Below are 57087 nucleotides of genomic sequence, written 5' to 3' on the forward strand. Positions count from 1 at the left end.
TAAAACCGAAATGATCGCAGGCAAAGAATAGACTGCCGCTCCGGTTTGTACTGTCATTCATCAGAAAACGGGTTGCATAAAAATTAAAATCTTTCAATTTGTAGACAACCGGATCAGGAACACTCCGGTCATTCAACGTAACATAGGCATGATTCAGATCGATCCGCTTGATAGACAAATATTGTAATAAAGGATTCAGGATACTTTCAACATCTGCCCTCGGATCGACCGGCGCTTTCACTTCTTTATTTTTTTTCGCATAAGACGGTGATTTATAATAATAAATTACCGGACGGTCTATCTTGAACAGGTCTGTACTGATTCCTTTGTCATAAAGCAAACCTTTCATAGCCAATGTGTCAATACTGCCGGACATATAATCTTTCCGGGAGTTGACGGATATCGGTTTCAGACGGATATTCCCGATACTGAAATCACCCGTCTCCGTATCCAGCGCCATACGTTCGATATCGAAACGATGGTTACGTGCCGTCATATTGCCGCTGATGCCGGTTGCCTCAAAAGCAAAGTTTTGGGAATACCAAAGCCCGTGTTTCTCTTCGGCAAGCGAATCGATCCGGAAACCGGTTGCCCGGAAATTAAAATTATCCAGCTGATAGACTTCCACCGAATCGTTTACAACTTGCGAATAGGCAACTTTGGCTGTATCGATCCCTATTGTCCCGATAGAAACACTGTGCAGCACAGGCGAAATAATATCATAAAGCGACAACGCCTGTACCAGCGAATCGGTATCGATCCTGGCAGTGGAGTCAGCCGGTTTATCCGCCTGCGGATCGCTGCCCGCCAGGTTAAATATTTGAATATCCGAAGAGGATATTTCAAACGAACGTGCCGTCAGATAATTCAAAGCCTCCTCCCGCTTAAAATGAATGCCGTCAATCTCTACGGTTCTGACCTGTGCATCGACATAACTGTCCGGACGTTGTTTATTTTCCGTCCACAAACTGTCCTGCGGGATCAGACGGATCTTCTCTATATAAATAATCGAATCCTGCGTACTGAGTTTTATACTGTCCGTACGGAGAAGAAAGTCGTTGTTGGCAAGCAGGGTCTGCGGCTGGTGCGTGACAAACTCAAAGTTATCGCAATAGAGCAACTTGCCGCTCTGCGACGAGTTTTTATCCAACAGGAAACCATATGCACGGAAACTGACATCATCCAACGCGTAAACAATCGGCGTGGCAGGATTCTCGACCGTATAGAATACGCTGGCATCTGACAGATTCAGCGTCCTTACACTCAACACATTGATATAGGGAGAGATTACTTCATACAAAGATTTCGTTTCGGCATGCCGGCTCTTTTTCTCCGTGCGCCCCGAATAATAAGAATCAAAAACTTCTATCCGCGGGTCTTTTATCTCGAATGAATTAAAATGCAGTTCTTTATAACTCCACCGCCAGGTAAGGTTCACGCCTTTGAAGTCTATCACACCGACTTCAGCCTTCACATAGGTGCGGGGAAGACTGTCGTTAGCTTTCCACTGCCTGAACACGGTTGAATCGGGCAGCAGCCTGACTCCTTCGATCTTCAGCTCTCCTTTCACGAAACCGATAGACAGGTCATTGAACGTCAGGTTATAAAAGCCGTCTGTCGCTTCAGCCGTACGGCGGCTCAGTTCCTTCTTCAGATACCGTTCCAGCCGGTGACTCAGATACAGGTTCAGGACTGTAAGCAGCACGACCAGCAATCCGATTGCCGGGAATATATATTTTGCTATTTTCTTTTTCCGCCCCATATCTTATTAAAACATTATCCGATAGAGCAAAGGCTCTATAATTTAAAACAAGATAACGGATATTATGTTTAGCTTCTCAGGCAGCCGGAAGCTTTGCCATCGTATTGGCACAACTTTGCCACCTAATTGGCAGAGCATTGCCATTATGATGGCAGGACACTGCCACTATGATGGCAAAACTCTGCCAACAGCATGGCAAAATACTGTCAAAAGGAGGAAACAAACTTATTTACGGCAAGACGCTATAGACAAGTATAAAGGCGGGATAGACTTCGTAGTGCAAGGTATAAGACGCAGTGTGCGGCGTACGGGTTTCGTAAGCGCGGATCTGTCCGGACTCGGCATAGGTAAAAGGTTCGATATGCAGATGTCCGATAAAGTCGACATCCTGCTGGCGGATCATTTTAAACAGAGCTTCTTTGGCACACCAGTGGATAAGCAGATGCTCCGTTACATGGTCAGGACAGACGGAAGCATCTTCTTCCGGAGACATGAAGCGACTCCGTATTTTTAAGACCCGATTAGAGTGATATTCAATATCTATACCGGCGTCCCCCCGATCCTGCAACAACACTGCCGCATAACCGTTTGTATGGGAAATACTCAGGGAGAAAGACGAACCGGGCAAGTAAGGTGCCCCATCGGCATGATAAGCGACCTGTAACTCCTCTCCTGCCAACTCCTTTAAAAGGACACGCGATGCCAGCCATTCCTGACGGCGTTTTTCCGTTTTTATCTGCTGCAGAAAAGGTTGATATTCAGATTGCAGCTCCAACATGGCAAGCAGTTCATCCGAAGTTTCATCCATCTTCCAGACTCCCAGCAACGGCTCCGTATGTTTGAACAGGAGAGGCATTATTTTTTCCAGGTAAAAGATTGTATCAACTCAATAATATCTTTCCGCAGATAGTCCGTAACCGGAGCCAGCGAATCGGCATTCGGCACGCAATCATAATATAAGGCACCCCGGAAGAAATTCGAAACACTGTCGGTCAACATGAACTGGACCGGTGAAGCCGCCTCCCCATCCAACAGGAAAAGAGAGCCGTACACCCGTTCTTCCGGATTGCTATAAGCTTGTTCCTTCACCGCTTCCGCCTGTTTTATCTGACGGGCAACCAGCGAACGGGATTCGTTTTCCGCAACCGGTAATGTCGCCCGCGTCACCGGCAAATAACTGCAATAGATTTTTACTCCCAAAGAGGGATAAGATAAATTAATCCATCCTTCGGGACTGCCTACTTCCGGCAACTCGACGGTAACTAACCGGGAAACACGAAAAGAATAGGGCAAACTGTCCAACGACAAGACCTGATAATCCGCCCGCGGTGGCTCGATACGAAAATAACCGCGCGGCTTCGGCGTATATTCCGTACAGGATGCACAGAACAGGAGACACAGAAAAAGTCCGGCAGACAGTATTCGCTTCATCACTCCTTCCCTTTCCCTTCTGTATCCCCGATACAGTTGAATTTCACTTTCAATATCCTTCTGTTATCCATTTCCAGCACCTGGAAACGATACTTTCCATAATCGATGATCTCTCTGCGACGCGGAAAGTCGCCTTTTATCTCCAGTAAAAGTCCTGCCAATGTCTCGACATCTTCCGTCAGTTTTCCGAACTCAGACGGATCGACACCGATCACACGGAAGAAGTCCGTCAGCAATATCTTGGCTTCGAAGATCAGGCTACCGTCCGCCAGACGGATAAACTGCTTTTCATCTTCATCGTATTCATCGGATATCTCACCGACAATCTCTTCGAGGATATCTTCCATCGTAACGATACCGGACGTACCGCCGAACTCATCCACAACGATCGCCATATGTATCTTGTTGGTACGAAATTCTTCCAGCAGGTCGTCGATCTTCTTTGTCTCAGGAACAAAGTATGCCGGACGGATCAGGCTCTGCCAGCGAAATGTATCCGGCTTCTCGATGTAAGGAAGCAAATCTTTTATATACAGGATACCTTTAATGTTATCTTCCGAATCGGCGTATACAGGGATTCGCGAATAGCCGGACTGGATGATGAAATCGATGACATGACGAAAACTGGTCTTTATCTCGATGTCTTCCATATCCAGACGCGGTGTCATAATCTCATCGGCAGTCTTGTTATAAAACTTGATGATCTCGGCCAACATCTCTTTCTCTTCCGGTATCTCTTTGGATGTCAACTCCAGGGCTTTCGACAACTCGTCGACCGACAAGTCGTATTTCTTCTTGACCAAAGCCTTGTTGATAATGGAAGTAGAGTTTACCAGCACCGTCGAAAGCGGGCGACAGATACGTTCCACCATGTTCAGCACAGAAGCCGAACGGCGTACAAAACGGAGCGAGTTCTTCTGTGCGTAGATCTTAGGCATGATCTCGCCGAAAAGTAAAAGTAAAAAGGTCAGTACGATTGTTTCAAGGATAAATCCCAAAGCGGGTACAGCCGAGAAATCGATCAAAGAATTGATGCCGTAAGTACACAACATAACCACGGCCACGTTCACAAAGTTATTGGCGATCAAAATAGCCGCCAGCAAATATTCGGAGCGGTCCAGCAATTTGCGGATAAGCGGATCTGAAGACGAATTCTCTTCCCGGATGTCGTTGATATCACCCGGGGTAAGAGAAAAGAATGCCACTTCCGAAGCCGACACGAAGCCGGACACCAACAGCAGTAAACAAGCGAGGCTTAATGCTATGACAGGACCTGCTGTAAGCGCCTGGATAGTTATCTGATCAAATAAGCCCGATAAATAATAGTCTGAGTCCAAGGGGAACCGTATTAGTTAAACAATATCAGAACGGAAGATCATCCGCACTGTTTGAATCTGATGACATATCTGGCTGCGCCGGCTGCTGGTAAGACGTAGTCTGCTGCATAGGCTGTGCCTGTCCTCCCTGCTGGAAACCGTTTCCGGCATTCGAAGTCGTACCGTCTGCCGGTCGTGTACCTGTATTATAAAACTCGATGCGGTCTGCATGAATTTCAGTGACATAACGTTTCACACCGCTCTGGTCGTCATAGCTGCGGGTACGAATCTTTCCTTCCACGTAAACGCCGGAACCTTTCTTCACCCATTTTTCTACAAAAGCGACCTGGTCGCGACGTACGACGATATTGTGCCATTCCGTCCGTTCCGGAACAACCGTACCGTTAGCCAGTGTATAACCTCTTTCAGATGTTGCCAGGGGAAAGTTTGCAACAGCCGTACCGCTGTCGAAATAACGAACGTCGGGATCTTTACCCACGTTACCGATCAATATGACTTTATTCAATGACATAGTTGTAATTCTTTTAATATCTTACAAAGAAACATAAATTCGATCATTCAGACAAATTTCCGTTTAATTTCTCTAAATAAATATGTATCAGCCGGGGAACGGCATAACGCTCGATATATTCATACGGAACAGCCAGATAGGAATCCAATGCTTCCGGCACTTTTTCAACCTCGATCCGGTAAAAAGCCGTATACAGTACCTGATGCGAAAGGACATGCTTCACCTCTTTCCTATCGGGAGATATATCCAACCGCCCCGCTCCGGCAAACAATTTACGGAATGCCTCCGTCTCCTGTAATCCGGTAAAATCCATCGGTTCTCCCGTCTCGATCAGGGGAAATTCGTATAACCCTTCCCAAATATCTTTTTTACCCCGGCGGGAAAGCCAGGTCTGCCCTTTATATATAATGTATAGGTAATGAAAATAACGGGCACGCGTTTTTGTCTTGTTCTGTTTGACCGGCAAAGATTGTACCGTTCCGGATGCATATGCCGCACACCGATCTTTCAACGGACAAACTTCGCAGTCGGGACTCTGGGGAACACATTGCAGAGCCCCGAATTCCATAATTGCCTGATTATGCTGTCCCGCCCGTTTGGGATCCATAACGATCCCAGCCAGTTCTGTAAACTGCTTCTTCCCCTGCGTTGTGTCGATAGGCACATCCAATGCGTACAAACGTGCCAATACGCGGAACACGTTTCCGTCGACAACCGGATAAGGCTTATTCCACACAAAAGAGGCGATAGCGGCAGCCGTATACTCTCCGATGCCTTTCAATGACAATATATCTTTATATTCTTCCGGAAAAACACCGCCAAACTTTTCCATGATCTCCTTAGCAGCGGCATGCAAGTTACGTGCACGGCTGTAATAGCCCAGTCCCTGCCAATACTTCAGCACCTCGTCCTCTTCGGCCGAAGCCAGGGAAGCGACATTCGGGAAACGTCCGGTGAAACGGAGAAAATAATCCATTCCCTGCACGACACGGGTTTGCTGAAGAATAATTTCTGATATCCAGATTATATACGGATCGGATGACTCCCTCCAGGGCAGGTTCCGCTTATTTGTTTTATACCAGTCCAATAAAATATGACTGACTTCCAATTCGTTTTCCATTTACTATATTTCGTCCGGTTTTTGTTCGTTCTGACACTCTCAACTCGTTGATTAATGCAAACATACACAGATATAATGAATTGTAAGGAATCTTTTTTATTAAAAAATGCCGGGCAATTCTTTTTCCACTTAAATAAAAAGCTATATATTTGCATTCCAAAAAATTAATAGGTCCAAATCATTAATTAATTTATAGACATGACTAAAGCAGATATTGTTAGCGAAATTGCAAAAAGTACCGGTACCGATAAACAAACGGTATTGAATACTGTAGAATCTTTCATGGACATCGTGAAAAGTTCCTTGTCTCAAGGTGAGAACGTTTACCTGAGAGGATTCGGAAGTTTCGTTATTAAGAAGAGAGCTCAGAAAACAGCTCGTAATATTTCAAAGAATACTACGATCATCATTCCGGAGCATAATATCCCTTCATTCAAGCCGGCTAAAACTTTCCTGAACGAAGTTAAGTAATTAGTAATTATAGTTTAATTTAAAATTTAGAAACAATGCCTAGCGGAAAGAAAAGAAAAAGACATAAAATGTCTACGCACAAGCGCAAAAAGAGACTGAAAAAGAATAGACATAAAAAGAAATAAGTCTATCAAGAAACTCTAAAGAACAAACTTAATAAGTGACCTTTTAAGTTTGTTCTTTGCGTATTTAGAAAGGTCTGAATTAAAAAACCCTCTTTTAAGTGATAAGTGAATTAGTAGTTGATGTACAACCCAAAGAGGTATCTATTGCCGTATTGGAAGACAAAAACCTTGTGGAGCTCCAAAAGGAGGCCCGCAATGTCTCGTTTGCCGTAGGCGATATCTATCTTGGCAAAGTGAAAAAACTAATGCCGGGTCTGAACGCTGCTTTCATTGATGTAGGGTATAAAAAGGACGCATTTCTTCACTACCTGGACTTAGGTCCGAACTTCAACACCCAACAGAAGTTCCTCAAACAAGCACTTGGCGATCCGAAAAAGATGCCTGCCATAGCAAAAATGCAGATACTGCCGGAAATTGAAAAAGACGGAAGTATCAGTAACGTGCTTAAAGTCGGACAAGAGGTGTTGGTACAAATTGCCAAAGAGCCGATCTCAACAAAGGGTCCGCGATTGACTTCCGAGCTGTCTTTTGCCGGAAGATACATCGTTCTGATACCATTTGCCGATAAGGTCTCAGTCTCCACAAAAATCAAGTCGAGCGAAGAACGTGCCCGTTTGAGGCAGTTAATCCAAAGTATCAAGCCCAAAAACTTCAGTGTGATCGTACGTACTTCCTCTGAAGGTAAACGCGTGGCTGAACTCGACCATGAATTAAAGACATTAGTGAAACGATGGGAAGAAAATATCGTAAAAGTCCCAAAACTAAAAGTACCGTCAATTGTATATGAGGAAACAGCCCGTACAGTTGCCTTACTCCGCGATATATTCAATCCGTCTTTCCAGAACATTTACGTAAACGATGCGGATGTTTTCCATAACATACGCGATTATGTCAGCCTGATCGCTCCCGGGAGGGAAGAGATCGTACAGCGATATACCGGTGAACTGCCTATTTTCGACAACTTCGGCATCACCAAACAGATCAAGTCGTTGTTTGGACGCACGGTTACGTATAAAAGTGGAGCCTATCTGATCATCGAGCACACCGAGGCCATGCACGTAATAGATGTGAACAGCGGTAACCGTTCCAAAGGGAGCGACGCCCAGGAAAAGACAGCTATCGACGTAAACACTGCCGCCGCCGACGAAATCGCACGCCAGCTTCGTCTCCGCGATATGGGCGGTATCATTGTTGTCGACTTCATCGATATGGCAGAAGCCGCCAACCGACAGAAGCTGTTCGAACACATGAGCAAAGCAATGGCAAATGACCGGGCTAAACACAACATCCTGCCTTTAAGCAAGTTTGGCTTGATGCAAATCACTCGCCAGAGGGTACGCCCGGCAATGGATGTGGATACAACAGAATCATGTCCCACCTGTTTTGGCACAGGTAAAATCAAACCATCGATCTTATTCACCGACAATCTGGAAGGAAAGATCGACTGTCTGGTAAACAAACACAATGTGAAGAAATTCGCTTTGCACGTACATCCCTACGTAGCAGCATTCGTAAACAAGGGGCTTTATCCCCTTAGTATGAAATGGAAACTGAAATACTCCATGGGTATGAAAGTTATTCCTAATCAAAGTCTGGGTTTTCTGGAATACAAATTTATCGATTCCGACAAGAACGAACTCGACATGATGGAGGAAAAAGAAATGAAGTAAGGAAGGCCCCGAAGTTGACAGCTTCGGGGCTTTTTGTTCTATTTAACGGAGAAACTTCTTTTCACTATTAACGAAAGCACGCTTTAATCGATAATCTCTACAATTCCTGATAAACCCTCAAGGGGAGAAACATTCTTCTCGTTGAATTGAAGCAGTCACTATTAGTCTGGTTAATAAATCCAGTTCTTCACAACCACAAGAAAATTGAGATAAATTGTCACAGTCAGATAAAAGGTTTATAGTAAAATCAATATCCGAGAATTGGATTTTTTCCTCCATTGTTACGCCGTATAATTTTTTCAATCCGTTTCATTTCCTGCTTGCGATCTTGAATTTGAGCTTTTTCAACAAGCGTAAATTCTCCTTTGACACATTTACGCATCATCTCGCGAAAACGGATCACATCTTCGCGGCTAGTTTCTGGATTTGGTATAGTTCGTATCATATCTTATTATTTAATAATGAATTGATTTGATACAAAGATAAACAATTAATGACAATCCTCGCTACCAAGCATTAAAAGATTTCAGGAATATATCTTTATTATAAATACAATTATTATATCTGTAATAAGAAGGAAAATTAGCAGACTATTGACTATTAGGGGACGCAGAAGGTAGAAACATTCTACATCCCCTAAATAGTCAACCTCACCCTAGTTCTTCGCTTTCGCCATCTCCAGCGCATGCGTTGTCACATAATATTTAGCGATCATATTCGGAACCTCCCAGTCCGGCAACTTTCCGTCCTGCAAATATTGAAGATAATTTTCCGTAACCTGGCCGAAATGAGCCTCATGCCCTACCCGGTATTTTGGAGGAATTTGAACCTGCCATACGTTATCTGCGATCTTGTTTAAAGAAACTCCCGGATATTTATCCGCAACAGCAGACATTGCTGTTTCCAATCCCTTTTCATACGTACCCAAATCGATATCCGGTAATGCTTCTATATACAACTCCGGCTTATATCCCTGCTCCTGTCCCTGGCGGATCACCAGATCAGCCTTACTTCCTTTCATGACAGAGAAATGCGTATCGCCGCCACCTTCCGGGAAAGTGTAATTCCATATAACAGAAACTTTGGCAGTCACACCTTTGATCTTATAGACGATATCACCGTTGCAATACACCTTCAGCGTATCGTTCACGACATCCTTCTTCAGGAAATCGGGATAAGCATCCGTTCCTGTTACCTGTCTGAACTCTTCCGGACTGATCGAAGTCGTCCAGCGGTTTGCATCGACCAATTCGATATCCTTTTTATAATCGATGATCTGTTCCGGGAAAGCTTCCCACTGAACCAGGTCCACCAAGTGCGTCGTCACATCCACAATTCCTTCCCCCTGCTGAGTCACGTCAAAATACCACACCGGGCGGGTCAATGGTTTATTATCCACCAGTTTAAACAGGTGATGCACACTTTCCTTCACGATAGCCGGCTCTTCGGGAGAACCTTTCAACTGTTCGCCATATACCGTCGGGATCGTTGAAAGTTCACGTTGCAACATCGTTGTAATCTCATTCCTTTCCGTCATAATGTCATATAACAGAATATTCTTTTGCCTGGCGATATCAAAACATTCTTCCAGCAATTGGAAGTTTCGGCTGTCGATCACCATCGGCTTGTCAGAAAGCACATGAATACCGGCTTCCAGCGCTTTCTTTATATACTCGGTCTTCTTGCCGTTATTTCCCGCCTGGACCATCACATTACCTTTCTTTTCGGCAAGCATTTTCTCCAGATAATCAGATTCCGTATAAACGACCTCGTTCCATGCTGTCGGATTCTCCGCACGTGCATTGAATCCTTCGATACGTTTTAAATGTTCATTCACATCGAAACCGGTGGGGGCGTACACAAAAACATCTTTAGAAACCTGCGGATAAGATACTTTCTGCACCAGCGCCGCATGAAAATGTCCGGGATCGAGCGTAATAAGCCTGACTTCACCCGGAGCACCGGTAAAACCTTCAGTCTGCTCTTTTTTAGAGGAACAGGAAGTTCCCAATAAAAGTGTAGCCATGGTAAAAACTAGATAGTTTTTCATTTTATAAATGATTTAATTGATAATAGTCTCTTCTTTACATATAAATTAAGGCATAAATCCTCCTATGGCACAAAGATAAAAATATATCGTTTTAACAACTGCCGTATTGTCATTATTTCTGACAGCAAAAACAATTCGGAACTGTTCATTGTTACTTTGGCATACGTTTTGTATACTAATTGGTGCAACTCGACAAGAGAAAAAGCAAAGACGAAGAATAATAACAATTAAAATATTATCAAATTATGGGAAAGATTATTGGAATCGACTTAGGAACAACCAACTCATGTGTTGCCGTACTGGAAGGTAACGAACCGGTTGTTATTGCAAACAGCGAAGGTAAAAGAACAACTCCTTCAATCGTTGCATTCGTTGAAGGAGGCGAACGTAAAGTTGGTGATCCCGCAAAACGTCAGGCTATCACCAATCCGGAAAAGACTATATTCTCTATCAAACGTTTCATGGGTGAAACATACGACCAGGTTCAGAAAGAAATCAACCGCGTACCTTATAAAGTAGTACGTGGCGATAACAACACTCCGCGTGTGGATATCGAAGGTCGTCTGTACACTCCGCAGGAAATTTCAGCGATGGTTCTTCAGAAAATGAAGAAAACTGCTGAAGATTATTTAGGACAGGAAGTAACAGAAGCCGTTATCACTGTTCCGGCTTACTTTAGCGATGCGCAACGTCAGGCAACAAAAGAAGCCGGCGAAATTGCCGGTCTGAATGTTCGCCGAATCGTAAACGAACCGACTGCCGCATCACTGGCTTACGGTCTTGATAAGACAAGCAAAGATATGAAGATCGCAGTATTCGACCTTGGTGGCGGTACATTCGATATCTCAATCCTGGAATTAGGTGACGGTGTATTCGAAGTAAAATCAACAAACGGTGATACTCACCTGGGTGGTGATGACTTCGACCACGTGATCATCGACTGGTTGGCAGAAGAATTCCTACGTGAAGAAGGCGTCGACCTGCGTAAAGACCCAATGGCATTGCAACGTCTGAAAGAGGCTGCTGAAAAAGCAAAAATCGAATTGTCAAGTACAACAAGTACAGAAATCAATCTGCCGTATATCATGCCGGTGAACGGTATTCCAAAGCACCTCGTTAAAACATTGACACGTGCTAAATTCGAACAATTGGCAGACAGCTTGATCCAGGCTTGTATCGAACCTTGCCGTCAGTCATTGAAAGATGCGGGGTTGAGTACTTCCGATATCGACGAAGTGATCCTGGTAGGTGGTTCTACACGTATCCCTGCTGTACAGGCTATCGTTGAGAAATTCTTCGGTAAAGCTCCTTCTAAAGGTGTTAACCCGGACGAAGTTGTAGCTGTAGGTGCTGCTATCCAGGGTGGTGTATTGACAGGTGAAGTAAAAGACGTATTGTTGCTGGATGTTACTCCGCTGTCTTTGGGTATTGAAACAATGGGTGGTGTAATGACTAAGCTGATCGAAGCGAACACGACTATCCCTACCAAGAAATCGGAAACATTTACAACTGCTGTCGACAATCAGCCGTCTGTAGAAATCCATATCCTGCAGGGTGAACGTTCTTTGGCAAAAGATAATAAGTCTATCGGTCGTTTCCACTTGGACGGAATACCTGCTGCACAGCGTGGCGTACCTCAGATCGAAGTTACTTTCGATATCGATGCCAACGGTATCCTGAATGTATCTGCAAAAGACAAAGGAACCGGTAAAGTACAAAGTATCCGTATCGAAGCTTCCAGTGGTTTGAGTGACGACGAAGTAAAACGTATGAAAGACGAAGCTGCTGCCAACGCAGAAGCCGATAAGAAAGAAAAAGAACGTATCGACAAGCTGAACCAGGCAGACAGTATGATCTTCCAGACTGAAAAGCAGTTGAAAGATCTGGGAGATAAACTTCCGGCTGACAAGAAAGCTCCTATCGAAGCTGCATTGAACAAGCTGAAAGAAGCTCACAAAGCACAGGATGTTGCCGGTATCGATGCTGCTATGACTGAACTGAATACAGTATTCCAGGCTGCAAGCCAGGAAATGTACAACGCTCAGAATGCTCAGGGTGGCGCACAGCCGGGTCCTGACTTCGGACAGCAGCAAGCTAACAACAACGCCGGCGGAAACAAAGACGGTGGTGTTACAGATGTTGACTTCGAGGAAGTAAAATAATAAAAATACATTTTCCACATAAGATAAGAGCGATTGTCGGATTCAAATCCGGCAGTCGCTTTTTTTATTCTGCATGTCTTCAAAATAAACCAACAAAGAAGCATTGAGATTCAAATAGTCTTTCCTATATTTGCGGTCATCAAGCAAATATATGCAGCAACCTTTTTTTCGACATATTATTAAAATCACGTGGATATTACTAATCATAATTGCCACCTCATGTAACAAAAATCGCCAAAAAGAACAACACAGAATTTTGGTCATTGAATCTTTTGAGCCTGAATATACAGGCTACGAAGGGAAAAAAGAGAAAATATATAAGGAATTTAAGAAACACGGCATAGATGCCGATATTAAAACATTCTATCTGGATTGCGACTCCTATTTGGACGCAGAAGAAAAAAACAGAATGTATAATTTTCTCGATACTGTCGCTTATTGGAATCCTGAACTAATACTTGTTTATGACGATCAGGCTGCATATTCAATAATGGCCTGCGATCATCGTTTCATACAAAAAGTCCCTGTCGTTTTCGACGGAGTTAATTTCCCAAACTGGGAATTACTAAAACTTTACCCGAATATAACAGGCTTCTGGGATAAACCGGAATATATGAAAACAGTTCAGCTAGGAGAAATGATATTTGGTCCTATGTACTTCAATATATGGACAGACAATACATTTCTCGGAAGAAAAACAACAAAAGTTTTTTTAGAGGAAGCCAAAAACATAGGGGTAGAAAGAGTGAGTGGAAAACTTTTTACCATCGACAGAAACGGTGCATATTCATTTACATTGGACAGTATCACGACTATAAAAGATAAAAGCCGGATACTCCAAAAACCTAAAAAAACAAACTTCAGACTGATCGATGCTCGCGAATCCACTTCCAGCGGTTTATTATGGTCACTTTCCGGATTGGCTCGTTATACCCTGTTTGTACAGAGTAAAAGAGATTTTGCCTCAAAACGACTGGGCTTATTTGCTAATGGTCCTACATTGTCTGTTGTCAATGAAGGATTCGGATTGAAAGAAGGCATCCTGGGAGGCTATTTAACATCACCGGAAACGCAAATAAGCCAATCCGTCAATCTGGCAACAGAAATTCTACATGGTAAAAAGGTAAAAGATATACCTATCACTCCCAGTCCTAAAGAATATCTGCTGGACTGGACAGAAATGGATCGCTGGAATATATCTCAAAGTAATGTTCCCGATTACTGTCATATCATAAAAATGCCTTTTTATGAACGATACAAACTACAACTCATCATTATCGGTATCCTGGCAGGCATAGCTATTATTCTTATCATATTCTATCTGATATATCTTTATTTTCGGGAAAACCGGAATAAGCAGATCGCACAGGAAAACCTGAAAAAAGGGGAACGTTTTTTATCTTTGGCACTTGCCGGAGGTAAAGTATATGCTTTCCAACTCAGAGAAAACAAGTTTTCTTTCGACAAGGAATTCTATATAGATGCCGGAATAGAAGAAAAAATACTTCCTACTGAAGAATTCAAGGCCTGCCTCCACCCTAAGAATCAGGAAAGTTTTAATGACGATGTCATAAATGCACGGCTAGGTAAATATCAAAAGAACATCTCACAGATACGATGTAACTTCGACGGAAAAGGCTATCAATGGTGGGAATTTCGTTATACATACAACAAGGAAGAGGATATTTTCAACGGACTTTGTCTGAATATTCAACAGAGCAAAGAAGCAGAACAGGAGCTGATCAATGCCCGACAGAAAGCTGAAGAATCGGATAAGATGAAATCCGCATTTCTTGCCAATATGAGCCATGAAATACGTACGCCTTTAAACGCTATTGTCGGTTTTTCAAACATAATAGCAGAAGAGGAAGAGGTCGAACTGTCCGCAGAAGAACGGAATGAATTCCTGGGGCTGATCAATACCAATTCGGAGTTGCTTCTGAAACTGATCAATGATATCCTGGATCTCTCACGCATTGAATCAGGGAGAATGGACTTTTCATTCAAATCCTGCAATTTAACCGATTTGATGAAGAACATCTATCATACGCACCTGGTACTGATGCCACCGGAAGTAGAATTACGGATAGACCTGCCGGAAAAACCGGTTGTGATAGAAACGGATCCTCTCCGGCTGACACAAGTCATTACAAACTTCATCAACAATGCATCCAAATTCACACATAAAGGATACATCCAAATAGGCTACACCTGTGACATTATAGAAGAGACAGTCGAAATCTACGTGAAAGATACGGGCATAGGGATACCGAAAGAAAAACAACAAGCTGTATTCGAACGCTTCAGCAAACTGGATGAGTTCGCACAGGGGACAGGACTAGGACTTGCAATCTGCCAGGTCATTGTAAAACGTTTCGGAGGAGAGATCAGGCTTCAGTCAGAAAAAGGAAAAGGCAGTTGCTTTACAATAGCCCTGCCTTTATAAAATCCGGTTCTGAAAATCCTTCAAATTATTCTATCGAGAAAGCATCGGCATCTTTCCATGCCGGAAACTTGGCACGCAATTCGTCCAGGTCCTCCTTGTTCAGGGTACAGGTACGGGTAATCTCCTCCCGTTTACCGGCATCCGCCAGCTTTTTTCCTTTGGGAGAAAAGACCATCGAATCGCCACGGTAGGTAAAACCTTTCCCATCGATTCCCACCCGGTTGACCCCGCAGACATACGCCATATTTTCAACCGCACGGGCAGGAAGTAATGTCTTCCATACTTTTTTACGTGCTTCCGGCCAGTTGGCTACGTATATTAATAAGTCATACTCATTATTCCGGTTCCGGCTCCAGACAGGGAAACGAAGATCATAACATACCTGCAGACAGATATTCCAGCCCTTATAGCTGATGACCGTACGTTTATTCCCGACAGTAAAATGCTTGTCTTCATCCGCCATACGGAATAAATGACGTTTGTCATAATAATACTCATCCCCCTCGGGAGTGATAAAAAAAGCACGGTTGAAGTAGTTTCCATTGTCTTTCACAATAAAACTGCCTGCAACAGCCAGGTTATATTTACCAGCCCAGCTTTTTATAGCCGGAATAGTTGGCCCGTCCATCGTATCAGCCAACCTTTCCACCTCCATGGAAAAACCGGTCGTAAAAGTTTCAGGCAATACGGCAATATCCGTTTTACCACTTACACGCCGAAGTAACTCCCCGTAATAACCAAGATTCTCGTCCCTGTCTTCCCAAATGATATGGGACTGGATCATACTGATACGTAAACTGTCTGCCATAATAGTAAATTAAACTTGTACGAAATTTTCCGGGTGACAAGCTGTCACACCTCTATAATATTCACGGATTGTTTGAATATCCTTTTCTACATCCCCTGTCGGATAGAATAATCCCTTGATTCCCGCTTCTTTCTTTGCATAATCGAAATAAGCGATCATAATAGGGACCTGTGCCTTCTGTGCAATATAATAAAAACCTTTTTTCCACTCCTCTGCCCTTTTCCGTGTACCTTCCGGCGTTATAGCAAGCTGAAATATTTTACGTTTATTGAATACCTCAACCATCTGGTCGGTCACCGAAGTATGTTTCTGCCGGTCGACCGGCACACCACCCAACCACGAAAAGAACAAATTAAAGGGGAAAAAGAACCAGTCCTTTTTGATCAGGAAACTGGCGTTGCGTCCTAACGCCGTATAAAGCAACTTACCGACAATAAAATCCCAATTGCTGGTATGCGGGGCAACGCATATCACACATTTAGGCACATCTTCGCACATAGGACCCACTTTCCATCCTGCCATGCGAAGAAGTGCCTTACTAATAGCTTTCTTCATTATTTACTTTTCTTTGCTTAGCTCTCCTATTTCGTTGGCGATTGCATTTACTTCAGTCTGCAAATCGACGCGCAATTTACGATAATACTCTTTTACCAGCGTTTTGTTGTCTTTGGCGTCCGGAGTACCGGCACGACGGATAAACTCATCCTGCATATCCAATATTCTAGCCAACAGAACATCAGCCTTATCTTCCTCTACTCCAGGTATAAATAGCTTACAAACCAATACTTCAGAAAACAGTTCACCTGCTACATAGCTGATTTCTTTCTTCAAAATTCTTCTCTTAGCCATAATTTTCAAATTAAATTATCTACAAATCTACAAAATCCTTTATTAAATAACACATACCACGGGAAAAAAGATAAATACCACAGGAAAAAAGATAAAAATAATGTATCTTTGCAGCTTCAAATTCTCTGATTATAAACAAAATCGTTTATGGATACAAAGACAACAACGCCAGATTATCTCTTTGAAAGCAGTTGGGAAGTTTGTAATAAAGTGGGAGGTATTTACACTGTGCTGTCTACAAAGGCACATACTCTGCAGCAGATGTTCAATGATAAAGTAATTTTTATCGGACCGGATGTGTGGGGACCCGCAAATGCTCCGGACTTTATCGAAGATGATACTCTGTTTGCTGATTGGAAAAAACACGCAAGAACCACTGATAAGCTGAAAATGAAAGTCGGACGCTGGAATGTACCAGGTACACCTCCGGTTGTTCTGGTCGATTTTAAGCCTTTTTTCAGTGAAAGAGATGCTTTCTTCTATTCTATGTGGGAAAATTTCCGGGTAGATTCAATGCACGCTTACGGCGATTATGACGAATCCTGTATTTTTGCCTATGCCGTAGGAAAAGTGATAGAAAGTTTCTACAACTTCTACAACCTTTCCGACAAAAAAGTAACTGCATTATTCAATGAATGGATGCTGGGTATGGGAGCGCTTTACGTTCAAAAGCAACTGCCTGCCATTGCCACCCTGTTCACCACACACGCCACCTCTATCGGACGTTCCATCGCCGGCAACAACAAAGCATTATATGCTTATATGGACGGGTACAACGGCGACCAGATGGCGAAAGAACTGAACATGGAAGCCAAACATTCGCTCGAAAAGCAAGCAGCACACCATGTAGACTGTTTCACGACAGTCAGTGATATCACAGCCTGTGAGTGTAAACAATTACTGGACAAAGCACCGGATATTGTGACTCCGAACGGTTTCGAACCGAATTTTGTACCTGAAGGAAAAGAATATACAAAGAAACGCGCGGAAGCCCGCAAGACACTGATTAACGTAGCCGAGAAGCTTTTGGGATGTTCCATCTCACCGGATGCCTTACTGGTGTCGACCAGCGGACGTTACGAATACCGCAACAAAGGGATCGATGTTTTCATCGAAGCCATGAATCGTGTGCGCAACTCAGGAGAATTACAGCGCGAAGTCGTCGCTTTCCTGATGGTCCCTGCCTGGGTCCGCGATGCACGTGCCGATCTGAAAGAGGTTATTGAAAAGAATATTCAGACGACCTCTCCCATGCAAATGCCTTTTATTACCCACTGGCTGAACCTGATGGATCAGGACAAGGTATTAAATTATATCTCTCACGCAGGATTTACAAACCAGGCTTCAGAAAAGCTCAAAATCATCTTTGTACCCTGCTATCTGGATGGACGCGACGGAATCTTCAATAAACCTTACTACGATCTGCTGATCGGTATGGATGCTACTGTATATCCGTCATATTATGAACCATGGGGATACACTCCGCTGGAAAGTGTTGCCTTCGGCATACCGACAGTGACTACCAACCTCGCCGGATTCGGCTTGTGGGCAGAGAAAAGTGTATCCGGCAAGAACATCAGCGAAGGAGTTGCCGTTATCGAACGGACAGACTTCAACTATTTCGATGTTGCCGACGCTATCACTACTTCAATTCTCTCACTCGTAAAAAAAGACGAAAAGGAAATTGGAGAAATACGCAAACGCTGTTTCAAACTGGCAAAGCAGGCTGAATGGAGCAAATTTATCGTATTTTACCAAAAGGCTTTCAGCGATGCTTTAGCTGCTGCTGCCAAAAGAAATGGTTAAATATGGCTCATAATTAGCGAGATAATTCTATCTTTGCCACAGTTTTTTACATCTTATTTTAAAGTTGAATCATTTTAAATCTCACAATAATGAAAATCAAAGCGAATAACGCAAACAGTCCGATCTGGAAGGACGTTTATTCACATTCGATGCTTCCTGAAGCATTACAACCCTTACACGAAATGGCAACAAACTTGTGGTGGGTATGGAATCATGAAGGAGCTAAATTATTTGGAAAAATCGACAAGGATCTTTGGGTTTCTACTGAAGGTAACCCAGTGCTTTTACTCCAAAGCTTATCTTACAAACGCATTGAGGAAATTCAGGCCGACAAAGTATTGATGGCTGAAATCCAGGAAGTTTATACAAGCTTCAGACAATACGTAGATACGAAACCTGATGCTACGAAACCTTCTGTTGCTTATTTCAGTATGGAATACGGTCTTACCAACGTACTGAAAATCTACTCCGGCGGTTTGGGAGTTTTGGCAGGAGACTATTTGAAAGAAGCCAGCGACAGCAATATTGACCTGACAGCAGTCGGCTTCCTGTATCGTTATGGATATTTTACTCAATCACTGTCTATGGACGGACAGCAGATTGCTAACTACGAACCGCAGAATTTCAACTCATTACCTCTTACCCAGGTTATGGAAGCAAACGGCGAACCGATGGTATTGGAAGTTCCTTATCCAGGTAGAACCGTATATACACATATCTGGAAAGTAAGCGTAGGCCGTGTGCCTTTGTATTTGATGGATACGGATATTCCTCAGAACAGCGAATGGGACCGCTCTATCACTCATCAGTTATATGGCGGCGACTGGGAAAACCGTATGAAACAGGAATATCTGTTAGGTATCGGCGGTATCATGATGTTGAACAAGTTAGGCATCAAAAAGCAAATTTACCACTGTAACGAAGGTCACGCAGCATTGATCAATGCTCAACGTTTGGTAGACTTTATTCAGAACGACGGACTTACTTTCAACCAGGCGTTGGAGGTTGTACGTGCTTCTGCTCTCTATACAGTACATACACCGGTTCCTGCCGGACATGACTATTTCGACGAAGGCCTGTTCGGTCGCTACATGGGTGAATTCCCAGGCAAGCTGGGTATCAGCTGGCAGGAATTTATCGATATGGGACGTGAAAATCCAGGTTCAAACGAGAAATTCTCCATGAGCGTATTCGCATTGAATACTTGCCAGGAAGCAAACGGTGTAAGCTGGTTGCACGGTAAAGTTTCACAGAAGATGTTTGCTCCGGTATGGAAGGGTTATTTCCCGGACGAACTTCACGTTAGCTGGGTTACTAATGGTGTACACATGCCGACATGGGCTTCTACGGAATGGAAACGTTTCTTCTACGAACATTTCGACAAGAAGTTCTTCACCGACCAGTCGAACAAAAAATACTGGGAAGCTATCCAGAATGTCAACGACGATGATATTTGGGATCTCCGTAAAACATTAAAGAAAAAGCTGATCGAATATATCAAAGTTCAGTACAAACAGAACTGGCTGAAAAACCAGGGCGATCCTTCAAAGGTTGTTTCCGTACTTGAAAAGATCAACCCGAATGCACTGTTGATCGGTTTCGGACGTCGTTTCGCGACTTACAAACGTGCTCACCTGCTGTTTACCGACCTCGACCGTCTGGCTAAGATCGTAAACAATGAAAAATATCCGATCCAGTTCGTATTTACAGGTAAAGCTCACCCGGCTGACGGTGGTGGACAGGGATTGATCAAACATATCGTTGAAATCTCACGCCGTCCGGAATTCCTGGGTAAGATCATCTTCCTCGAAAACTATGACATGCGTCTGGCTCGTCACCTGATTGCCGGTGTCGACGTTTGGTTGAACACTCCGACACGTCCGTTGGAAGCTTCCGGTACATCCGGCGAAAAAGCTGAAATGAACGGTGTACTAAACTTCTCCGTACTTGACGGATGGTGGTACGAAGGTTACAAAGAAGGTGCAGGTTGGGCATTGACCGACAAGCGTACTTATGAAAACCAACAGTATCAGGATCAGTTGGACGCTGCAACAATCTACCATATCCTGGAAACAGAGATCATCCCGACTTACTATGCTAAAAACAGTAAGGGATATTCTCCGGAATGGATCCAGTATATCAAGAATTCGATGTCGCAGATTGCTCCTGACTATACAATGAAACGTATGCTGGACGATTATATCAACCGTTTCTACAACAAGCTGGCAACTCGTTCCGCTCATTTACGTGAAGGAAACTTCGCCGAAGCAAAAGAGATCGCAGCTTGGAAAGAAGAAGTGGCTGAACACTGGGACAGCTTCCAGGTTGAATCGTTCACCTGCAGCAGAGACCTGTCTATCGACGGACCGGTCGTTGGTAAAGAATACTCTTTCAACCTTGTGATCGACCGTAAAGACCTTCAGGGAATGTTAGGTGCTGAAGTGGTGGTTACCAAAGAAAATTCAGAAAATCATCAACTCGAATTGCTTTACACAAAACCGTTCGAACTGAAGAAAGAAGAAGGTTCCAAACTGTTCTTCGAACTGAAAACGACTTCAAGCGAAGCCGGTGTTCATAAGATGGGCTTCCGTGTTTACCCGGAAAATAAAGAATTGCCTCATCGTATGGACTTCGCATATGTTCGCTGGATCCAGTTATAAAATAAATCCATATAGGCTATACTTAAAAAGGATGTTCTCTGTGAAGAGAGAACATCCTTTTTTTATTCGATTGCTAATACCCGGGATTCTGTGTCAGATTACCATTCAGCAACAATATATTTTCCGGGATAGGGAAAACCGTCGTATACCCATTACTTTCATCCGGTAACTGCGGACGGCTGCTATAAGCACGTGTGAACAGTCCGAAACGAACCAAATCCTGCCGCCTCCACCCTTCCCAGGCAAACTCCATCTGCCGTTCCGCCAGAAGATTCTCCAATGTTGCCTGTCTGTCAGCCATGCCGACCCGGGAACGCACCTGATTCAATTCGATATCGCCGCTCTCTCCGTTTCTGACCTTGGCTTCGCTTTTCATCAACAGGACATCTGCGTAACGGAACAGCACAATATCATTATCCGATAACTTACCGTCTTTAGTTGCCGTTTTATCTATCGCATATTTCTTCATGCGGGCACCGGCTACCTTTTCATAGGACTTGCCGGTTATATCGACATCCACCAACCAAGGCAGATATTCCAGCACCTCTCCGGTATCGAGCCGGACAGTATCCCCATTCAGATCGAGTACGACACCTGCAAAATAACATTTACTGAAACGGGCATCAAGCGAATCCGTATCATAACCAAAAGTACGGAGTACCTCGCAGGTTGCAGAAGAGCCGTTCTCTCCGGATAATCCATACGCCTTCGCATGATTATAATGACGGGAACGGAACAGGTATTGCATCTGATTCGTATAGAAGTTCTTATCCATAGGAATGGTAAAGATATTTTCTACCGACGTTTCGTTGAATACAGAGAAATTATCTTCATAAGCAGGGGCTAGCTGATAACCCGATGCAGTAATGGAATCACAATAAGCCACTACTGTCTGCCAGGCGTTCAAACGCTGACCACCCACTTCAAAAAACAGATTCTTACCATCCGGACGACCACCGCTGGTCCAATTGTTATTCGTGTACACCTCTGCATTCAAGGCCAGTTTAGCCAACAGGAAATAAGCTACCGGACGAGTCATACGCCCATAATAATCACCGAGTCGGTTACTGCGCTCCGGACTTAACAAAGGAGCAGTCTCCTGCAATTCTTTGACTACAAATTCAAAAACCTCCTGCCGGGGGCTTTGCTTCACCTCTTTCATCGGAGTGGAAGATGACAACACAAGAGGTACACGCCCGAACAGATCCACTAAATAATAATAATACATCGCCCGGAAAGCCCGTACCTCAGCCATATAGGGCGGAATATATTTATTGCCGGTCTGTTTATAAAACTCGTCCAAACGCTCCAGTGACTTATTACTCAAGACGATCACTTTATACAGATACTCCCAGGTTGCTCGGATCGCATCACTGTTCACCCCCCATTTATGCAGAAAAAGTCCCTGCCAAAAACCGCCGTCATACCAGTCACCGCCACGTGTCGGCAGAATAGCCTCATCGGTCGTAAACGTATTCAGGTCATATATTCCCCGGTAGGTACCCTGTAACCCCTGGCTGTCGCTGTAACCGCCTACATAATTATAAAGAGTTGCGACCGTATTCAAGTAAACGGCAGTCGCACTGTCATACGCATCTTCTTCTGAAATCTGATCCCTCGGATTCTCTTCCAGGAACTTACTGCAGGAAAGAAAAGCCACGCCATATAGTATACAGGAAAGTAAAACTAACTTCTTCATCGCCGTTGATTATTAAAATTGAAAACTCAATCCAAGTGTATAAGAACGGTAAACAGGATAATTCCGTTTATCATCTATTCCCAACGTATTATTTACAATGTAACTGTTGATCATCGGTGTTAAACCGGAATAACCGGTAATCGTCGCCAGGTTGTTGACGGAACAGGACAAACGCAGGCTCTGCACATATTTCCTCCATTTACCCAACGGAATATTCCAACCGACCGTCAGATAATCAAAATTGATATAATCTCCTTTCTCCAGCCAGTAATCCGTAGCCGTCTGATCTTTGATATTTTGTTCGGGAGCCCCCTGCATGACATTATAATCCGGAAAACTACCCATATTCATATAGGTTAGGGATGTTCCGTTGTATACCTTATGCCCGAACGCCCCGTTTATCTGCAAAGAGACATCGAATTGCTTGTAACGGAAACTGATATTCGAGCCCAGCATCGTCTTGGGGGTTGCCTGCCCGGCGATGTAGCGGTCTTCGCCATCTTCCAGATTCACACCGCCACCATTCAGATCGGCTATTTCATACTGGTAACTTCCGTCCTCCCGCTGAGTCAATCCGGTACAATGAGGAAGATAAAAGACACCTAAAGGCTGTCCGACCACCTGGTAGACGATGTGGTTATATCCACCGTGGAAACCGGCACCGTTCAAGTCAGAGATACTGGTATATTCGGGAGCCGACATCTGTTCTCCTTTATACATACCACTCAGCGATAACAGTTTATTTTGCTGGAATGTTACATTCACATTGACACTCAACTCCATATCTTTCGTCTGCAAAGGGGTAACTCCAAAGCCCAGTTCCACTCCGCTATTCCGCATAGAGCCCAGGTTTGCCAACAATTTATTATAGGCAAAAGGAGGAACACTCACATCATACAGATAAAGCATATCGCTGGTTTTCGAATTATAATAATCGACAGTCATCAACAGGCGGTTGCGGAAAAAGCCGACATCGATACCGGCATTCACGGTACGCTTCACCTCCCACTTCAGGTCGGGATTGGCATTCCGGATCACTCCCATCGTCACCGTCGGAGTTCCTCCTACGGATACAACACCGTTAGGCTTCACCAGCTGCAGGGAGTTATAACTGTCTATCGCATCCTGATTACCGGACAAACCGTAACCGGCACGCAGTTTCAGATTGTTCAGGAAAGTGAACTGTTTCATAAAATCCTCTTCGGTTATCACCCAGGCAGCCGAAACAGAAGGAAAGAATCCCCATTTGTTATTCTTGCCCACTTTCGAAGAAGCGTCCGCACGGGCATTGACTGTTGCCACATATTTTCCGGCATACACATAATTGACACGCCCCAGAAAAGAGCTTAGTCGGGGATCTTCATAATAAGAGTTCGTTCCTTCCCACAGCCGTACGGCACCCGCCTGCAGATTATTATAACCAAACTTATCTGTGGAAAAGTTAGTGACCGTCGTATAAAATCCGGTCAGTATATTCTTTTGTGCCTCTGCCAGCCCCAACGCATCCAAATGATGTTTTCCCCAGTCATTGGAATAACTTAGCATCAGGTTACCCAGCAGGTCTTCCATTTTTCGCTCGCCTTTATAGGCTTGTCCGTGTGCCCATACCGTAGTCGGCAGATACAGGGAGTTATCTATTATATTATATGTATAGGAACCGAAAGCTGAAAACTTCAGTTGCTTACTCAGCTTCACCGTAAACTTCATATGCGTATTGAAGTGGGCATTCGAATCATCGTCTTTTACTTCCAGCCACGCCAACGGATTGGTGATCTGGCTGGCGTTGGTTACCCCATTCCATCCGCCGGTCTGTTCATCCCGATGATTCGGAAACGTCGGATTGAATGCCGCAGCTGAATAAAACGTCTTTTGAATATCGTTCAGGTAACGGTTCTTTTGCAGGGAACCGAAAACACCCAGGTCTATCTTCAACCGATCGTTAAACGCACGCTGGGCAATATCCAGCTTAACGGTGAAATTCTGCAAATCGTTCGTCCGCACAACTCCATCCCGGTCCATCACCCCGAGGGAAGCACGATAGTTGGACGTTTCAGAACCTCCTCCCAAAGCGATATGATGGTTCTGCACAATCCCGGTCCGGGTTATTTCGTCCGGGAAATCCGTATTGAATCCCAGATCCAGTATATCGATACTACGCTCTGCCGCCACTGCACGAAATTCATCGCCCGACAGCATCTTCATATTCTTATAGACCGCCTCGATACCGAAACTGCCATCGTAACTGATACTGAAAGCTCCGCCTTTCCCCTTTTTCGTAGCGACCTCGATGACACCCGAAGCACCACGTGAACCGTATTGTGCCGTCTCGGAAGCATCTTTCAGGATGGTAAAACTCTCGATATCCGCCGGATAGATAGAACTCAGCGTATTCAGGTCGGAAGAAACCCCGTCGATAATAACCAGCGGGTCGTTACCTCCTGTCAGTGAAGTCGTCCCCCGGACCCGGACGGAACTCAGTGCAGCCGCCCTGTTCGCCCCGGTAGAAACACTGACACCCGCCGCCTGTCCGCTCAAAGCATTCAACGAACTGGACACAAAGCCTTTGTTCATACGTTTTTCGGAAACTTTATCGACAGAACCGGAAATGGTCCGCCGACTACCTGTAGCATATCCGACAGCAATCTCATCGTCCAGCTTCACCGTGTCAGGGACAACCGTTCTGAACGTATCCGGCAACAACGGGGCGACCTGTGCCAGGCCTTCCTGCCCGGAAATGAAGAATAAAATGATCGGATATATCGTTAAACAAGAGTGAAATAACTTACTCATATGCACACAGATTTAAGATTAGTAACCCCCTTTTTAATAAAACTATCGATCAATGGCGATTGTTCATGATTCCGGTAATGTTTTTTAAGAAAACCGCTCTCCCTCTATTTAGCGATAATTAATAAACCGGAGAACTAAATTATTTACGGAAATATTTCTTTATTCGCCAATACATTGTACCTTTGTCCACGTTAAAAACAGGAAGTATTTTTATAAGTAATAACATATAAAACTTATTATTATGTCTAAAGTAACAGTTGTTGGCGCCGGTAATGTAGGTGCTACTTGCGCAAATGTTCTTGCCTTCAATGAAGTGGCAGACGAAGTTGTAATGCTTGATGTTAAGGAAGGTGTTTCCGAAGGTAAAGCAATGGATATGATGCAGACAGCTCAGCTGCTGGGTTTCGACAGCACTATCGTAGGCTGCACTAACGACTATGCTCAAACTGCAAATTCTGATGTTGTGGTTATCACTTCAGGTATTCCTCGTAAACCGGGTATGACTCGTGAAGAGTTGATCGGTGTTAACGCTGGTATCGTTAAAAGTGTAGCTCAGAACATCCTGAAATATTCTCCGAATGCAATTATCGTAGTTATCTCTAACCCGATGGATACAATGACTTACCTGTCATTGAAATCTCTGGGTCTGCCGAAAAACCGTATCATCGGTATGGGCGGTGCACTGGATAGCTCACGTTTCAAATATTTCTTGTCTCAGGCTTTGGGATGCAACGCTAACGAAGTAGAAGGTATGGTAATCGGTGGTCACGGTGATACTACAATGATTCCGTTGGCTCGTTTGGCTACTTACAAAGGTATCCCTGTCAGCAAACTGTTGAGCGCTGAAAAACTGCAGGAAGTGGTTGCTTCTACTATGGTTGGTGGTGCTACACTGACTAAACTGCTGGGTACTTCTGCATGGTATGCACCGGGTGCAGCAGGAGCTTATGTAGTTGAATCTATCATCCACAACCAGGGTAAGATGGTTCCTTGTTCAGTTTACCTGGAAGGAGAATACGGTGAATCAGATCTTTGTATCGGTGTTCCTGTTATCCTGGGTAAGAACGGTATCGAAAAGATCGTTGAACTGGAACTGACAGCTGAAGAAAAAGAACTGTTCGCTAAGAGCGCTGCAGCTGTTAAGAAAACAAACGAAGCATTGAAAGAAGTAGGTGCTTTATAATCAGTAAACAAACTCGATTGATTATATCTTAAGAGGATAGCTCCACGGAGTTATCCTCTTTTTTATTTTTATCATTAACTTTACCGCAAAAACAACATGATACGCACGATGACATTGAACGATGTGAGTGAGATAACCCGCATTTATGCCCACTACGTAACCCATACAGTGGTAACTTTCGACACGAAGGTTCCGTCTGAAAAAGAGATGTGCGAACGCCTACAGCCCATTATCAGGAACTGCCCAGCCTGGGTATGTGTGGAAGAAGGCAAAATAGCCGGCTATTGTTATGCCCATGAATGGAAAACAAAGAAAGCTTATAGTGCAACGGCAGAAACGACTATTTACCTGCATCCGGATTATCTGCGGAAAGGATACGGAAGAATATTAATGGAGCAATTGATCAAAGACTGCCGTGAACGCTCCTACCATACCCTGGTCGCCTGCATCACTATCCCCAACGAACCGAGCGTAAAACTCCATGAGAAACTGGGCTTCAAACAGGTATCCCATTTTCATGAGGTTGGCCGGAAGTTCGACAAATGGCTCGACGTTGCCGATTATGAATTAATTCTTGAATGACCAATACCCCTATATAAAATTTAATTCTCCGTATCCTGTAAGAAATTACCTGCTCCAACGACTATATAGTACAGTTCAACAAAAAACATTCAAGCCGTAATTAGCACGAAAGTATGAACCAAATAGAACAAACCGGATACAAACCGATGATAATTAATAATTATCATCAATCTGCATCCGGTTCATTCGAAAGGGAACGGGAGCATATTCCCCTCTGTCCTGTTTATTTAACGATCACTTTGACAGTTATAGCTTTTCCGCTGTCGGACAAATGAACAAGATATAAGCCTTCCGTAGCAGAAAGCTGGGTTTTGTCCGTAATCCGACCGTGATATAGAATCCTTCCCACCATATCTGTGACCATCACTTCAGACGGCATTGCCGGTTCGATAATCAGACAACCGACGCACCCGTAAACACGGCTGACAGCCAATAAGTCGTCGATACCTGTCGGTACGCTGACGGTTATTTCACAATCCGCATAATGTTCGTCATCGGAAGCCATGGCCGTAATCGTTGCCTTGCCGGCTTTCAATGCTTTCACCTTTCCGTTCTTCACGGTAGCGACAGTCTCGTCACTGCTCGACCAGGTGACTGACTGGTCGGCATAAGCCGGCTTAACCGACGCTTTCAGCGTAAACTCTTCGCCTATTGCCAATACTTTGGCGGATGGTTCGAGTGAGACGCCGGTAATTACAACTACACCGGGTTCTTCTCCACCCCCGGAACTGTTTCCATTGAAAGTAACCACAACCGTAACATCGCCTTCAGACGTAACTGTCCATTCACGGGCTGCAACGTTGTTTATGGATACAGAAGCCGTATAGCCCGTGTTCGGTGATGTCTCGACTACGATCTTATCGCCTTCCGTGATCTGTGCTCCGCTTTTTACTTCGGCACCGTTGACCTTTACGATAAAGGTTCCGTTTGACGCATCTGCAAAAGTGACCTTACGCGCCGCCACTTTAGTAGAGGCATAGAAAGGGATCGTTTGTGTCAGATTAACACCGGAAGCGACCGTATAGTTGGTGCTTGCCGGGGTAAAAACGACAGGATACGCATCAGATGTCACATCAGAACCATCTGCCGTCTGCTCAGGATTCGACCATTTGAATGTACCTTCTACCGATGCATTCCCTGTCAATTCGGACAGGCCGATGTTCTGCCCTTTCAAGATAGGGGTGGCTCCTGTTACTGCGATATCACTGCTTTTAAGTTCCTGAGGCTTGATTATATATGAACCGATTCTACCGTTAAAGGCTTCAAACTGTTCCTGCTCGCTGCACTGTGCCCAAACATCATATGTTGCTGCATCCGTCGGGTTTTCTACAATGGTTTTCCCTCGCTTCACAAGAATAATCCAAGAGATAGAATTGTCTTTCAACTTTATAACCGGCTGAATGGCATTGCCTGTAAACACATTAGAAGACTGGTCTACGCTAGGTAGATCTTGACCTTCTAGGCGTGATTTAACGGCAAATTTAACCTCAATGGTATTGTTTTTCTCCAACTGGATAGTCGTCTCTTTAGCAGAAACAGATGCTACATTATTGATCTTCCAATCGGCAAGAGTAGAATATCCGGCATCCGGTTCACCTTTTACAGTAAGTTGCTGTCCTACATATACAGTACTTTCTGTTGTAAGTCTTTCCGCACCGTTCCACAAAGAGACGCCGCCATTTGTAGCCGTAATAGTCAACGAAGCATCGGTACTTTTAAGGTTCATGGAGCGTAGTCCTAATTCTTTGAGAGAAACTTCCTGTAAGTCTTTCGTATCTTGCGGAAGATTAAAGACTACCGCTTTGTAATTCTTGTCAGTAGGAGTAACGGTTACATTATAGAAAGCCGTACTTCCCACCTGTTCTGCAGAACATTCTCCTGCTGTACACGTCCAGCCATCACCATAAGCCGGAGCCGAAACACCTTTCAATTCTGCCGCTTCAATTGTCAACGATGCGTCTGTTATATTTACGGATTTATAGATATCATCCGCATTTCTGGTAATTGTTACTTTATATTCTTTCCCCTTGTTTTCTGCCGCATTAACCGGTAACGAACCGGAAGAGATTCCTTCGTATGACACACTGAAACCGTCCAATCCTGCCGGGATCGACTGTACAACAAACTGCTTTCCTGTACCGTCATAAGTAACCGCCTGCTTCAGATTGATGAAGTTGATAGTAGCCTTTTCAATTGCAGAAACGACTATTTTTGTAGCTTCTGTTACAGTAAACTCGCCGCCATTCGTGATCTGTTTGCCGTTTACTACGATTGAGCCGAGTTTATAATCGTCATCGGTTACTGTGGCGGTTGCTGTTAAGACTGTGCCGTAAGGAATGCCCTTCAATCCGTCTCCAGTTAATACTTTACTTGATTGATCCTTTATAACAAGTGAAACATTATTGACAATTACAGATGAAACCTCATACTTTATCTGTTCAAAAGTAGCACTAAATGTTGTGTTCGCATTAACCATACAAGCATTTTCGGAAATGGAAGAACCTGTAGCAGAAATACCGCCACTCAACTTATACCCTTTATCCGGTATCGCAATAACCGTAAGTTTAGTTCCGGCTTTTACCGAAGCGCCGGCATTCACTACATTATTGTTTCCATCCATCATCGTCAATTTGCCGTGCTCGATATCGCTATTAAATCCCACTGTATACTCAGAAGCCGGAAGCGGATCAAAAGTGGCGGCAATAGCCACATCACTGTTTACAGTAACGGCATTGTTACTTACCGGGTTATTTCCGGCTGTCAGGCTTAAGAGCTTATAACCGTTGCCTGCACCACCTGTCGTTTCCGGTGTGGCGATTACTTTCAGTACTGTTCCATCGGCCACATATTCTCCGGTCTTTACCTCTTTATCACCATCCACCACTTTCAGACTTCCACCTGTAGGTTTCGTAATCGTCACCTTGCGTTTGATCTGCTCGAAGGTTACTGTCAACTCCTTATTTTCGGTTACTTTCATAGTCTTCGGAGCAGAAGCACTTACTTTATAATGGGCATCCGGAGTATAGTCGAGCGTAAGTGTTATGCCATCCACATACCGGTTGCCGGCGTTGGCATTACGGATCGTTATTTTTCCATGATTGCATATACCGGCTGTTACCATCCAGTATTGCGTGACTACAACCGGGACACTTACCGTTACCTTACCGTAACGTGTCTGGTCGGCAGGCGTAAATACGACATTGTAGTTCTTTGTAGCAGTAGAAGCTATGGTATCGGGGTGCTCCCATGCAAACGTTCCGGCAATTGTCTGCCCTTCCACTGTAGCCGAACCGCCTTGCAGGATAGAAGTAGAAATGGTTTTGCCTGCATCTACGCCCGAAGCAGTCAGCTTCGAAGGGTTGACCACTGGTATTTGGGTTATGTATTCAACAGTAGCAGCTCCCTCTGTTCCTTTTTGCAGAAGTGCTATCGGCTTACTGCTTGCAGGTAACGAACCAGCTTTCTCCTTGTCGGTCACTACCAGGGCATCCGAACATTCTGCATAAGCCAACTCAGGTAAATCGCCGGTGATCAACTTCGCCAGGCCTTCTGCTTTCAGATCCTTTATATATAGAATACTTGCCGCATCGGTTGAAGCCAATGCTTCGGTAATTCCTTTATTACCATCTTCACTATATAAAGAAGCATATACATATTTATTACCTTTTATCCTTACGTAAAATTCACCGCCGGCACATTGCTCAAAGCTGTTTTGCATAGCGATCGTTGCATCTCCTGTAAATCCGGTCAAAGCGGCTGTTGTTCCTTTATCACCCAACTGGCCTTTATCGGAGAAGTTCTCACGGATAATGACCGGAGTGGAAGTTGCCATTCCTGCCTTTTTAACAAGTCCTTTAAAGGTATTACCTGTTACAATGTATGAAGCAGATACCTCACCCTGACCTTGCGGGTACAAAACAATGCCGTTAGTCACATAGCTATTTCCGATATTGTCAGCCTGTGTAAACTCATTCCCCGTCAAAGTCACCTGATTGGCAAAGACGCTGACGGCATTCTTTTCATTATACTTATAACCGGTAGAGTTGCATTCGAACTTCAGTCCTTTTACTGTAACGCCTTCTGCTTCTATTACCAAATGACCTTTAATGGTGGATTTGTTAGTAGAAGTAAGCGTGATAGCCTTGTTTATAACCAAAGCGTTTTCGAGTATGATATCTCTTGAAACAGAAATCACTTCACCATCCGTTGCACCAGCAATGGCTTGCTCCAATGTTGCTCCGGAAGTGATCGGTGCTCCGTAACAAATTAATCCGGAAGCGACGGAATAATCTGTTCCGTTGATAGTCAGGTTATCGTATTTCTTCCCTTCACCTGTACGATTGGAATAAACGAGAGATTCACCTTCTTTACCTTTTAAATCCGAGTTTATGGTGATTGTGTTGTTTGCCAATGCAGATTCATCGCCACTGCCGCTATAGCCTAATGAAACAACAGCGCCTCCCGATGCATTCTCTCCATACAAAGAAGACAAAGTGCCGCCTTCGACTGTTATAGTATTTCCATAAGAACGCAAATCTAATGCAGACAACATTTTTACACCTTCTGCATGTTCAGTGTTTCTTTTATCGGTGGCTGTTATCTCACAGTTTTTAATAGAAAGTTTTACTCCATTATATTTTTCCTGCAAAACGACTGCCCCATAGGGTTCATTAGAAATGGTAGCGGCATTTAATGTTGCATTACTTATTTCTATTACAGTGTTCGTACTGGCTAATACCCCATCACTGGAACTTAGGCCGCCGGCACTTGTCATCAGGGCAGCCCATCCTTCGATTGTTCCGCCGTCGATCGTTACTTTTTGCTCTGTATTACGAACACCTATGCCGTAATAATAAGCATCAATATCGGTATTAGTCATCGACAGTTCTGCACCAACCGATTCCATCCTGACACCTACGGCGGCAGTTTGTCCTTTTAGCTCCCCTCCCGATATCTTACAATTGGTTAGCTCTACTTTACCTGTACCCTGACCAATAATACCGACAATACCATGTTTAGAACTATTGTTGTTTCCTTCCAATGTCAGATCACTGGCTGTAAGGGTGGCTTTTGTATTTACAGACGGATTGACTTCTATATGCCCTTTGATGATGGTTTTATCTTTACCGGCACCCTGAATAGTCAATGACTTGTTGAGTGTAAATGTCGTAGGCAATTCAAAAGAACTTTCAGGAAAAACTAATTTATCACCATCTGTGATCGATATCCTTGTCAAAAGAGTAGTTATATCTGCTACTGCATTATGAAAAGAACTGTCTGACTTGAAAATGGAGATATAAGGAATACCATCCCCGTTTGTAATAATTGTATTTTCAATGCCTGAGATCTTAACATCTGTAGCCGGCTTTTTGTACTCATTATTATCACTTATATTAAAAGCGATAGGAGAATATGCAGTATTCAATGCTTGTATTGTACATTTTTCATTACCCTCGGAAGTGAAAGTGATATTTCCTTGTGTATTGCGCATTTGTATTAAATCCATTGTAATAGCAGGAACCTGTTGGGGATCTAAATGCTTGGATATGACTGTTGACTTTGAGTCAATAGCCATATCTATATTCGGGCAAGCTTCAAAAACAATGGTACTAAACCCGTCACTGGGACCATTCATAAAAGAACGTCCTGTCAAATTCGAATTAGTTATATTAATTGTTTGAGGAAAAGAATAGGGGGTGGTTTTAACTCCGTCCCCTCTCAAATAAAGAGAACTCCAGGCTGTGAGATCACTATTGTCGATATTTATATCGATCGGTACAACTGTTTGATTATTTACAAAAACAGCATAATAACAAATATCAACTCTTGAGTCTGATATATTATAAGTTATAGGTTTTACATTTTGTGTACCACTAGGCCAGGAGCATAGACCTATAACATAGTCATGTCCTGACTTCGCAGCAGGTCCTTCCATTACACTATGCGAGAAATTTAATGTGTGTCCATTCCCGTCACGAAATGCTATACCCCGCTGACACCTATTGGGCATGAACATACGGGAGTTCAGGAAATTGATTGTGTTGTTATTTATCTCTCCAGTTCCGGAAACGATACCAAAACAGACAGTCGAACCTCCATCTGCAGTTCCTGTACCGGAAATAGTCACTTTACTGTCAGTGAAGGATACAGTAGTGTTAGAAGACTTTATATCGACAACACCTCTTCCTTTGTCGGTTGTTGCATTCAGGTGAACTCCGTAAAAGGAAACGGCACCTCCTGCTGCAAGTGTAATATCAAAAGGGGAACCTATAGTTACTGAATTCGTGTCTTTCCCGATAACCGCAACTGATGGCTTAGTTATTGAAAAAAAAGAAGGGTCAGTTGTAGAATAGTTCCCATCAGGTAAATAGATAACGGTACTATCTTCTTGCGATGCATTAATTGCTGTTAGTACTTCACTTAATGAGGATTTCTGATAAGGAGAACTTTCTGTACCATTTCCCCCTTGGCTACCTCCTATTGTATAGTGAGTAATAGTCGAAGTTTGTGCCCACCCTACACTTGTCGCCATTATGATGGTAACTAACAATATGTGTAATTTTATTTTCATTTTGTCTAATTTAATATTAATACTGTAAATACCTTACCCTTAAGCAAGTAGCCTTGCTTTTCAAATCATATTGTTTTTTTCTGTCATTAGCCCATAAGCAATGGATTTAGGTATCCATCAATTCCCGGAGTGGACGATTATAAAATAAAGAAGACGTGGGAACTGTTGATATATCTTCGGATGAGGCCTTCGACTGCCCGTATAACTGATATAAACAACAACCCACGTCCTTTATTGAAACATACGCATGCCTAAACATGAATGTATATAACAAGGAAAGGAACGTGAGCGTTCTGTTGTCTATTATCCAGTTATACTGAAAGTGTCGAAGTTTCATCTTCAGGATAATATCTTTAAAACGCTTCTCGTTATCAATAAAATGCACTGAACGGCAACGCTTCGCCGGAGTACAAAGGCAAAAGTATACAGAAGGGTTTGGAAATGCAAATAAAAAGGGAAACAAATTAGCGGTAAGTTGATTTTAACCCGTTGACAATGTTTTCATAAAGGTTCTTCTCTGCATTTAACAAGATTTCTAAAAAAGTTTCCCAAAATAAACCCTTCATTCCTTCAGCGTGTTAGATATTATTCTGATTGTCTAATGTTTAACCATGAAGGAATAATGAATAAATAAAGAAAGTCTCTTGTATTTCTGATTTTTTAATACATATTCCTTTCCAATCATATCTGTTTGAAACAATTGATCAAATAACAGATAAGGTTCCACCAGTAAACAAACAATAGGTTACCCTATTACTGTTTATTTCAAAAGTCATTACCATTTTCTTGTTTGTCAACTGTCAAACGCTTGTTCGATAATTATTTTACAAGCGTTTGACAGTTGACAAACAAGCGTTCGATTAATGACAAATAAGAAAGAATAAGGGACAATCGAAGTAAGAGGTCACTGGTTTTGCATTAAGATAAAATATATTTACCGATTATACCGATAGAGGTTCTTCTTCAATGTCAACATAATATCTCTATCAGCAACTTACGTACAAGTGTTGCAAATATAACGCAAACCCGAGAATAAGTATCTACAAGCGACATGATGTAAACACTAAAAATCAAAAGAGAACAGTGGTTTTAACAGATTCTTCGGTTTTATCCTTACCTTTGTAAGAGAGACATTGGATTATTGTATCCGAACAACAATAAGAGAACGATGCAGATACATAAAAAATTCAAATTATAAAACAATTTATTATATTGAATATATGTCAATATGGAGCAGACTCATAGGAATCAAGAAAACTGAGGATATAAACAATATCATCGGTAATAAAACCACATCTGTACCATACGATGCCTCGCGCTATACTATAATAGACATCGAGGTTAGTTTGAAAGGACGTAAAATACATGACATCGGAGCACTTCGCTATGATGGTGCGACCTACCATAAAGCTTCGAAAGAAGAATTATTTGAATTTATTAATGATACAGACTATATCTGCGGCCACAATATCATTCATCATGATGCCAAATATCTGTTCACTGACAAAACATGCCGCTGGATTTTAGTTGATACACTATATGTCTCGCCTTTATTGTTTCCGGAACGCCCTTACCATAGGCTTGTAAAAGATGACAAACTGATGAGTGAACAGATGAACAATCCGGTGAACGACTGTGAAAAAGCAAAAGCGCTGCTGCTAGACGAAATAGCACGCTGGTACTCGTTACCGAACGAAAAGTGCAGGTTGTTTGCGTCACTGCTGAAGGGTAAGAAAGAGTTTGATGGATTTCTCAACATGGTGAATGCGGAGTATATCAACGAGGAAATACCTGAACTTATAAAAAAACTTTATGTAGGAAAGATTTGCCTGCATGCCGACCTCGACAGACTCATCGAGCAATATCCATGCGGATTGGCATACGCCTTGGCTCTGATCGATACTACCGATTATCGTTCCATTACTCCCGGATGGGTACTTCACAATTATCCGGAAGTAGAGTCTATTATAAAACTACTGCGCCACACCAGCTGCCAGGAAGGCTGTGAATACTGTAATACGCAATTGGATGTACTCCAGAACTTAAAAATATTTTTCGGATATAAACAATTCCGGACCTATGAAGGCGAACCCCTACAAGAACAAGCAGCCCAGGCTGCCGTGAAAGGCAAATCGCTGCTGGCGATATTTCCTACCGGTGGCGGCAAATCACTTACCTTCCAATTGCCGGCACTAATGGCAGGACGCTCTGTGCACGGACTTACGGTTGTTATCTCCCCCTTACAGTCGCTAATGAAAGACCAGGTAGACAACCTTGCCGACAGAGGCATTACAGATGTTGTAACCATAAATGGAATGTTAGACCCCATCACAAGAGCATTGTCAATACAAAGAGTACAAGACGGAGAGGCCTCGCTTTTGTATATATCTCCCGAAATGCTTCGCTCAAAAACTATCGAGAAAATATTGATAGCACGCCACGTCGTAAGGTTTGTGATAGACGAAGCGCATTGCTTTTCTTCATGGGGGCAGGATTTCAGGGTTGACTATCTCTACATAGGTAAATTCATCCGAGAATACCAGCAAAAGAAAAAGTGCAAGAATCCAATACCCGTATCCTGCTTTACGGCTACGGCAAAACAGAAAGTAGTACAAGACATCTGCGACTATTTCAAACAAACATTGAACTTAGATTTAGAATTATTCGCATCAACGGCTTCAAGAACAAATCTGCGTTATTCCGTCATACATGCCGATAGTGACAATGATAAATATTTAAAGCTAAGAGAACTTGTGGCTGAATCCGATTGTCCGACCATTGTTTACGTATCACGTACCAAACGAACTAAAGAACTGGCAACCCAATTGACTCGCGACGGTTATAAGGCACTCCCTTTCAATGGTAAAATGGAAGCTGATGAAAAAATCGCCAACCAGGACGCATTCATGAACGACCAAGTACACATTATCGTGGCTACATCCGCTTTTGGCATGGGGGTCGACAAAAAGGATGTCGGTCTTGTGATACATTATGACATTTCCGACTCGCTGGAGAACTACGTTCAAGAAGCAGGTAGAGCCGGTCGTGATCCCAACCTCAGCGCACGTTGCTATGTGCTTTATAGTGATAACGATTTGGACAAACATTTTATACTACTGAACCAAACCAAACTAAGCATCAGTGAAATACAACAGGTATGGAAAGCCGTAAAAGACTTTACCAGGCAACGCGTAAAAGTCAACTGTTCTGCATTGGAAATTGCCCGGCAGGCAGGATGGGACGATTCGGTATCTGATATTGAAACCCGTGTACGAACAGCATTAGCAGCCTTGGAACAAAGTGGATACTTGGTAAGAGGAAGCAATGTACCTCATGTATATGCCACAGGCATCACGGTAAAGAATATGGATGAAGCACGAAAACGCATATCAGCGTCACTACTCTTCGGCAGTGACGAAATAGAAAAGGCAGTCCGAATCATCAAATCATTGATATCCCAAAAACACATTGCCAAAGCCCAGGATTCAGAAGCAGAGTCACGGATTGATTATTTGGCAGACATATTGGGGATAAGCAAAAGGGAAGTAATATCCGTAGTGGGACGAATGCGACAAGAAGGTATATTGGCAGACAGCAAAGACATATCCGCCTATTTGCTGGATGCAGGTGACTCGGAACGAAAGTCGCAAACACTCCTCGAACGTTTTGCAAAACTTGAACAATACATCCTCAGCCATATTCCTGACGACTCTTTGCAAATATCATGCAAGCAACTGAATGACAATGCAGTAAACGACGGGATCAATACATCCAAAGAAAAAGATATTCGGACACTGCTCTATTTCCTCACCGTCAAGGGCTATACCCGCAAGAAAGAGGATGCGGTTCACAATATAGAACTAAGTCTCCTGGCAGACTTAGAAACAACCATCAAGCGTTTTGAAAAACGATTGGAAATAAGTCGTTTCGCCACAGAATGGCTATACAGGCTAGCCTCAGATACGGAAAAGGGAACCTCCAAAACCATTCAGTTCTCTGTAGTAGAACTTCTGAATCGAATAAAATCAACTCCCCAATCCCTTTTCGGCAGACTTGATGACATTCAGTTGGAAGACGTGGAAGAAGCACTTCTGTATTTATCAAAAATCGGTGCGCTAAAACTTGAAGGAGGCTTCCTGGTTCTTTATAACGCCATGAATATCCAAAGAATAAAGGATAACAAATCGAGATACAAGCAGGATGACTACCGGATGCTCAACGAATTCTACAAGCAGAAGATTCAGCAAGTACATATTGTGGGCGAATATGCCAATCTGATGGTGAAGGATTACAACGCAGCCTTACAATATGTTCAAGACTATTTCCAGATGGATTACAGGAAGTTTATCACAAAATACTTCAAAGGGGACAGAGTAAGTGAGATACAACGTAACCTGACACCGCAGAAATACAAGCAGTTGTTCGGGCAGTTATCCAAACGTCAAATGGAGATTATTTCCGATAAGGATTCGCGTTGCATTGTGGTTGCAGCCGGTCCCGGCAGTGGGAAAACACGAGTACTGGTCCACAAACTTGCCTCACTCCTACTACTTGAAGACGTAAAACACGAGCAACTCCTGATGTTGACGTTTTCAAGGGCAGCAGCTACAGAATTCAAGCAGAGACTCATGGAACTGATAGGCAACGCTGCTCATTTTATTGAAATAAAAACATTCCACTCCTATTGTTTTGACCTTTTGGGGCGAATAGGAAATCTTGAAGATGCAAAAAATATCGTTGCAAAAGCAGCCGAGATGATTAGCCAAGGAGAGGTAGAGCCAAACAAAATCGGAAAGACGGTACTGGTCATAGATGAAGCTCAGGATATGGGAGTTGAGGAACATGCACTGGTAAAGGCTCTGATGACCAACAATGAGGAAATGCGTGTGATAGCAGTAGGAGACGATGACCAAAACATCTATGAATTCCGCGGTTCTGATTCCGGCTATATGTACCAGCTAGCACAAGAAAGCGGAAGCAAGTTTGTCGAGATGACCGAGAATTACCGCAGTGCACACCATCCGGTGAATTTTGCCAACGGATTCTTGAGAACTATTGATAAAAGAATAAAAAGTACGCCAATTATCTCCATGAAAAACGAAGAGGGTTGGGTTGAAGTGACACGCCATCAATCAAAGTATATGTATCAGCCACTCGTCGAAAAATTGTGTCAACAGAGAAATAAAGGTACTTCGTGTGTACTCACCCAAACGAACGAAGAGGCTGTTATCTTAATGGCTCTTTTGCGGAAACATGACATAAATAGCAAATTGATACAGTCAATGGACGGTTTGCGTTTTTGGAACATGGCCGAAATGAGGTATTTTTTAAGGTATATAGACAAACGAATAAAAACGCCACTAATTCCAGAAGAATTATGGGAGGAAGCCAAGCATTCTACTACTTCCACTTATGAAAGGAGTTTAAGCTTGGTATATGTGAAGCGTTGCGTGGAGCAGTTTGAGCAAACCAACAAAACTAAATATTTCAGCGACTTCAAAGAGTTTGTATTTGAATCATCCGTAGAAGATTTCTGCGATGTTTCAGGAGCAGACGTTGTGGTATCGACCATTCATAAAGCCAAAGGCAGAGAGTTTGACGACGTGTATATGCTCGTATCAGACAATTATTCAAAAGATGCCCACCTGATGCGTCGGTACTATGTAGGAATAACCCGTGCGAAAAATCGTCTCTTTGTACATACGAACAGCGATTGCTTTAATCATTTAAGTACAGACCGATATTTTGTCGACCAACGACAGTATGACATGCCCGAAGAAATAGTTCTACAACTCTCTCACAAAGATGTCTATCTAGGATTCTTCAAAGAACGGAAACAAGATATTTTAGCATTAAGAGGCGGAGATTGTTTAACTTACAATGATTTCTTTTTGTATAGCTCATTGACCAATAAACCTGTAGCAAGGCTATCATTAAAAATGCAGGATACATTATCAGAGTGGGAAGAAAGAGGTTATAAAGTGAAATCCGCATCTGTACGTTTCATTGTGGCATGGAAGCCCAAAGACGCACAAAAAAATGAATCAGAAACAGCCGTCCTTTTAGCAGATTTGATTCTTTCTCTGTAATTTAAGACACATGAAATTACTACATTTGTGACATCACTCTCCCCCTTATCTATGTCAAACGAGGATACCTTCTACAGATACCCTCGTTTACTTATATACCCTGTTTATTATCTTCCGATAATTCCCAGTTTCGATTCATTGATAAAATCAATGATATGTTGTATTTCATCGCTCATCGGAACCTGATCCTTAATCATCAGTAAAGCATCGAAAATACTTGTATTGCCTTGGTAGATGATACGATAAGCATGGCTGATATGCTTAATGATCTTTTCGCTTACTCCCTGATGTGACAGGATAACGGAGTTAACGCCATAATAAGTAGTCGGCTCCAAAGCAGCCACGATATAAGGAGGAACATCCTTACGGAAGCGGCAACCGGTCTGTGTCATCGACCAGGTTCCGATACGGCTTCCCTGGCTTGCCAACACATTACCTCCGAAGATCGAATAATCTTCAAAGAAACAGTTACCGGAGATCTTACTGCCGTAACCGAATACGCAATGGTTGCCGACATGGGTATCATGCGAAACATGTACGCCTTCGTGCAGAAAACAACCATTACCGATAACCGTTTGTCCTTCCGGATTCGTAGCACGGTTGATCACAACGTTTTCACGGATCACATTGTCATCGCCGATAACAGCCAGCGTAGTGTCACCCTTATATTTGAAATCCTGAGGCTCTGCTGCAATCACTGCCCCGTTGAACACACGATTGTTCTTACCTAAACGTGCACCACTCATGATGCTGGCATGAGGCATGATCACGCAATTATCACCGATCTCGACATTCTTATCGATGTATGCAAACGGATGAACAGTAACGTTCGCTCCTAGTTTGGCACCGGCATCTACATAAGCTAACGGACTAATCATAATAATCTAAGTTTTAATGGTTATTACTCTCTCCCACCACCGACAGCACTGTACAGGTTGATAACAGCCTGCATACGCTGAACGTTGTCGGATACTTCTGTCAATTGTGCACTCAAAAGGCTCTGCTGGGCCGAGAGAATCTCCAGATAAGTGGACTGAGCCGACTGGAACAACGCTTTCGTATATTCTACAGCTTTTTCCAGTTGTGCGATCTGTTCTTTATCCTGAACCAGCATTTTATTGGTTGCATCGTACAGATGCAATGCGTCGCTCACCTCTTTTCCGGCCTGGAGGATAGCCTGCTGATAATTCATCTGAGCGATCTTCTCTTCCGCTTTCGACACTTTCAGGTTAGCCATCAGCTTGCCGTTGTTGAAGATTGGCTGTGCAAGAGATGCCAATGCCTGGAACATGAATTGTCCCGGATTGGAAACTGTAATACCTGAACCATTCGTCCAACCGGCAGTAGCCGTAATATTCAACCCCGGATAGAAAGCAGCACGTGCTTTGTTCGTTGTATAATAAGCGCTTGCAAGCGACATTTCCGCGATCTTCACGTCCGGACGGTTTTCCAGCAATTGCAAAGGTACACCTGCCATCAGTTCATCCGGAATATATTGATCTTCCAGTCTTCCACGCTCGATCTGCTGAGGTGCTTTTGCCAACAGTACCGACAATGAGTTTTCTACTTCACGAACCTGACGTTTCAGGTTAATCAGTGACGAGGATACCTGATGGTATACAGCTTTCATCTGTACAACAGCTGCTTCGGTGGTCATACCAGCCTCCTTCATAGCCTCCATCGCGCGTACATTTTCTTTATAGATATCGACAGTTTCAGTAGTGATTTCTACCTGACGGTCGAGCATCAGCAAAGTAAAATAAGTATTGGCAATACCGCTGATAAGCTGTGAACGTACTGCCTGCTGTGAATACTGGCTTTGCAGATAGATCGTTTTCTGATCACGGCTTGCATTCAGCAGCTTACCGAACAGATCGACTTCCCAGCTTGCTGCAGCCGGTAAGGTATATGCTTGCTTGTAGCCTGTATTTTCCATCTTTGTAATACTTCCTTGAGGAGCCAGATTCAAAGATGGCAGGAAAGACAAACGGGCGGCGGTCAACAGCGCTTTCGACTCTTCCACACGGAGAATTGCAGCCTGCATATCCACATTGTTAGCCAATCCCTCTTCAATCAGAGACTGCAGTTTCGGATCACGGAAAATCTCCTTCCAGGATATATTCCCCATATTGGTCGTATCGGCAATCAGGGTGTCCGTAACCGATACCGGATCACGGTAAATACCGGCAGTCTCTATCGTGTCAGGACGGTCGTATGCTTTGTAAATGTGGCAACTGCTCAGCAGAGCGGTTGCACACATCATATATATAACTTGATTTTTCTTCATTGTCTTCTCACTTATTTTTTAGCGTACTGTTCTATTTCCGTATTCAGATCACTGTTGTCCAAATCTTCCCATTCGATTGGTTTAACCTTTTCCTGCAGGTACTGGAATACTACGAACAGAGCCGGAACGATCAGGATCTGGAAGATCATACCGACAAACATACCGCCGATCGCAGCAGTACCCAGCGTACGGTTACCGTGAGCACCTACACCGAAAGCGAACATCATCGGCAACAAACCGACTACCATCGCCAGTGAGGTCATCAAGATAGGGCGAAGACGGGCTGCAGCTCCCAACACGGCGGCCCAGGTAATGCTCATACCCATACGACGACGGTCGAGAGCGAACTCTACGATCAAGATAGCATTCTTTGCCAACAGCCCCATCAACATGATCAGGGCGATCTGCATATAGATATTATTTGACATCGTACCCAATATCATCTTCAATGCCGGAATGCTGCCTAATGCAGCCCAACCCTGTACGAACAGGAAGCTACCCATCAAACCGAACGGAATGGAAAGCAATACGGCCAACGGCAATACATAACTTTCATACTGTGCACTCAGCAACAAGTAAACGAACACGAAACAGAGCACAAAGATCAGACCGGTCGTACTACCGCTGGTTTCGGCTTCTTCACGTGCCATACCTCCCAGCTCATAACCGAAACCGGCAGGCAGTGTCGTGCTGGCAACTTCTTCAAGGGCCTTCAATGCCTGACCGCTGGTAAATCCTTCAGCCGGGGCAACCATCACTTTCATTGACGTATACATATTGAAACGGCTGATGATATCCGGTCCGTATACTTTCTCAATCGTAATGAACTGAGAGATCGGTGCCATTTCGTTACCGTTACGAACCTTAATATTCTTCAATGATTCCATGTTGGCCCTCAAAGAAGGATCGGCCTGTACCATTACACGGTACATCTTACCGAAACGGTTGAAGTTGGATGCATATAAACCTCCGTAATAACCTTGCAACGTCATAAGGATATCGCTCGGGCTGATACCGACTTTCTTACAAGCTGCCGCATCGATATCGATCATATACTGCGGGAAGTTCGGGTTGAAAGTAGTCTGTGCAGACTTGATCTCCGGACGGGCGGTCAATGCTGCCATATAATCTTTGGAAACGGAGAAGAATCTTTCCAGGCTACCACCTGTCTTATCCTGCATGTTCAACTCGATATCGCTGGATGCCGAATAACCCGGAATCATAGGCGGAGTAAAGAACAATACCTGTGCATCCTTCACTACTTTCTGAGCACGCATAAACAAACTGGCATAAACCACATCCGAACTTTGTGTCATCGAACGTTCATCCCAGTCCTTCAACTTGATGATGAATGAACCGTAAGAAGGTCCCTGACCACCGATAAAGCTGAAGCCGGTAATAGCCGTACGTGATTTAACGGCAGGATCAGAAGCGATCAGGCTGTCAACACGTTGCATGATTTCCTGTGTACGTTCCTGTGAAGTTCCGGGAGGCAGTGTTACAGCTCCCATAATCGTACCCGTATCTTCGTTCGGTACCATACCGGTCGGTGTTACCTGCATGAAAAATACCAACAAAGCAACAGAAGCGATAACCGTTCCGAAAGCAAGCCATTTCTTTTGAATAAAAAACAGGACACGCTTCTTATAACTCTTCAGCAATGAATCGTAAGCAACATTGAAAGAGGTATGGAACCGGGAAACGAATGTCGTTTTCTTCTCTGCGTGTTCATCATCATCATGAGGTTTCAGGAAAATGGCACACAACGCCGGACTCAACGTTAAGGCATTCAATGCAGACAGACCGATCGCAATAGCCATTGTTACACCGAACTGACGGTAGAACACCCCGGCCGTACCTCCCATAAAACTTACGGGGATAAATACGGACATCATCACCAGTGTAATAGAAACGATAGCACCGCCAAGTTCACTCATCGCATCGATAGAGGCTTGTTTAGCCGATTTGTATCCTTGGTCCAACTTGGCATGGACCCCCTCGACGACGACTATGGCATCGTCGACCACAATCGCAATGGCAAGCACCATCGCACAAAGTGTCAGCAAGTTAATACTGAACCCGATCAAGGATAACAAAAAGAAGGTACCGATCAAGGCCACCGGAATGGCAATGGCAGGAATTAATGTGGAACGCATATCCTGCAGGAAGATATAAACCACGATAAATACCAGAATAAATGCCTCGATCAATGTCTTCAATACTTCATGGATAGAAGCATACAAAAAGTCGTTGGCATTCATGGAAACTTCAACCTTCATGCCCGGCGGCATTGTCTTTTCTGACTTATCCAGCAATTCCAGGATGTTATTGATAGTCTCTGTCGCATTCGTTCCGGGCATCTGGTAAACGATACAGGCAACGGCATTATGTCCGTTTACTTTATTGACGAAGTTATAGGTCAAACGCCCTAATTCGATGTCAGCTATATCTTTCAGGCGCAGAACTTCACCGTCAGCCAATGCCTTCACAACAATATTTTCAAATTCTTCCGCAGTCTGCAAACGACCTTTGTAACGGATCGTATACTGGAAAGTCTGGTTACCCTGTTCACCGAAAGAACCTGGAGCTGCTTCCACGTTCTGCTCTGCCAAAACATTGGAGACATCGTTCGGAACCAGTTTGTATTGTGCCATCACATCCGGCTTCAACCAGATACGCATAGAATAGTCGGTACCCAACACGTTCGCATCACCTACCCCCGGCACACGCTGTACTTCAGGGATCAGGTTGATCTTTGCATAGTTTTCGAGGAACTTCTGGTCGTAACGGTCTTCCGCATCATATACGGCGAAAACCACCAGCATGGAGTTCTGGCGTTTCTGAGTTGTCACACCGACCTTTGTTACTTCGGCCGGCAACAGACCTTGAGCCATAGACACACGATTCTGAACGTTTACCGCAGCCATATCCGGGTCTGTACCTTGTTTGAAATATATGGAGATATCGGCAGAACCGTTATTCGAAGCATTGGAGGTCATATACATCATGTTCTCCACCCCGTTTATCTGGTCTTCCAAAGGTGCAATCACACTATTCAATACAGTCTGCGCATTGGCACCTGTATAAGTGGCTCTTACCGACACGGTAGGAGGTGCAATATCCGGATACTGGGTAACAGGCAATGTGAGCAAGCCTAATATACCCAGGATGACAATTACGATGGAAATCACCGTAGAAAGCACCGGACGGTTAATAAATCTATCTAATTTCATATTTTACTTTTTTATATACGAAAGCAATCAGGCGGAAACCCGATCCACTCTATACCTTTAATTAATTAAAAGCTGTTTTTAAATTTCCTTCATTCTGATCTTTCATCGCCTGCTGAAATTTTGCATCTTGTTCAGCTTTGGTGATCGGCGTGATTTCCTGACCGTCATGCAAGCTCTGAACACCTTCGATAACGATCTTATCGCCACCTTTCAGACCTTTGGTTACAAGATAAGTCTGTCCGTCGCTTAAAGGAGATATCTGAATTTCCGTATTCTTAATCGTATTATCCGATTGCAGTACATATACAAATTTCTTGTCCTGAATTTCAACCGTAGCAGATTGCGGGATCATAATAATACCGTCCATGGTATATGGGAATATAACATTACCTGTACCACCGCTTCTCAGGATTTTTTTGTCGTTGGGAAATACGGCACGCATGCTTACCGAACCGGTAGACTGGTCGATCACACCGCTGACAGCATCGATCTTCCCTTTTTCTTCCAACATAGTTCCGTCTGCCAGTTGTAATTGAACGGCCGGCATCTTATCCAATTGTTCCTTCAAAGTGCCGCCAGCCTTCGTCAGCTGCAACAATTCTTTTTCCGTCATGGAGAAATAAACATATACCTCTCCGATCTCCGAAACTGTCGTCATCGGACTGGAGATAGACGGACTGACTAAACTTCCGATACGATACGGGAAAGTTCCGACTACACCGTTGGAAGGACTTTTCACGGTACAAAAATCCAGATTTTGTTTTGCACTTACCATAGATGCCTTCGATTGTGCCAAAGTAGCTCTGGCTGATGCCAACTGGTTGACAGCAGTCTGATACTCAAAAGAACTGATAATAGCCTTATCATATAACTCTTTCTTATTCTTCTCGGTCAATTCCAACGTACTGACATTCGCCTGTGCCATCTCGACCGCAGCTTTCGCCTGGTTATAGGCGGCTTTATACTGAGTCGGATCGATTTCAAACAAGGGCTGGTTTTTACGAACTGTCGCCCCTTCATCAACACATAACTTAACAATAAACCCTGATACCTGCGGTCGGATTTCGATATCCTGCGTACCTCTGATGGTAGCCGGATAAGAGGTTGTCTGATCGGAAGAAGAAGAATTAACGGTCAATACAGCATATTCGCTGTCGCCTAACTTCATCCCCCCCTGGCTGTTTCCACAGGCGGTTAATAAAGACACTCCCACTGCAAATAACGCAATTTGCCTTAATTGGGTAATAGTAGTTCTCAACATTTGTTTATTCATAATTATAATTTAATATATTTCTGCCTATTAATAGTTTCATACTTTTTATTTGAAGGCTTGTATTATCAGGCTCGACAACAGGGGACTTATATCCTAAAAAACGTACAAATGTAAAATCTTTTTATTGTACTTTTCCCGTTTATACATTCTTTTATACTTAAAAATAGCTTTATTTATATGTAGAGATCAAACAGATAGCCAATATTTTGACGGATCGAAAGTAAATTAGTCCAAATTTGCATATATTCTTAACAGGAGGTTTGCTTATTCAATAATTTAGTTTAAATTTACAGCTATCTATAAACTAAATTAATCTACAATCTGATGGGACCAAAGTTTTCAATTTCAGAAGTATGTAGCACTTCTTGGCAAAGGCTCAAAGCTCAGATATGGGTTTTGTCCGGATTATTGATCGGTATGACCATAATTTCTTTCACCTTGAGTGCATTTGCCATGCCTATGCAGAAATCTGTCGTAGGTACGATCGTTATTAATCTGATTAGTTGCATTATCTCTTGTATTTTTGCCCTGGGATACATGAAAAACATATTCCAGGCTCTGGACGGAGAAGAACCGCAGTTTTCAGCTTACGGACAACAAGCTCGTAAAATCATCACTTACTTTGTAGCTAATCTTTTTATGGGGATCATCGTTTTATTCGGTATTTGCCTGTTCGTTATCCCGGGTTTATATCTGGCCATACGGCTACAGTTCTTCACCGCTTTCATTGTTGAAGAGGACGCGGGAATCATGGAATCACTGAAACGCAGTTGGGAAATAACCCGCGGACAAGGGATGCCGTTGTTCCTGCTTATGCTGGCTATGATCGGTTTCATCCTATTGGGACTGATCATACTGGGGATAGGTATTTTTGTAGCAATACCTTTTATATATATGATGTATGGCTATGTTTTCCGTAAATTAAATGCACCTTTGCAGATTATTGAAGAAGTATAAATAACAGAATGGCCCTATGGGGAAGACGTATAGAATTAAGGATATAGCAGAACTGTCCGGTGTATCTACCGGAACAGTCGACCGTATATTGCACAACCGCGGTAAAGTATCGGAAGAAGCACAGAAGAAAGTTGAAAAAGTGTTGAAGGAGATAGACTATCATCCGAATCTGATAGCCCGTTCACTGGCACTCAAGAAGAAATATAAATTCATCACATTGATACCTTCTTTTGCCCAGGGAGAATACTGGGGTAAACTGTCTGAAGGGATCAATAAGGCAGAACAGGAGTTGTTCAGCTATAATGTCGAAGTCGACCGGATGTACTTTAACCAGTATGACAAAGGCAGTTTCGACAATCTGATACCCAAAATAGCAGAAGCGGATTGTCAGGGAGTGATCATTGCTACTCTTTTCAAGGAGAGTGTCATTCAGCTCACCCAACAACTCGATAAACTGGAGATCCCTTACGTACTGATCGATGCCTTTATCGAAAACACAAACTGCATTGCTTATTACGGTACAAACTCCTATGATTCCGGATATATTGCCGGACGGTTGCTTTTTGAACAGATACATCCGGAAGATAACATTGCCATTTTCCGCTTTATCCGCAAAGGGGATATGCATTCAACGCAAGTGATGAAACGTGAAGAAGGCTTCCGGGATTACTTGTACGGACACGATTTTCTAGGGAAAATATATCCGGTACACATCCATGCCGATGATTCACAGGAAAACAAAGAGATACTCGACTCTTTCTTCGCGACACATGAAGAAATCAAGGCCGGAATCATCTTTAATTCCAGGGCGCATGTATTGGGAGATTATTTCCAACACCAGGATACTGACAGACATTTCAAACTGATCGGTTATGATGTGATCGATTCAAACCTGAGCCATCTGAACAATGGGTATATCACTCACCTGATAGCCCAGCGTCCGGAAGTCCAGGGATTCAATTGTGTTCGTGCATTATTCCGTCACCTGGTACTGAAAGAAAAAATCGAACAAATCAACTATATGCCTATTGATATACTTATCAAAGAGAACATTAAGTATTACAACAACTATATTTAAAGGCATAAATTAATTATTTTTCTTCGATATTTTTTTTGTTTGACAAATAAATAGCATACATTTGCACCCGATGTGTGCTCGCGCACATGTTGGATATAAAATGAAAATATCACAATAAAAAATCATATATAAAATGGCTAATTTATTTTGTATTAAAGACAGAGTTGTCATTATTACCGGTGGAGCCGGTATCTTGGGTAGCGGAATCGCCGGTCACCTGGCTGAAGAAGGTGCAAAAGTTGTAATCCTCGACCGAGCTGTGGAAGCCGGTGAAAAGATCGTTGCCGATATCAAAGCAAAAGGCGGCGAAGCCAGTTTCTTCCTGACTGATGTGCTGAATAAAGAAACACTTGAACAGAATAAAAAAGATATCCTTGCTAAATACGGTCGTATCGATGCTTTGTTGAACGCTGCCGGTGGTAATATGGCCGGTGCAACAATCGGTCCGGACAGCAATATCTTCGACCTGCAGGTCGATGCTTTCAAGAAAGTCGTGGATTTGAACCTGTTCGGAACCGTACTTCCTACAATGGTATTTGCAGAAGTAATGGCACAGCAAAAAGAAGGTGCTATCGTAAACTTCTCTTCCGAATCTGCTCTCCGTCCGTTGACACGTGTTGTCGGATATGGTGCTGCCAAAGCCGCGATCTCCAACCTGACAAAATATATGGCTGGTGAACTGGCTATCAAATTCGGCGAAGGCCTGCGTGTCAATGCAATCGCTCCGGGATTCTTCCTGACAGAACAAAACAGAACCTTGATGACTAATCCGGACGGTTCTTATACGGAACGTGCCAAATCAGTTATTGCGCATACACCGTTCAGACGTTTGGGTACACCGGATGAATTATTCGGAACAATCCAGTATTTAATCAGTGACGCATCCAAATTCGTAACCGGAACAATTGCGATTGTAGACGGTGGATTCGATGCATTCTCAATCTAAAATAATATGCCAATAAGTAATTTGCCAATATGCCAATTATTTTAGCATATAACGCAGCCAATTGGCATATTGGCACATTGATAAATTAATAAATTATTTCCTATGTATTTATGCGAACAAACCTGGCGTTGGTACGGGCCGAATGATCCCGTCAGCCTTTGGGATATCAAACAGGCCGGAGCTACCGGTATCGTAAATGCCTTGCATCATATTCCCAATGGGGAAGTATGGACAGTGGAAGAGATCATGAAACGGAAAGAATTGATCGAAGCTGTTGGTCTGAAATGGTCTGTTGTAGAGAGTGTTCCTGTTCATGAACACATAAAAACACAAACAGGCGATTTCCAGAAATACATCGATAATTATAAAGAAAGTTTGCGTAACCTGGGCAAATGCGGGATCAACGTCGTTACATACAATTTTATGCCTGTACTTGACTGGACACGTACCGACCTGGCTTATACAATGCCGGATGGTTCCAAAGCGCTTCGCTTCGAACGTGCAGCTTTCGTTGCATTCGATCTTTTCATTCTGAAACGTCCGGGAGCTGAAAACGACTACTCGGATGAAGAAAAAGCAAAAGCGAAAGCCCGTTTCGATATCATGACAGAAGATGATCGTCAGTTGCTTACCCGCAATATGATTGCCGGACTGCCCGGATCAGAAGAAAGTTTCACAGTAGAACAATTCCAGGAAGCATTGGATCGCTATAAGGATATCGATGCAGAGAAACTGCGTGCCAACCTGATCTATTTCCTAAGAGAAATTGCTCCGGTAGCCGACGAAGCCGGTGTTAAGCTGGTGATCCACCCGGATGATCCTCCCTATTCTATTCTTGGTTTACCACGTATCCTAAGTACGGAAGAGGATTTCAAAAAACTGATCGAAGCCGTGCCTAATAAAAGCAATGGTTTGTGCCTGTGCACCGGTTCATTCGGTGTTCGCAGCGATAATGACCTCGCTGGAATTATGGAACGTTATGGTGATCGTATCGATTTTGTTCACTTCCGTAGTACGCAGCGCGATGCAGAAGGAAACTTCTACGAAGCAAACCATCTGGAAGGCGATGTCGATATGTATGGTGTAATGAAAGCCCTGCTTGAATTGCAACAAAGACGCGGCTGTTCGATCGCTATGCGCCCGGACCATGGCCATCAGATGATCGACGACTTGAAAAAGAAAACGAATCCCGGTTATTCCTGCATCGGCCGTCTGAGAGGTTTGGCTGAACTTCGCGGTCTGGAGATGGGTATTGCCAAGTCTCTTTTCAAGGAATAACAAAGACTGATATTTCATTTCTTATTGATTTATAAAGGAAAAGGTGTTCAATTTCGGTTGGCACCTTTTCCTGTTTTATCACTTACCGGGCTCACTCCCATGCCATTGAAAAGCATAAAGAAATGAAAAAGAACTATAAAGTATTCCGGATTAGGCTTTTAGACTGGATTGTTTTTCCTATTTTTGTCCAGCTAAAAAATATTATTTATAATGCCTAAGATCTATAGTTACATATTATCATTAATTATACTCATAACACTAACTACCTGCTCAACGGTACTATCAGTGCAAACGCCACCCTCAGTATCCGATCAGGAAATCGTGATGTCTCCCCCGGCTACCGAAGTTCCGCTGCCCAAAATCGATTACATATTTCTTCCCCCGACACCTGAACTAGAAAAAACAGAATATGCCCGTAAAGATATTACGGAAAACTTTTCCCCGCGGGAAAAAGCAGATATAGCAGTACCCGATCCTAAACTACTGGCTGATGAAAATTCGCTGGTTATCGATTTAGCTCTCATGACTGGAGATGATTATGCATTTCCGTTACCCGGGGCAAAAGTCATTTCACCTTATGCTGGCCGCAGAAGACATCATTCCGGAGTTGACTTGAAAACATGTGCCAACGATACGATTGTCGCAGCATTCGACGGTATTGTCCGTATGGCTAAACCTTATGCTGCTTATGGAAATGTTGTGGTTATCCGCCATTATAACGGACTGGAAACGGTCTATAGCCACAATTCAAAGAATCTTGTAAAAGTCGGCGAACGTGTAAAGGCTGGCGATCCTGTAGGATTAACAGGGCGGACCGGAAGAGCAACTACCGAGCATCTTCATTTTGAAGTACGTATCAACGGACAACACTTCAACCCTAACAAAGTGTTCGATATGGAAAAGCATAAATTGCAAAATACTTGCCTCGTTGCTACTAAAACAGGAAGAAATATAGCCGTAAAAGCGATTGATATACTTCCTCACCAGCAAGAAAGCGAATATCGATATTCTTATGCAGGCGTTCCGGTCCCGGACAAGAATAATAAAAAAATAGACTTATAACAATTACAGCATAGAAACAAAAAAAGCTTGCAATCACAATGATTACAAGCTTTTTTTGTGGAGCTGGAGAGATTCGAACTCTCGTCCAAACGAGGAACTAATCTGCTTTCTACATGTTTATCTTCGCCTTCGATTGTCGAGATCAAGCAAGACCGAAGCCACCCACTTAATCCTTATCCTCTAAATTTTCGCCTGAGACCCGAGGCTCATTTCAGACTATCTCCGATATTGCTGCACCACCTGATCGGAAAGCTTCGGAGCAACAGCATCCGGGTGATGTCACGTCCCCACAACTTTTGCAGGGATTAAGCTTGAATCTACTATACTTCGATTAAGCAGCGAGAGCGTAATTATTTTCGCCAGTTAATTGTTCGTTGTCTGAGATTTAAGTGCAAGCCAACCACGCACTACATGCTTACAAACCACTTCTGCCCGCTGTCAAAACCGGTCAGCCCCATGATTTGTGAGTACAAAGATACGAAGAATCTCCGTATCTCCGTACTCTGTTTAGTTTTTTTATTCTATTACGCCAATTTCACGGAACCAGTCTTCAGCTCTGTCAGGCCATTCATTGACTGCTGCCCCGGTATCTCGCAGACCATAACCATGTCCGCCTTTACTATACAAATGCATCCAGGCAGGCACACCTGCTTCTTTCAAGGCATAATAATAGAAAAGGCTGCTGTTAATATATGACTTATCGTCTTCTGCCTGAATCAACATAGTCGGAGGTGTAGCCGGAGTTACCTTGATCTCCGATGCCAACTGGAAGTTTTCACCATCCAGGTAAGCAGGATATACCAACAGGCAAAAATCCGGACGACAGCTAACCTTATCTGCTGCATCGACTGCCGGATAGGTTCTTTTTTCAAAGTTATTGCTAACCATAGCAGAAAGATGTCCCCCTGCAGAAAAGCCCATTACGCCAATACGCAGCGGATCCACATTCATCTCTTCTGCATGAGCTCTGACATAACCGATCGCACGTTGCAAATCCTGTAACGGAGCTTCATGTTTCTCACGACCTTCCCGGCGCGGAACACGATACTTAACCAATACCGCTGTTATTCCCAGGTTATTCAACCATTCACAAACTTCATCTCCTTCCAGGTCGTAAGCCAGAATATTGTAGCCGCCACCAGGGCATACAACCATTGCCGCACCTGTAGCCACTTCATCGGGAGCCGGATAAACCGTAATTGTCGGTTCGCTCACATTAGTTACGCGCAGAACAGTTTCACCACCGGTTTTTCCTCCGTCGGTATCAGCCTTTTCTATCAGCTTGGTAGTCTCACCCGGTGCTCCTTTCGGAAACAACAGGATCGGATTATCTTGTGCCATAACTGAACCTATTAAACAACTTGCCCCAACAAGCAGGAGCATACATTTTCTGATCATACACTACACTGTTTAAAGAATTTATAAGAACCATTATTTTTGAGGGAAATTCGGACTATATAGCACTGTCTTCTCCAATGTCATTAACTTGCCATCTTTCACAAACTCATCTCCCCGTTCCGAAAGATGTTTAACCATTTCTTCACGGAGTTCTTTCAATTGTTTACCATATTTGGAGTTCGCAGAGCAATCGACCAGTTCACCCGGATCTTTTACCAGGTCAAACAATTGTTCTTTTCCATTATGGAGGTTCCACACATATTTCAGTTTACCATCCGTCAAGGCACACCAATAATTGTCAGCACTGTAACAGGTCGCATGTTCCATATCGATATATTTACGCCATTCATTACCATGTCCCTGTACGAGTTTCAGTAACGAGCTACCATCCATATCAGGAGGAACTGCACCACCAGCCAGATCAATAAAAGTTGGAAGGAAGTCACGCAGTTCAACTGGCTGCTCGATCTTCGTTCCGGCAGGCACAGATTTCTCCACATATGAGGGCCATTTTACAATATACGGAATATGGGCAGAACCTTCATACGGATAAGTTTTTCTCCAATGATAATGGTCGCCCAGCATATCACCGTGATCAGCCGTGAAACAGATTACTGCATCATCATACATTCCTTTTTCTTTCAATGCAGTAATAATCTGCCCTATCTGATCGTCAATGAAAGTAATATTGGCATAATAATGCTTTCTGGAATTAACCGCATATTCATCTCCAAAATTACCAAAAGGAGCATCAGAAGCTGCCTTCTCAGGATCAAGACGCTCTGCATACTGCCCACACCAGTCTCCGATAAACGGCTTAGGTATATCTGCATTCTTATACATATCCAGATAACGCTTAGGAGGATCATAAGGACTATGCGGACGAGCAAAAGAAACCTTCAGGAATAAAGGTTTATCATTATCATAATTACGAATCAGTTCACAAGCTGTCTGCCCGGTCCATGTTGTCGGATGCAGGCGTTCATCCAACTTATAAATGCCGGCTCCATGATCATTCCAGCCAATTCCCGTCAGGTCAGGATTCTTGCCCGGAGCATTCAACTGAAACCATTCCCGATAATCGCTGATAAAATCTTTTGATTCAACTCTACCACTTTCATCAATCAATGTGGCATGAAAACCATGAAGAGCTTTCTGTGGGAACCAATGCATCTTTCCAATGCCGAATGTAAAATAACCCAGATTACGCAACATCTGAGGCATTTCATATTTATATTGTTCAGCCATTCTGCCATAGCCTAACATTCCATGATGCCAGGGAGACAAACCGGTCAACAAACCGGCACGTCCGGGCGTACTACTGGGAGCTGAAGAATAGCCGTTTACAAACAATGTTCCCTCTGCAGCCAGTTTATCCAGATTAGGAGAGATTACAGCTTTATTTCCCATGCAGCCTAATGCATCTCCACGATGCTGGTCAGTCATAATAAATATGACATGAGGTTTCTTCTTTATTTCCCTTTGTTCATTATTCTGTTCACTTAAGGAAGAAACGGCAGATTGGGCAGAATGATTGAATCCAACTCCTGCACCTGCTAATAGTGACGATTTAAGAAAGGCTCTTCTTTTCATTATATGTTTTTCTATAAATACTGATTTAGATAGCGAAGATAAATATCTTATTTGATTCATGCAATTAGAAGAGAGTTAATATTCTCGGGGAGAATAAAACAAAAAAAGGAGTCCACTCTTTCGAATGAACTCCTTTCTGTCTTTCAGCTTTCGCCTGAATAAAACGGCGGCTATCTACTCTCCCACTTTTACGCAGTACCATCGACGTGGTTGGGCTTAACTTCTCTGTTCGGAATGGGAAGAGGTGGATCCCCAACGCTATAACCACCTTAATACCTTTTAAGATGTTTGACTTTGGACAACGTTACTTTAACGTAACCATAGAGCGAATCAATAATTGTCAATTCTCAATTGTCAATTTTCAATTCTTCAGATATATCAACCCTTTCTCCCGGAAAAAGAAAGTCTCGGGCTATTAGTACTACTCGGCTTCGACATTACTGCCCTTACACCTGTAGCCTATCAACGTCGTAGTCTACGACGACCCTTGAGGGATATCTAATCTTGAGGCTGGCTTCGTACTTAGATGCTTTCAGCACTTATCCAATCCAGACTTAGCTACCCGGCGGTGCACCTGGCGGTACAACCGGTAAACCAGGGGTCTGTCCAACACGGTCCTCTCGTACTAGTGTCAGAGCCTCTCAAATATCCTACGCCCACGATAGATAGAGACCGAACTGTCTCACGACGTTCTGAACCCAGCTCGCGTGCCACTTTAATGGGCGAACAGCCCAACCCTTGGGACCTTCTCCAGCCCCAGGATGTGACGAGCCGACATCGAGGTGCCAAACCGCTCCGTCGATATGAGCTCTTGGGAGCGATCAGCCTGTTATCCCCGGAGTACCTTTTATCCTTTGAGCGATGGCCCTTCCATGCGGAACCACCGGATCACTATGCTCTAGTTTCCTACCTGATCGAGTTGTATCTCTCCCAGTCAAGCACCCTTATGCCATTACACTCTACGACCGGTTACCAATCGGTCTGAGGGTACCTTTAGAAGCCTCCGTTACTCTTTTGGAGGCGACCACCCCAGTCAAACTACCCACCATACAGTGTCCTCGCTTCCGCGAGTTAGAACTCAAACAACCAAAGGGCCGTATTTCAACGACGGCTCCACAAATACTGGCGTACCTGCTTCATAGCCTCCGGCCTATCCTACACATTAGTTGCCCAAATTCAATGTAAAGCTATAGTAAAGGTTCACGGGGTCTTTTCGTCCCATCGCGGGTAATCGGCATCTTCACCGATACTACAATTTCACCGAGCTCACGGTTGAGACAGTGTCCAGATCATTACACCATTCGTGCAGGTCGGAACTTACCCGACAAGGAATTTCGCTACCTTAGGACCGTTATAGTTACGGCCGCCGTTTACTGGGGCTTCAATTCAAAGCTTCTCTTGCGATGACTTCTCCTCTTAACCTTCCAGCACCGGGCAGGTGTCAGGCTGTATACTTCATATTTCTATTTCGCACAGCCATGTGTTTTTGTTAAACAGTTGCCTGGACCTATTCTCTGCGCCCTACCTTTCAGTAGGGACCCTTTATCCCGAAGTTACAGGGTCAATTTGCCTAGTTCCTTAACCGTGAATCACTCGAGCGCCTCAGTATTCTCAACCCAACTACGTGTGTCCGTTTACGGTACGGGTACTTTATGAATATGCTTAGCGGATTTTCTAGGGAGCCTGATTACGTCCATATTGCCTTGTACAAGTACGCGGCATACTGTCAGGTTCGACTCTCATGGCGGATTTGCCTACCACGATCCACGTCTACACCCTTTAACCATCTATTCCGTCAGATGGCAGGACTGTCACTTCTCCGTCTCCACATCGCTCCATAAAGTAGTATGGGAATATTAA

34 protein-coding genes, 2 rRNA genes and 1 other RNA gene (2 of these 37 running past the window's edge) are annotated in these 57087 nt (G+C 43.6%); 14 read left to right on the forward strand and 23 right to left on the reverse strand.

The genetic code is table 11. From position 1 onward, the window contains the following. The 6 genes from DXD68_RS20770 to mutY all read right to left on the reverse strand — a co-directional run. Window positions 1–1762, reverse strand: partial view of a DUF748 domain-containing protein gene (locus tag DXD68_RS20770; protein ID WP_122363400.1) — the 5' portion only. It extends 1739 nt beyond the left edge of the window; the window shows 1762 of its 3501 coding nt (coding positions 1–1762); its start codon is at window positions 1760–1762; the stop codon falls past the left edge of the window. Window positions 1763–1991: 229 nt separating this feature from the next. Further along, on the reverse strand, window positions 1992–2618 hold the full coding sequence (locus tag DXD68_RS20775; RefSeq protein ID WP_122363401.1) for a 4'-phosphopantetheinyl transferase family protein: 627 nt from the start codon (window positions 2616–2618) through the stop codon (window positions 1992–1994). Next, window positions 2618–3193, reverse strand: a complete 576-nt coding sequence (locus DXD68_RS20780) for a gliding motility protein GldD (protein ID WP_122363402.1) — start codon at window positions 3191–3193, stop codon at window positions 2618–2620. The genes DXD68_RS20775 and DXD68_RS20780 overlap by 1 nt, the downstream gene beginning before the upstream one ends. After that, window positions 3193–4530: a gliding motility-associated protein GldE gene (gldE, locus tag DXD68_RS20785; protein WP_122363403.1), complete on the reverse strand. Its 1338-nt coding sequence runs from the start codon at window positions 4528–4530 to the stop codon at window positions 3193–3195. Before gldE ends, DXD68_RS20780 begins: the two co-directional genes overlap by 1 nt. 25 nt (window positions 4531–4555) lie before the next feature. Further along, the gene (locus DXD68_RS20790; RefSeq protein ID WP_122363404.1) at window positions 4556–5041 is read right to left on the reverse strand and encodes a single-stranded DNA-binding protein; all 486 of its coding nucleotides are present in this window, start codon (window positions 5039–5041) and stop codon (window positions 4556–4558) included. Window positions 5042–5084: 43 nt separating this feature from the next. After that, window positions 5085–6161: an A/G-specific adenine glycosylase gene (mutY, locus tag DXD68_RS20795; RefSeq protein ID WP_122363405.1), complete on the reverse strand. Its 1077-nt coding sequence runs from the start codon at window positions 6159–6161 to the stop codon at window positions 5085–5087. A 198-nt stretch (window positions 6162–6359) separates the two neighbouring features. On the opposite strand from mutY, the gene DXD68_RS20800 reads away from it, so the two are divergent. Together DXD68_RS20800 and DXD68_RS20805 are read left to right on the forward strand one after the other, a co-directional pair. Beyond that, window positions 6360–6632 carry an HU family DNA-binding protein gene (locus DXD68_RS20800; RefSeq protein WP_122363406.1) on the forward strand — a complete coding sequence of 91 codons (273 nt, stop codon included), beginning with the start codon at window positions 6360–6362 and terminating at the stop codon, window positions 6630–6632. Between the two features lie 223 nt (window positions 6633–6855). Beyond that, on the forward strand, window positions 6856–8427 hold the full coding sequence (locus DXD68_RS20805; RefSeq protein WP_122363407.1) for a ribonuclease E/G: 1572 nt from the start codon (window positions 6856–6858) through the stop codon (window positions 8425–8427). 247 nt (window positions 8428–8674) lie between these two features. Here DXD68_RS20805 and DXD68_RS20810 read toward each other — a convergent pair whose 3' ends face one another. Both DXD68_RS20810 and DXD68_RS20815 read right to left on the reverse strand, forming a co-directional pair. Further along, on the reverse strand, window positions 8675–8872 hold the full coding sequence (locus DXD68_RS20810; RefSeq protein WP_122363408.1) for a hypothetical protein: 198 nt from the start codon (window positions 8870–8872) through the stop codon (window positions 8675–8677). A gap of 210 nt (window positions 8873–9082) precedes the next feature. Continuing rightward, the gene (locus DXD68_RS20815; protein WP_122363409.1) at window positions 9083–10477 is read right to left on the reverse strand and encodes a putative oxidoreductase C-terminal domain-containing protein; all 1395 of its coding nucleotides are present in this window, start codon (window positions 10475–10477) and stop codon (window positions 9083–9085) included. Between the two features lie 245 nt (window positions 10478–10722). Between DXD68_RS20815 and dnaK the strand changes: the two genes are divergently transcribed. Together dnaK and DXD68_RS20825 are read left to right on the forward strand one after the other, a co-directional pair. Continuing rightward, a complete protein-coding gene (dnaK, locus tag DXD68_RS20820; protein ID WP_122363410.1) occupies window positions 10723–12639 on the forward strand; it encodes a molecular chaperone DnaK in 1917 nt (638 codons plus the stop codon). Between the two features lie 256 nt (window positions 12640–12895). Continuing rightward, on the forward strand, window positions 12896–15085 hold the full coding sequence (locus DXD68_RS20825) for a sensor histidine kinase (RefSeq protein ID WP_158585916.1): 2190 nt from the start codon (window positions 12896–12898) through the stop codon (window positions 15083–15085). 25 nt (window positions 15086–15110) lie between these two features. Here DXD68_RS20825 and DXD68_RS20830 read toward each other — a convergent pair whose 3' ends face one another. From DXD68_RS20830 to DXD68_RS20840, 3 genes are read right to left on the reverse strand one after another with little or no spacing between them, the layout of a single operon-like run. Beyond that, window positions 15111–15893, reverse strand: a complete 783-nt coding sequence (locus DXD68_RS20830) for an amidohydrolase (protein WP_122363412.1) — start codon at window positions 15891–15893, stop codon at window positions 15111–15113. Between the two features lie 9 nt (window positions 15894–15902). Continuing rightward, window positions 15903–16448, reverse strand: coding sequence for a 1-acyl-sn-glycerol-3-phosphate acyltransferase (locus tag DXD68_RS20835; protein ID WP_122363413.1), 546 nt, complete (start codon window positions 16446–16448; stop codon window positions 15903–15905). A 3-nt stretch (window positions 16449–16451) separates the two neighbouring features. Beyond that, a complete protein-coding gene (locus DXD68_RS20840) occupies window positions 16452–16742 on the reverse strand; it encodes a hypothetical protein (RefSeq protein ID WP_122363414.1) in 291 nt (96 codons plus the stop codon). A gap of 147 nt (window positions 16743–16889) precedes the next feature. Here DXD68_RS20840 and DXD68_RS20845 point away from each other — a divergent pair, with 147 nt between their 5' ends. Then, window positions 16890–18548: a glycosyltransferase gene (locus tag DXD68_RS20845; RefSeq protein WP_122363415.1), complete on the forward strand. Its 1659-nt coding sequence runs from the start codon at window positions 16890–16892 to the stop codon at window positions 18546–18548. Window positions 18549–18637: 89 nt separating this feature from the next. After that, window positions 18638–21208, forward strand: a complete 2571-nt coding sequence (glgP, locus tag DXD68_RS20850) for an alpha-glucan family phosphorylase (RefSeq protein WP_122363416.1) — start codon at window positions 18638–18640, stop codon at window positions 21206–21208. 73 nt (window positions 21209–21281) lie between these two features. On the opposite strand, the gene DXD68_RS20855 is transcribed toward glgP, so the two are convergent. Further along, window positions 21282–22907 (reverse strand): RagB/SusD family nutrient uptake outer membrane protein, encoded by a 1626-nt coding sequence (locus DXD68_RS20855; protein ID WP_122363417.1) that lies wholly within the window; start codon window positions 22905–22907, stop codon window positions 21282–21284. A 12-nt stretch (window positions 22908–22919) separates the two neighbouring features. Continuing rightward, the gene (locus DXD68_RS20860) at window positions 22920–25697 is read right to left on the reverse strand and encodes a SusC/RagA family TonB-linked outer membrane protein (RefSeq protein WP_122363418.1); all 2778 of its coding nucleotides are present in this window, start codon (window positions 25695–25697) and stop codon (window positions 22920–22922) included. 241 nt (window positions 25698–25938) lie between these two features. On the opposite strand from DXD68_RS20860, the gene mdh reads away from it, so the two are divergent. Then, window positions 25939–26880 (forward strand): malate dehydrogenase, encoded by a 942-nt coding sequence (mdh, locus tag DXD68_RS20865; RefSeq protein WP_122363419.1) that lies wholly within the window; start codon window positions 25939–25941, stop codon window positions 26878–26880. A 96-nt stretch (window positions 26881–26976) separates the two neighbouring features. Further along, entirely contained in the window at window positions 26977–27462 is a 486-nt protein-coding gene (locus DXD68_RS20870; RefSeq protein WP_122363420.1) for a GNAT family N-acetyltransferase, read from the forward strand. Window positions 27463–27685: 223 nt separating this feature from the next. Here DXD68_RS20870 and DXD68_RS20875 read toward each other — a convergent pair whose 3' ends face one another. Continuing rightward, complete coding sequence (locus DXD68_RS20875) at window positions 27686–34033, reverse strand: Ig-like domain-containing protein (protein ID WP_122363421.1); 6348 nt, start codon at window positions 34031–34033, stop codon at window positions 27686–27688. Between the two features lie 1220 nt (window positions 34034–35253). Here DXD68_RS20875 and DXD68_RS20880 point away from each other — a divergent pair. Next, the gene (locus DXD68_RS20880) at window positions 35254–40122 is read left to right on the forward strand and encodes a RecQ family ATP-dependent DNA helicase (RefSeq protein ID WP_122363422.1); all 4869 of its coding nucleotides are present in this window, start codon (window positions 35254–35256) and stop codon (window positions 40120–40122) included. 107 nt (window positions 40123–40229) lie between these two features. On the opposite strand, the gene lpxA is transcribed toward DXD68_RS20880, so the two are convergent. The 4 genes from lpxA to DXD68_RS20900 form a co-directional block, all read right to left on the reverse strand. Further along, window positions 40230–41000 (reverse strand): acyl-ACP--UDP-N-acetylglucosamine O-acyltransferase, encoded by a 771-nt coding sequence (gene lpxA / locus DXD68_RS20885; RefSeq protein ID WP_122363423.1) that lies wholly within the window; start codon window positions 40998–41000, stop codon window positions 40230–40232. 23 nt (window positions 41001–41023) lie between these two features. Beyond that, window positions 41024–42409: a TolC family protein gene (locus tag DXD68_RS20890; protein WP_199715789.1), complete on the reverse strand. Its 1386-nt coding sequence runs from the start codon at window positions 42407–42409 to the stop codon at window positions 41024–41026. Between the two features lie 11 nt (window positions 42410–42420). Continuing rightward, window positions 42421–45642 (reverse strand): efflux RND transporter permease subunit, encoded by a 3222-nt coding sequence (locus DXD68_RS20895; RefSeq protein WP_122363424.1) that lies wholly within the window; start codon window positions 45640–45642, stop codon window positions 42421–42423. Window positions 45643–45703: 61 nt separating this feature from the next. Continuing rightward, window positions 45704–46915 (reverse strand): efflux RND transporter periplasmic adaptor subunit, encoded by a 1212-nt coding sequence (locus tag DXD68_RS20900; protein WP_122363425.1) that lies wholly within the window; start codon window positions 46913–46915, stop codon window positions 45704–45706. Between the two features lie 324 nt (window positions 46916–47239). On the opposite strand from DXD68_RS20900, the gene DXD68_RS20905 reads away from it, so the two are divergent. The 5 genes from DXD68_RS20905 to DXD68_RS20925 all read left to right on the forward strand — a co-directional run bounded on the left by DXD68_RS20905 (window position 47240) and on the right by DXD68_RS20925 (window position 52236). After that, window positions 47240–47872: a glycerophosphoryl diester phosphodiesterase membrane domain-containing protein gene (locus DXD68_RS20905; protein ID WP_122363426.1), complete on the forward strand. Its 633-nt coding sequence runs from the start codon at window positions 47240–47242 to the stop codon at window positions 47870–47872. A 16-nt stretch (window positions 47873–47888) separates the two neighbouring features. Next, entirely contained in the window at window positions 47889–48950 is a 1062-nt protein-coding gene (locus DXD68_RS20910; RefSeq protein ID WP_122363427.1) for a LacI family DNA-binding transcriptional regulator, read from the forward strand. 133 nt (window positions 48951–49083) lie between these two features. Continuing rightward, window positions 49084–49896 (forward strand): SDR family oxidoreductase, encoded by an 813-nt coding sequence (locus tag DXD68_RS20915; protein ID WP_122363428.1) that lies wholly within the window; start codon window positions 49084–49086, stop codon window positions 49894–49896. Between the two features lie 102 nt (window positions 49897–49998). Then, on the forward strand, window positions 49999–51174 hold the full coding sequence (gene uxuA, locus DXD68_RS20920; RefSeq protein WP_122363429.1) for a mannonate dehydratase: 1176 nt from the start codon (window positions 49999–50001) through the stop codon (window positions 51172–51174). A 207-nt stretch (window positions 51175–51381) separates the two neighbouring features. After that, window positions 51382–52236: a M23 family metallopeptidase gene (locus tag DXD68_RS20925; protein ID WP_410510737.1), complete on the forward strand. Its 855-nt coding sequence runs from the start codon at window positions 51382–51384 to the stop codon at window positions 52234–52236. A gap of 55 nt (window positions 52237–52291) precedes the next feature. Here DXD68_RS20925 and ssrA read toward each other — a convergent pair. The 5 genes from ssrA to DXD68_RS24355 all read right to left on the reverse strand — a co-directional run. Beyond that, window positions 52292–52692: a transfer-messenger RNA gene (gene ssrA, locus DXD68_RS20930) on the reverse strand. A 60-nt stretch (window positions 52693–52752) separates the two neighbouring features. Further along, on the reverse strand, window positions 52753–53634 hold the full coding sequence (locus DXD68_RS20935) for an alpha/beta hydrolase (RefSeq protein WP_122363431.1): 882 nt from the start codon (window positions 53632–53634) through the stop codon (window positions 52753–52755). A gap of 33 nt (window positions 53635–53667) precedes the next feature. Further along, a complete protein-coding gene (locus DXD68_RS20940; protein WP_122363432.1) occupies window positions 53668–55227 on the reverse strand; it encodes an arylsulfatase in 1560 nt (519 codons plus the stop codon). 161 nt (window positions 55228–55388) lie between these two features. Beyond that, window positions 55389–55499: ribosomal RNA gene (gene rrf, locus DXD68_RS20945) — 5S ribosomal RNA — on the reverse strand. Between the two features lie 124 nt (window positions 55500–55623). Then, window positions 55624–57087 (reverse strand): 23S ribosomal RNA (locus DXD68_RS24355) (it continues 1949 nt past the right edge of the window).

This window comes from Parabacteroides sp. TM07-1AC (assembly GCF_003480915.1).
GTDB lineage: Bacteria > Bacteroidota > Bacteroidia > Bacteroidales > Tannerellaceae > Parabacteroides > Parabacteroides chongii.

What these genes read in the sequence shown, in the direction of transcription:
- DXD68_RS20905 (WP_122363426.1), top strand. Translation starts at nt 47,240, where the DNA reads ATGGGACCAAAGTTTTCAATTTCAGAAGTATGTAGCACTTCTTGGCAA.
- DXD68_RS20855 (WP_122363417.1), bottom strand. Translation starts at nt 22,907, where the DNA reads ATGAAGAAGTTAGTTTTACTTTCCTGTATACTATATGGCGTGGCTTTT.
- DXD68_RS20900 (WP_122363425.1), bottom strand. Translation starts at nt 46,915, where the DNA reads ATGAATAAACAAATGTTGAGAACTACTATTACCCAATTAAGGCAAATT.
- DXD68_RS20840 (WP_122363414.1), bottom strand. Translation starts at nt 16,742, where the DNA reads ATGGCTAAGAGAAGAATTTTGAAGAAAGAAATCAGCTATGTAGCAGGT.
- mdh (WP_122363419.1), top strand. Translation starts at nt 25,939, where the DNA reads ATGTCTAAAGTAACAGTTGTTGGCGCCGGTAATGTAGGTGCTACTTGC.
- DXD68_RS20860 (WP_122363418.1), bottom strand. Translation starts at nt 25,697, where the DNA reads ATGAGTAAGTTATTTCACTCTTGTTTAACGATATATCCGATCATTTTA.
- glgP (WP_122363416.1), top strand. Translation starts at nt 18,638, where the DNA reads ATGAAAATCAAAGCGAATAACGCAAACAGTCCGATCTGGAAGGACGTT.
- DXD68_RS20800 (WP_122363406.1), top strand. Translation starts at nt 6,360, where the DNA reads ATGACTAAAGCAGATATTGTTAGCGAAATTGCAAAAAGTACCGGTACC.
- uxuA (WP_122363429.1), top strand. Translation starts at nt 49,999, where the DNA reads ATGTATTTATGCGAACAAACCTGGCGTTGGTACGGGCCGAATGATCCC.
- DXD68_RS20910 (WP_122363427.1), top strand. Translation starts at nt 47,889, where the DNA reads ATGGGGAAGACGTATAGAATTAAGGATATAGCAGAACTGTCCGGTGTA.
- DXD68_RS20775 (WP_122363401.1), bottom strand. Translation starts at nt 2,618, where the DNA reads ATGCCTCTCCTGTTCAAACATACGGAGCCGTTGCTGGGAGTCTGGAAG.
- dnaK (WP_122363410.1), top strand. Translation starts at nt 10,723, where the DNA reads ATGGGAAAGATTATTGGAATCGACTTAGGAACAACCAACTCATGTGTT.
- mutY (WP_122363405.1), bottom strand. Translation starts at nt 6,161, where the DNA reads ATGGAAAACGAATTGGAAGTCAGTCATATTTTATTGGACTGGTATAAA.
- DXD68_RS20810 (WP_122363408.1), bottom strand. Translation starts at nt 8,872, where the DNA reads ATGATACGAACTATACCAAATCCAGAAACTAGCCGCGAAGATGTGATC.
- lpxA (WP_122363423.1), bottom strand. Translation starts at nt 41,000, where the DNA reads ATGATTAGTCCGTTAGCTTATGTAGATGCCGGTGCCAAACTAGGAGCG.
- DXD68_RS20830 (WP_122363412.1), bottom strand. Translation starts at nt 15,893, where the DNA reads ATGGCAGACAGTTTACGTATCAGTATGATCCAGTCCCATATCATTTGG.
- DXD68_RS20890 (WP_199715789.1), bottom strand. Translation starts at nt 42,409, where the DNA reads ATGAAGAAAAATCAAGTTATATATATGATGTGTGCAACCGCTCTGCTG.
- DXD68_RS20915 (WP_122363428.1), top strand. Translation starts at nt 49,084, where the DNA reads ATGGCTAATTTATTTTGTATTAAAGACAGAGTTGTCATTATTACCGGT.
- DXD68_RS20790 (WP_122363404.1), bottom strand. Translation starts at nt 5,041, where the DNA reads ATGTCATTGAATAAAGTCATATTGATCGGTAACGTGGGTAAAGATCCC.
- DXD68_RS20895 (WP_122363424.1), bottom strand. Translation starts at nt 45,642, where the DNA reads ATGAAATTAGATAGATTTATTAACCGTCCGGTGCTTTCTACGGTGATT.
- DXD68_RS20780 (WP_122363402.1), bottom strand. Translation starts at nt 3,193, where the DNA reads ATGAAGCGAATACTGTCTGCCGGACTTTTTCTGTGTCTCCTGTTCTGT.
- DXD68_RS20815 (WP_122363409.1), bottom strand. Translation starts at nt 10,477, where the DNA reads ATGAAAAACTATCTAGTTTTTACCATGGCTACACTTTTATTGGGAACT.
- DXD68_RS20940 (WP_122363432.1), bottom strand. Translation starts at nt 55,227, where the DNA reads ATGAAAAGAAGAGCCTTTCTTAAATCGTCACTATTAGCAGGTGCAGGA.
- DXD68_RS20835 (WP_122363413.1), bottom strand. Translation starts at nt 16,448, where the DNA reads ATGAAGAAAGCTATTAGTAAGGCACTTCTTCGCATGGCAGGATGGAAA.
- DXD68_RS20935 (WP_122363431.1), bottom strand. Translation starts at nt 53,634, where the DNA reads ATGATCAGAAAATGTATGCTCCTGCTTGTTGGGGCAAGTTGTTTAATA.
- DXD68_RS20870 (WP_122363420.1), top strand. Translation starts at nt 26,977, where the DNA reads ATGATACGCACGATGACATTGAACGATGTGAGTGAGATAACCCGCATT.
- DXD68_RS20875 (WP_122363421.1), bottom strand. Translation starts at nt 34,033, where the DNA reads ATGAAAATAAAATTACACATATTGTTAGTTACCATCATAATGGCGACA.
- DXD68_RS20845 (WP_122363415.1), top strand. Translation starts at nt 16,890, where the DNA reads ATGGATACAAAGACAACAACGCCAGATTATCTCTTTGAAAGCAGTTGG.
- DXD68_RS20880 (WP_122363422.1), top strand. Translation starts at nt 35,254, where the DNA reads ATGTCAATATGGAGCAGACTCATAGGAATCAAGAAAACTGAGGATATA.